Source organism: Pandoraea pnomenusa, from assembly GCF_040391475.1.
GTDB lineage: Bacteria > Pseudomonadota > Gammaproteobacteria > Burkholderiales > Burkholderiaceae > Pandoraea > Pandoraea pnomenusa_C.
On record NZ_JBEBXS010000017.1, the window covers coordinates 1 to 57,671 of the forward strand.

The 57,671-nt window shown below is 64.9% G+C and carries 43 protein-coding genes and 1 tRNA gene (1 of these 44 running past the window's edge); 19 read left to right on the forward strand and 25 right to left on the reverse strand.

Features of this window, described 5'->3' with window-relative positions; all coding sequences use genetic code 11:
• Window positions 1-186, forward strand: a 186-nt coding sequence (locus ABWO90_RS17565) for a hypothetical protein (RefSeq protein ID WP_353192517.1), incomplete at its 5' end; no start/stop codon positions are given.
• 7 nt (window positions 187-193) lie between these two features.
• Here ABWO90_RS17565 and ABWO90_RS17570 read toward each other — a convergent pair.
• The 11 genes from ABWO90_RS17570 to ABWO90_RS17620 all read right to left on the reverse strand — a co-directional run bounded on the left by ABWO90_RS17570 (window position 194) and on the right by ABWO90_RS17620 (window position 24,880).
• Window positions 194-13,843, reverse strand: a complete 13,650-nt coding sequence (locus ABWO90_RS17570) for a filamentous hemagglutinin family protein (RefSeq protein ID WP_353192518.1) — start codon at window positions 13,841-13,843, stop codon at window positions 194-196.
• Between the two features lie 221 nt (window positions 13,844-14,064).
• Window positions 14,065-15,081: a FecR family protein gene (locus ABWO90_RS17575; protein ID WP_353192519.1), complete on the reverse strand. Its 1,017-nt coding sequence runs from the start codon at window positions 15,079-15,081 to the stop codon at window positions 14,065-14,067.
• A gap of 76 nt (window positions 15,082-15,157) precedes the next feature.
• Window positions 15,158-15,673, reverse strand: a complete 516-nt coding sequence (locus tag ABWO90_RS17580) for an RNA polymerase sigma factor (RefSeq protein ID WP_353192520.1) — start codon at window positions 15,671-15,673, stop codon at window positions 15,158-15,160.
• Window positions 15,674-16,393: an STN domain-containing protein gene (locus tag ABWO90_RS17585; protein WP_353192521.1), complete on the reverse strand. Its 720-nt coding sequence runs from the start codon at window positions 16,391-16,393 to the stop codon at window positions 15,674-15,676.
• A 381-nt stretch (window positions 16,394-16,774) separates the two neighbouring features.
• Entirely contained in the window at window positions 16,775-17,371 is a 597-nt protein-coding gene (locus ABWO90_RS17590; protein WP_353192522.1) for a type III secretion system chaperone family protein, read from the reverse strand.
• A gap of 108 nt (window positions 17,372-17,479) precedes the next feature.
• Window positions 17,480-18,277 carry a hypothetical protein gene (locus ABWO90_RS17595; protein ID WP_353192523.1) on the reverse strand — a complete coding sequence of 266 codons (798 nt, stop codon included), beginning with the start codon at window positions 18,275-18,277 and terminating at the stop codon, window positions 17,480-17,482.
• 10 nt (window positions 18,278-18,287) lie between these two features.
• Window positions 18,288-20,093, reverse strand: a complete 1,806-nt coding sequence (locus ABWO90_RS17600; RefSeq protein WP_353192524.1) for a putative porin — start codon at window positions 20,091-20,093, stop codon at window positions 18,288-18,290.
• 62 nt (window positions 20,094-20,155) lie between these two features.
• A complete protein-coding gene (locus ABWO90_RS17605; RefSeq protein ID WP_353192525.1) occupies window positions 20,156-20,878 on the reverse strand; it encodes an energy transducer TonB family protein in 723 nt (240 codons plus the stop codon).
• Window positions 20,879-20,888: 10 nt separating this feature from the next.
• Window positions 20,889-21,299, reverse strand: coding sequence for an ExbD/TolR family protein (locus ABWO90_RS17610; RefSeq protein WP_353192526.1), 411 nt, complete (start codon window positions 21,297-21,299; stop codon window positions 20,889-20,891).
• 12 nt (window positions 21,300-21,311) lie between these two features.
• Window positions 21,312-23,084, reverse strand: a complete 1,773-nt coding sequence (locus tag ABWO90_RS17615; RefSeq protein ID WP_353192527.1) for a DUF2341 domain-containing protein — start codon at window positions 23,082-23,084, stop codon at window positions 21,312-21,314.
• Between the two features lie 80 nt (window positions 23,085-23,164).
• Complete coding sequence (locus ABWO90_RS17620) at window positions 23,165-24,880, reverse strand: ShlB/FhaC/HecB family hemolysin secretion/activation protein (protein ID WP_353192528.1); 1,716 nt, start codon at window positions 24,878-24,880, stop codon at window positions 23,165-23,167.
• A 304-nt stretch (window positions 24,881-25,184) separates the two neighbouring features.
• Between ABWO90_RS17620 and ABWO90_RS17625 the strand changes: the two genes are divergently transcribed.
• Window positions 25,185-25,586, forward strand: coding sequence for a hypothetical protein (locus tag ABWO90_RS17625; protein WP_353192529.1), 402 nt, complete (start codon window positions 25,185-25,187; stop codon window positions 25,584-25,586).
• Window positions 25,587-25,673: 87 nt separating this feature from the next.
• On the opposite strand, the gene ABWO90_RS17630 is transcribed toward ABWO90_RS17625, so the two are convergent.
• On the reverse strand, window positions 25,674-26,372 hold the full coding sequence (locus ABWO90_RS17630; protein WP_353192530.1) for a response regulator transcription factor: 699 nt from the start codon (window positions 26,370-26,372) through the stop codon (window positions 25,674-25,676).
• Window positions 26,373-26,622: 250 nt separating this feature from the next.
• Here ABWO90_RS17630 and ABWO90_RS17635 point away from each other — a divergent pair, with 250 nt between their 5' ends.
• The 4 genes from ABWO90_RS17635 (at window position 26,623) to ABWO90_RS17650 (ending at window position 29,940) form a co-directional block, all read left to right on the forward strand.
• Window positions 26,623-27,309: a hydrolase gene (locus ABWO90_RS17635; RefSeq protein ID WP_353192531.1), complete on the forward strand. Its 687-nt coding sequence runs from the start codon at window positions 26,623-26,625 to the stop codon at window positions 27,307-27,309.
• A 13-nt stretch (window positions 27,310-27,322) separates the two neighbouring features.
• On the forward strand, window positions 27,323-29,182 hold the full coding sequence (locus tag ABWO90_RS17640; protein ID WP_353192532.1) for an amidohydrolase: 1,860 nt from the start codon (window positions 27,323-27,325) through the stop codon (window positions 29,180-29,182).
• A 66-nt stretch (window positions 29,183-29,248) separates the two neighbouring features.
• A complete protein-coding gene (locus ABWO90_RS17645; RefSeq protein WP_353192605.1) occupies window positions 29,249-29,662 on the forward strand; it encodes a DoxX family protein in 414 nt (137 codons plus the stop codon).
• Window positions 29,659-29,940 (forward strand): XapX domain-containing protein, encoded by a 282-nt coding sequence (locus ABWO90_RS17650; protein ID WP_353192533.1) that lies wholly within the window; start codon window positions 29,659-29,661, stop codon window positions 29,938-29,940. Before ABWO90_RS17645 ends, ABWO90_RS17650 begins: the two co-directional genes overlap by 4 nt.
• Window positions 29,941-30,008: 68 nt before the next feature.
• On the opposite strand, the gene ABWO90_RS17655 is transcribed toward ABWO90_RS17650, so the two are convergent.
• Complete coding sequence (locus tag ABWO90_RS17655; RefSeq protein ID WP_353192534.1) at window positions 30,009-30,209, reverse strand: hypothetical protein; 201 nt, start codon at window positions 30,207-30,209, stop codon at window positions 30,009-30,011.
• Window positions 30,210-30,769: 560 nt separating this feature from the next.
• Window positions 30,770-31,405 carry a GntR family transcriptional regulator gene (locus tag ABWO90_RS17660; protein ID WP_353192606.1) on the reverse strand — a complete coding sequence of 212 codons (636 nt, stop codon included), beginning with the start codon at window positions 31,403-31,405 and terminating at the stop codon, window positions 30,770-30,772.
• A 275-nt stretch (window positions 31,406-31,680) separates the two neighbouring features.
• Between ABWO90_RS17660 and ABWO90_RS17665 the strand changes: the two genes are divergently transcribed.
• From ABWO90_RS17665 to ABWO90_RS17680, 4 genes are all read left to right on the forward strand, one after another.
• Window positions 31,681-32,442, forward strand: coding sequence for an alpha/beta fold hydrolase (locus ABWO90_RS17665; RefSeq protein WP_353192535.1), 762 nt, complete (start codon window positions 31,681-31,683; stop codon window positions 32,440-32,442).
• The gene (locus tag ABWO90_RS17670; RefSeq protein ID WP_353192536.1) at window positions 32,439-33,704 is read left to right on the forward strand and encodes an iron-containing alcohol dehydrogenase; all 1,266 of its coding nucleotides are present in this window, start codon (window positions 32,439-32,441) and stop codon (window positions 33,702-33,704) included. Before ABWO90_RS17665 ends, ABWO90_RS17670 begins: the two co-directional genes overlap by 4 nt.
• Before the next feature lie 144 nt (window positions 33,705-33,848).
• Entirely contained in the window at window positions 33,849-35,231 is a 1,383-nt protein-coding gene (locus ABWO90_RS17675) for an MFS transporter (RefSeq protein ID WP_353192537.1), read from the forward strand.
• 142 nt (window positions 35,232-35,373) lie between these two features.
• Window positions 35,374-36,183 carry a fatty acid hydroxylase family protein gene (locus ABWO90_RS17680; protein ID WP_353192538.1) on the forward strand — a complete coding sequence of 270 codons (810 nt, stop codon included), beginning with the start codon at window positions 35,374-35,376 and terminating at the stop codon, window positions 36,181-36,183.
• 17 nt (window positions 36,184-36,200) lie between these two features.
• Here ABWO90_RS17680 and ABWO90_RS17685 read toward each other — a convergent pair whose 3' ends face one another.
• Complete coding sequence (locus tag ABWO90_RS17685; protein ID WP_353192539.1) at window positions 36,201-37,118, reverse strand: LysR family transcriptional regulator; 918 nt, start codon at window positions 37,116-37,118, stop codon at window positions 36,201-36,203.
• A gap of 159 nt (window positions 37,119-37,277) precedes the next feature.
• On the opposite strand from ABWO90_RS17685, the gene ABWO90_RS17690 reads away from it, so the two are divergent.
• The gene (locus tag ABWO90_RS17690) at window positions 37,278-38,042 is read left to right on the forward strand and encodes an SDR family NAD(P)-dependent oxidoreductase (RefSeq protein WP_353192540.1); all 765 of its coding nucleotides are present in this window, start codon (window positions 37,278-37,280) and stop codon (window positions 38,040-38,042) included.
• Window positions 38,043-38,145: 103 nt separating this feature from the next.
• Here ABWO90_RS17690 and ABWO90_RS17695 read toward each other — a convergent pair whose 3' ends face one another.
• The 6 genes from ABWO90_RS17695 to ABWO90_RS17720 form a co-directional block, all read right to left on the reverse strand.
• Window positions 38,146-39,498 carry a four-carbon acid sugar kinase family protein gene (locus ABWO90_RS17695; protein WP_353192541.1) on the reverse strand — a complete coding sequence of 451 codons (1,353 nt, stop codon included), beginning with the start codon at window positions 39,496-39,498 and terminating at the stop codon, window positions 38,146-38,148.
• A gap of 13 nt (window positions 39,499-39,511) precedes the next feature.
• Window positions 39,512-40,801, reverse strand: coding sequence for a ribulose-bisphosphate carboxylase large subunit family protein (locus tag ABWO90_RS17700; protein ID WP_353192542.1), 1,290 nt, complete (start codon window positions 40,799-40,801; stop codon window positions 39,512-39,514).
• Window positions 40,798-41,352: a VOC family protein gene (locus ABWO90_RS17705; protein ID WP_353192543.1), complete on the reverse strand. Its 555-nt coding sequence runs from the start codon at window positions 41,350-41,352 to the stop codon at window positions 40,798-40,800. The genes ABWO90_RS17700 and ABWO90_RS17705 overlap by 4 nt, the downstream gene beginning before the upstream one ends.
• Before the next feature lie 164 nt (window positions 41,353-41,516).
• Window positions 41,517-43,439, reverse strand: a complete 1,923-nt coding sequence (locus tag ABWO90_RS17710) for a TRAP transporter large permease (RefSeq protein ID WP_353192544.1) — start codon at window positions 43,437-43,439, stop codon at window positions 41,517-41,519.
• Window position 43,440: 1 nt separating this feature from the next.
• Window positions 43,441-44,493, reverse strand: coding sequence for a TRAP transporter substrate-binding protein (locus tag ABWO90_RS17715; protein WP_353192545.1), 1,053 nt, complete (start codon window positions 44,491-44,493; stop codon window positions 43,441-43,443).
• A gap of 43 nt (window positions 44,494-44,536) precedes the next feature.
• Window positions 44,537-45,352, reverse strand: coding sequence for an SDR family NAD(P)-dependent oxidoreductase (locus ABWO90_RS17720; RefSeq protein ID WP_353192546.1), 816 nt, complete (start codon window positions 45,350-45,352; stop codon window positions 44,537-44,539).
• Window positions 45,353-45,520: 168 nt separating this feature from the next.
• On the opposite strand from ABWO90_RS17720, the gene ABWO90_RS17725 reads away from it, so the two are divergent.
• Window positions 45,521-46,555, forward strand: coding sequence for a LacI family DNA-binding transcriptional regulator (locus tag ABWO90_RS17725; RefSeq protein ID WP_353192547.1), 1,035 nt, complete (start codon window positions 45,521-45,523; stop codon window positions 46,553-46,555).
• Window positions 46,556-46,732: 177 nt separating this feature from the next.
• Here ABWO90_RS17725 and ABWO90_RS17730 read toward each other — a convergent pair.
• The 4 genes from ABWO90_RS17730 to acs form a co-directional block, all read right to left on the reverse strand.
• A tRNA-Ser gene (locus tag ABWO90_RS17730) sits at window positions 46,733-46,823 on the reverse strand.
• Window positions 46,824-46,911: 88 nt separating this feature from the next.
• A complete protein-coding gene (locus tag ABWO90_RS17735) occupies window positions 46,912-48,930 on the reverse strand; it encodes a sodium:solute symporter family protein (RefSeq protein WP_353192548.1) in 2,019 nt (672 codons plus the stop codon).
• Entirely contained in the window at window positions 48,927-49,484 is a 558-nt protein-coding gene (locus ABWO90_RS17740; RefSeq protein WP_353192549.1) for a DUF4212 domain-containing protein, read from the reverse strand. The genes ABWO90_RS17735 and ABWO90_RS17740 overlap by 4 nt, the downstream gene beginning before the upstream one ends.
• Window positions 49,485-49,514: 30 nt before the next feature.
• Window positions 49,515-51,497, reverse strand: coding sequence for an acetate--CoA ligase (acs, locus tag ABWO90_RS17745; protein WP_353192550.1), 1,983 nt, complete (start codon window positions 51,495-51,497; stop codon window positions 49,515-49,517).
• A 301-nt stretch (window positions 51,498-51,798) separates the two neighbouring features.
• Between acs and ABWO90_RS17750 the strand changes: the two genes are divergently transcribed.
• The 7 genes from ABWO90_RS17750 to ABWO90_RS17780 all read left to right on the forward strand — a co-directional run.
• Window positions 51,799-52,725, forward strand: coding sequence for a DMT family transporter (locus ABWO90_RS17750; protein WP_353192607.1), 927 nt, complete (start codon window positions 51,799-51,801; stop codon window positions 52,723-52,725).
• Window positions 52,726-52,917: 192 nt separating this feature from the next.
• Window positions 52,918-53,487 carry a TIGR00645 family protein gene (locus ABWO90_RS17755; protein WP_353192551.1) on the forward strand — a complete coding sequence of 190 codons (570 nt, stop codon included), beginning with the start codon at window positions 52,918-52,920 and terminating at the stop codon, window positions 53,485-53,487.
• Between the two features lie 15 nt (window positions 53,488-53,502).
• The gene (locus tag ABWO90_RS17760) at window positions 53,503-55,026 is read left to right on the forward strand and encodes a fumarate hydratase (RefSeq protein ID WP_353192552.1); all 1,524 of its coding nucleotides are present in this window, start codon (window positions 53,503-53,505) and stop codon (window positions 55,024-55,026) included.
• 186 nt (window positions 55,027-55,212) lie between these two features.
• Window positions 55,213-55,692 carry a bacterioferritin gene (gene bfr / locus ABWO90_RS17765; RefSeq protein WP_353192553.1) on the forward strand — a complete coding sequence of 160 codons (480 nt, stop codon included), beginning with the start codon at window positions 55,213-55,215 and terminating at the stop codon, window positions 55,690-55,692.
• A 113-nt stretch (window positions 55,693-55,805) separates the two neighbouring features.
• Window positions 55,806-56,690: a glutamate racemase gene (gene murI / locus ABWO90_RS17770; protein ID WP_353192554.1), complete on the forward strand. Its 885-nt coding sequence runs from the start codon at window positions 55,806-55,808 to the stop codon at window positions 56,688-56,690.
• A 113-nt stretch (window positions 56,691-56,803) separates the two neighbouring features.
• Window positions 56,804-57,064 carry a (2Fe-2S)-binding protein gene (locus tag ABWO90_RS17775; RefSeq protein WP_353192555.1) on the forward strand — a complete coding sequence of 87 codons (261 nt, stop codon included), beginning with the start codon at window positions 56,804-56,806 and terminating at the stop codon, window positions 57,062-57,064.
• Between the two features lie 380 nt (window positions 57,065-57,444).
• On the forward strand, window positions 57,445-57,671 hold the 5' end (the start) of the coding sequence (locus ABWO90_RS17780) for an energy transducer TonB (protein ID WP_353192556.1). 496 nt of this gene lie beyond the right edge of the window; only the first 227 of its 723 coding nucleotides appear in the window; it begins with the start codon at window positions 57,445-57,447; its stop codon lies beyond the right edge, outside the window.

A 57,671-nucleotide genomic window follows, 5' to 3' on the forward strand; every position in this document is an offset into this window, starting at 1 on the left:
ATATTAATGACCTTCCCCGACTCGCGCAAGCCCTTTGTGAAATTATTTTTACGAACGGAAGAATCTTTCGTGTTCGAGCGCCCTAACCACCAAACGAAACGCACTGCCGCAAGCCCATACAACGGGCTTGCGGCAGTGCGTTTCAGCTCACTCGGCGATCGTCCTCCGGTGCTCCCCTATATATAGAGAACGATCAGCGCGTCAGATTCTTCCGCTCCGTCGGTGTCAGCGCCTGCATCTGCGACTCGGAAAGATTCATCTGCCCCACCACCTGCACCGGTGACGCCGGGTCGTAGCGGAACATCCTGCCGCTGTCGGCTTGCGGCTTTGCGCTGCTGTCCGTCTGCGTACCCGCGTCAAGCATCCGTATGCTGAAGATCGACGACTGGTTCTGTCGGGCAGATGCCCGATCACGAGCCATCGCATCCTGCGCAGCGGACGCCGCCTGCGCCGCCGTCGCACTCGCGTTCGTCAGCGCCCCGACGTTCACCGCAGCGATCGTCGGGATGCCCACCGACTTGCCCTGCACCTGGATGTTTTCGGCGTTGACGACACGCAGCGCGGCAACGTTGACGTTACCGGACACGCGAATCCCTGCCTCGCCCGCATCGACCGTCCCCAACGGCGCAATCAGATCGATGTCGCCCGGCGCGACCTCCGGAATCGGATTCAGCGTTGCAATGCCCGCCCCGGTGTTCGGCGTGGACGGCGAGAGCGAAACCAGTCCAAGGTCGTCATACACCCGACGCTGCGGCGTATAGACCACCGTCGACTTCGAACCGCGCCCCGCGTTGATGTCGCCTTGCGCCGACCAGGCCAGGATATTCCCGCCGAACGTGGTGAAGATGCGACTCTGTCCCAGCAGGATGCTATCGCGCGCATACAGATCCACGTTGCCACGGCCCTGCGTCAGCACCCCGGAGCCTTCATCCGGCACGAACCCGCCGTCGACCCCGATCAACGCACGGCCGCCCGGCGTGAGAATGCTCACCCCACCGCCGAAGTCCGTATGAATGCCCGCGTCCTGCACTTCGTAATGCGGCACACCGGTGACGGGGCTCCCACGCGCAATCCACTGCGCCTGCGTCAGATACTTCACGCCTGCCTGCGGACGCGTCGTGAATGTCCTGTACGTATTCTCGACGTAATACTTCGCGCTGCTGTACATCGTCAGACTGCCGTCGTACTTGCGCGGCGCCCCGCTTTCCTCCGTCGACGGGAAGAGCGTGGCGATGGCTTCGCGCCCGCGCAGGTAGCTGCCCGCACGCGGACCACTCACATCGTTGTACTCCCGGCCCGACGCCCGCAACTCAGCGAAGTAGACGTCACGCAAATAGACACGCTGTTGTTCGGCCGGCAGCGCATCGAAGAACTGGCGCGCATCCATCGACGCCGCATCGAAATGCACGCCAGTGGCATTGCGCTTCGTCGCATCGCCGAAACGCGTCGTCAGCCAGTTCACCAGATACAGTTGGCTTTGCTGCGCGAACTCGTTTCGCAGATCGCGCTTTGCAGCGTCTCCCGTTGTGCCACCCGCTTTGCTCGCCGCGTCGAGCTCCGCCTGCTTCTTTGCAAGGAACGCCTCGGCATTCTTCGGATCGTCGCTGAAACCGAACTCCTGCTGCAGCCACCCGGTAAGCGTCAGTTCCCCGCCATACACGACGACCGCCTTGCCCGGCTGATCGGCAAACGGACGTCCGCCATCGGCCAGGTTGTCGGCATTGAGATAACGCGCCGCAAACGCCTTGAAGTCGACGCCATCGAGCCCCTTCGGCCCCACGCCCGCCGCCACCGCAATCCCCGCACCACTGCTCCGGTCCCCCGGCTTCACGTTGGCAAGCGCGCCGAGGCTGCGCAGTTCCGCCTTGTCCGCCATCAGGATGTCGCGCCCGGCCGTCACTTCCAGGGTCCCCGGCCCGGCAACGTAGAACGTGCTGTAACGGATATCGCGTCCGGCGGAGACGACCGACACGTCGTCTGCCGAGTTGTGGACGATCAGGTTGCCGCGCATGGTCGAGGCCGCGGGCGCACGATCGGGTCGACCCGCGCTCGTCGGGTCCCGGAAATCTGGCGTGGTCTTCCATCCCGCCAGCGTTCCGTCGGTCGAGAGGAACGTCCCCAACGGCGTGCCCGAGTTGACGATATCGCGTCCGGCACGAATGGCCACCGCCCCATTGCCTTCGTACCATGTCGGCACGGAACCGGCTTGCGCCAGCGTCGAGCCGCGATAATCGATGCCGCCCGTATGCAAGCCGACGATATCCCCCGTCGTCGCATAGAAGCGAGCAGGCGCCATGCCGCTGAAGTCGTAGCCCGACACCGTGGACTGGGTCAGACTGAACATCGGGAAGACCCCCGCCCCGTCCACGCCATACGCGAAGAGGACGGACGGCGCCAGCGCATCCTGGCGCACATTCGTGAGATAGGCGCGACTGACGAACCACGTCGACACGACACCGCCCGCGAATGCCGGGTTTTGCGGCGTCGGCAACGCCGTCGGGTCGGCGGCCGAACGGCTGATCGGATAGCCGCTGCCATACATCGACTTGCCCGCAATCATTTCGAGCGCGCCGCCATCCGGCGCGACCTTGAACAACGAACTGACGGGCTCCGGCGCGAGCAATACCGGCTGGCTACCGACCGTGGGACTGTTGCTGTCATCCAGGAGGGCCGTTGCCGAATACCCGTTGTAGATGCTCCCGCTCGCCGCCACCGCGCGCAATGTCGCCGGCAAAACGAAGCGCGCATCGGTGGCAGCATAGTTGCCGCTGCGCCCCGCGTCCGCGAGCGACGTGATCGGCACCAGATTGCCACCGGCGCTGAACAGATCGATGGCCGTCGATGGCGTCCAGAGCGTGAACCAGCTGAAGCCCTCGCCGCCGTAATTCACGCCATTCACGGAGAACGGCGTGCCGTTGGTCCGCTGTGGCGTACGCGTCGCGTCGCCGTAGCCGCCCATGACCAGATCACCTCGCGTGTCGATGCGCGCGGTCGAATCGCCGAGCATGAGCGTCGGACCACCCGTGCCGATGCCGCGTCCGGCCGTCAACACGTCGCGCGCCCGCGACTCGCTCAGATCCGTGCCGCCATACACTGCATCGAAGCCACCCAGCGCACCGGCTTCGACGCGTGTCGCGCCGCGCAGGTTGGTGAACGTGCCATTCAGTGCGAGATTGCTGTTACGCCATTCCGACAAGTCGGTGACCGTGCCGTTGGCCTGTGTCACCGCACGCGCTTCGCGCACCGGGTTGAGCCCGCCGCCAATGCGCACGTCGAGATCGCCGCCACCGGTGAGCACGATCGCCGAGCCGTCCGCAGACACGCGCCCCGAACTGCCCACCGCGATGTTCAGTCCTTCGCTGCGAGCGAGGTAATAACGCCCGTCCTGGTAGCCCGCGCCAATGCGAGATTCGAGCATCCCGGCATTCCCGCCGGCCTCCACGACGACATTTCCGCCACCGAGTGTGCCCAGCCCTGTAAAGCCTGTCAGGAATGGTGCGTCTTCGAGATAGGCGCCGCCACTGTCGCGACCCGCGGTATAGGTGCCGAAGTTGATCCACCACGATGTCGGCACGCCATCCGTCGCGATGGCCGAGCCCGAGCCCTGACGCCACAGCCAGTTGCCCACATTGGACGAATCGACGAGGGTACGCGGCACACCGAAGCTCGTCGCACGCGCGAACCGGTTATCGCGCGCGCCGGTGGCATCGCCCCGGATATCGCCTTGTGCGCGCACGAACAAGTTGCCGCCGTGTTCCGGATACCAGGCCGAATACAGGCTCTGCGATTTTCCGTCGACATACCGCTCGAAGTCACCGCCACCCGTGCCAAGTATCGCGCCGCCCTTGATCTGCGAACGTGCGAGGTTGTACGCGGCCGTCACGTCCTTCGACTGTGTCCCGGCCGTGTACACGCCGTACAGCGAATTCATCGTGAAGTTGCCCGCGGCGAGCATGTCGAGATCACCCGTCCCCGTGCGCACCACGCTGAAGAGCGGTTCGCGCGCAGGGAGCGAGCGCGTTTCGATGACTGCCGGCGTGCCGGGCGTGACCACCTGAACGACGTCGCCGATCGAGTTGTACAGATCGATCATGGCCTGATCGAGGCCGTAGTCCAGCAACTCCTGCGCCGTGATGATTTCACCCGGCGTTGCCCCGAAGTAGGTCGCGCCGTCCGGTCCCCAACGGAGAACGGAAGGCGTGCCGGTGCCGGGCACCTGACGGTCCCCGATGATCATGCCGTAGTGCGAGTCCGAGAGCACCAGATGCCCGTCCGTCGCAAACGGACGCAACGCGCGCGGGTCGGCGGCCGTCGTATCGGCACCGGCGACGAGGCGCATCGACCACGACGCCGCACCCGGTTGCAACATGGGGGCAATGGCGAAGTTCTGCCCCTGATTCCCCTGCGCGTCGCCGGGACGCACATCGACGAAGGTCGCCCCGGACGGCAGCTTCACGTCGGTTTCCGCCGGGACGATCGCGCCCTTCTTCAGCAGCACGTCACTCGCCAGCGTGAGATTCACCGGCATTACGGCGCCGGCGGGCCACATCATCGTGCCAACCGACGCTTGCGCCGGCAGGATGACGCCCGCGTCGAGCTGCATGTTGCCGGCCAGCGTGACGGCCGACGTCAGCGCCGTGCCCGCCGCATACACAACATTGCCTGCGGCGTCGCGCACCGCGCCACCGAGCACCGTGCCTGCCGGCAGCGTGAGATTGTCCGTGAGCGTGACGCGCGTCGGCAGACGCAAACCCTGCGGCAGCATCGTGCCGCTGACTTCCACGTCGTAATTCAGCTTGCGCTCCGCCGGGAAGATCGTGCCCGCGACCAGCGTCACCAGCCCGCCGACCGGCACGACGGCGTCGCCGCCCCATCCGGCCTTGCCTCTGGTGAGCACCCAGCCTTTGGTGTCGGGGCTCGACGTCAGTTGGCTGGTATCGAAGCCGTCCGACACGCTGCCGTACACATTCAGATTGCCGCCCGCGCGAATCGTCAGCGCACCGGCTTCGCCACTGCCGTACACGCCGGTCTTGCGCGTGTTCGGATTCAGACTCTCGTAGCGATAGCGCGACATATCGATGTCGCCGTCGAGATGCAGATCGCCGTCCGGCGTGGCACTGACGATCTCGACGCCGGGACGCAGATGGAACGCATCCGCGTAACGGCGCAACCCGTTCAGACGTGTGAGCAACGCCTGGTTCGCGAGCGCGTTTGTCATGAACGTCTCGTTCTGCCCGTGCAGCGTGTCGAGGTAGGCCTGATCGACGATCTGGTACGGACGTCCGTCGACCGACGCATCGGTGCCCGGGCGCGCATTGGCGTCGCGCTGCATGCCGTTCACGGTGATCGAGCGCGCGCCCTCGATGATGACATTGCCGCCCGCGTCGATGGCGATGTCATTGCCCGTCGCTCCGCCCAGTCGTGCGGCGCTGATCTCCACGGTACCGACGTTCAACGGCGTGCCGTCGGTGCCCGCACGCACGTCGAAGCGTGCCCCGTCCGCGAGTACGACGCGGCCCTGATTGCCGTTGATCTCGATGACCGCCCGGTTCGACGCCTCGATCGGCTGTCCGTAGCTATCCAGACGCAACGTCGTGCTGTGCGCGTCGAGCTGCGCGCTGCCACCGATGGTCACGCCGTCGCGCGCCGACAGACGAATCGAACCGGCTTGCTTGCCGCTCGCATCCACGCGCCCGAGCACATCCAGACGACCGCCGTCGACCGACAGCGAGATCTCGCGCGCCTTGAGCTCGTCGCCAATGACGAGGTCGCCCTGCTTCGTCTGGAAGTTGCGGCTGCCGAACACACCACCGTCGTTCAGGCGCGTGTTCAGTGCGGAGAAGTCCTCGATACGCTGCGCCCGAACGTCGATGCCGCCGGCAGCGAACGGAACGAACGTACCGCCCGCGTCGTATTCCCCGGACGCCGAGCCGAGTACGCGCCCCGCCAGCGAGACCACACCCGCTGCCGGCCCGACCGCTGCCACGGTAAGTTTGCCCGCGCGGTTGTACTGTGCCGACAGATCGATGCTCGACCCGGCGGACTGACGCACGTTGCCGCCGGCGCTGGACACGATGACGTCGCCACCCCAGCTGTATTTGCTCACGTCGAAGAAGTCGAGCTTGCGTCCTGCCAGATCGAGTTGTGCCGCGTCGCCGAATGTCACGTCGCCCTGCGCGGAGACGTTCAGACGCCCGCTCGGCAACACGACATTCGTATCGACGCTCGCCGCACCGCCCGCCGTCAGTCCGACTTCCGCGCCCAGCGCGGCGACGAGCACGCCGTTGTCGAGCACCGGCTTCGCCCGCGCACTGGCGTTCGACACCGAGAGATTGCCCCCGGCGTTGAAACGATTCACGGAACCGGCGGCACCGGTGAGCGTCGGCGTGTCGATCACGATATCGCCGCCGCTGTAGTCATAGCCTTGCTTGGTGTCGTTCCACGCGCCCTGCGACTGATAGACGGAAAGATCGCCCTTCTGATTGGCCGTCACACGCTCGCTGGCGTTGAGTTCGACCGTCGAGAAGCCGACGGCCAGTCGATGCATCGTGTTGTTGACGTCGGGCTGCGTGCCCGGCCCGAAGCCGAATTCAATCTCACGGGCGTCGATGGCCAGGCGTCCGCTGCCCGAGCCGGCGCCGCCCGCCACGATCGCCCCGGCGGGCGATTTCGAGCCCGTCCAGACCAGATGATCGGTGCGAATGCGGGCGACGGCATCACGCGCGCCGAACCCGTAGATCGCCGGGGTACCCAGCACGAGCGTATCGATGGTCGACTTGCCGGTGGCTGCGTTAATGGTCGACAGTTCGACCGAATCGTAGAAGTTGATCGAATCGCGTGCGATGAGCGACAGGCTTTCCAGTGCGGGCGCACCGTACACGGTATCGCCGCGCAGCAGACGGGACAACACCGACTGATTGAGCGTGAGTCCTTCGGCCAGACGGCCATCGGCAGCCAGCGCGTTGAGCGATGCCTGCTCGCCGACATTCACCCGCCCGACCGAGAGCGACAACTGACGCGTGCCGTACCGCACGTTGTCCGTGATCGTGAAACGCCGGTCCGTCGCGACGGCAATCGATCCTTCGGACAGCAGCAACGTTTCGCCCTTGCAGGCCGCCCCAGCACCGCAAACACCGAGGTCGATGAAGCCTGCGCCGTTCCACCCGTTGCCCGGTGTCGGCGCGAGCATGGCGATCTTGCCATTGGACACGGCAAGCACGCTCGCCAGGCCCGGCGAGTAGGTGTAGCCGGTGGTGGCATCCCACATCTGCATGCCGTACCCGAGCGTGTTGATGCCGCTGCCCTGCTCGATCGTGATACCGGACGTGGCTTGCTTCGTGGCGATGAACACCTCGCCGGCGCGCAGTACGGCGCCGTCGCGAAGCGTCACGGTGTACAGCGATCCGCGTCCGAGCACGTCGAAAGACGCCGTTGTCGCGGCAAGCGCGCTCTCGCCGTAGGTGCTGACTTCAGGCAACGCACCGATGCCCATGCGGGCGGCGCCGATGGCGTTCAGGTCGTCCGCGTACAGCGAGACGAGCGTGTCGTTGCCCTTCACCGGCGTGGCGCCCGCGCCGAGGATTTCCACGTTGCCGCCGGACGGCGCCGTCACGAGCAGGCTTGCCCCATAGCCGTCCTTCGCGGGCGCTACGTTCGCATGGCCTTCGAATCGCAGCGACGGCATGCCGTCGATCTTGCCCATGTAGTTGTTTGCCAGCAGGACAAGATCGAGCCGCTTGGCATCCGCTTCGATCAACGAGCGCGGCACGCCGTCGCGCGCGGAAGCGGCGCGTGCAAAGTCGGCATAGCTCATCTCGTTGTACTGCGAGTACTGTCTCAGCACGTCGCCGGACGTCAGGATCGCCTGGGTCGACGTGGCGTTGCGAATGCCGGTGTTGTTCACGCTCAGCTGGGCAGGCAGCACCAGCGAACCATTGCGCATCGCGAGCGGCGCGATCCCCGGCTGGGCGGTCGTCCCCGTCTGCAACTCGACGCGATACGCGCCCGGCAGCAGCGCGAACGTCGACGGCAGCAACGTGTAGGTACCTGCCGGAAGTCCCGGCACACCCTCGCCGATGGTGATCTGCTGCCCGGTCATCGGCGCGCCCGCGCCGCTCTCCTTCACGACGGGCGCATAGGCTTGCTGCACGCCGGGCAGGATGGCGTAGACAGGATTCGTCGACAGGCCTGGCAGACGGAAGCTCGCCTTGTTACCCGTCTGAATGACCTGCATCAGCGGTGACAGACGCGCATCGACGGAGCCGCCGCGTCCGGTGAGGAATGCCGCTCCGCGAATCTCGCCACCGCCGGACAGATCGATGACGGCGCCATCATCCACACCCAACGAATGCGAAGTGACGATGATCGACGGACCGGTACCCGCCAGCGAGAACTTCGCATCCGCGCCCGCGTAGAGATAGCTCAGCCCGTCGAGCGATCCGCCATAAGGCATGACCAGCCCGGCCGCGCTGACCGACGTCACGCTGCCGCCCAGCAGGTGCAGGTAGCTGTTGACCTGAAGATTGCTCGTGGTACCGAACGAGATCGTCCCCATGGGCGCACGCAGCACACCGCCTTGCTCAATGTTCGGCGCGTTCAGATTCAGCGTGCCGAACACGGAGTACGGCTGCGCCGGCAGCGTGTCGCCCACGCGTTCGATCGTCAGCTTGCGGGCCGGATCGAATCGCGTCTCGGTGGTGTTGTATTGGTTCACGTAGGTGCGCTGACCCACCGTGATGCTGCCGGTCGCGTTCGTCACCGGATAGATCTGCGACGATGCGAGCGTCAGATTGCCCGGCACGTAGAGGTCGGTCTTGTCGAGCAAGCGCAGATCGCCGTTGCTGCGCAGCGTCACGTCGCCGAATGCGGCGCGACGATATTCGGTTTGTCCGCCCGCGCTCGTGACGATCGTTCCGGCGGTGCCGAATTGCATCAGGCCGCCCAGATCGATGATCGACGCATTCACCGAGAACTTCGCGTCGTCGTCGGGCAGCGGTACGCCCAGCGCACCCCCGCCTTGCCCGAGGTTCTTCGACCCGGTCACCGGGTTGGGAATGATGTAGCTTTCGGCCTGCGCACGCGTCGGCCCGGCAAGTTGCACGTACGGCGCCGACAGTCTCACGACGTTAGCCCGCGCATTCTCGGCGAGCCCGAACGAACTAGCCACCAGGCGCAGACTCTGGCCGAGCGACAGATCGACGTTGCCGTCGAAGTCCATCATGCCGCCTACCAGCATCGCCAGGTTGTCGAAACCACCCGCCGCGATGCGGTCGACGCCGATACGCGCCTGCCCCATCTTCAGCCCGCCACCGGTCGATCCGGCCGTCAGCGAATCCGACAGCGCGCTCTTGCCCTGCGTTTGCGCAACGACGAGTTCGTGTGCCACACGAACGGCGTCCTCGATGTTCGCCCCCTTGAGCGTGGCGCGATCGACTTGACCGTAGTTGAGCGTTTCAAGCACGACGTTGAGCGTGCCGCCTGCTGCGCCCGCGCCGCCGGACGCGGCCTTCATGTCGCCGTCGAGATACAGACCGCGCGCCGACGCCAGTGAAATCACACCACCGTTGCTCGCGACATGCGTCCGACCCTGCCCCGGCACATCGATATCGGCGGCCGTGCCGGACGCATCGAGTCGCGCGCCCGGACGAACGATCAGGAACGCGTCCGCCGCGTCGACCTGCGTCGCGCCTGTGGCGAATTTCGCACCGATCTGAATCGTGCCGCCGCCGGCCACCGTACCGGTGAGCGCGCCGTTGGCATCCTTCGCCACGAAGGGACGTGCGGCCACGTCGATCACCGAGTTGCCGCCGAGCCAGATCGATCTGCCGTTGAACAGCCCGTCGGGCAGATTGACGGCACTACCCGTGCCGAACGTGCCGGGCAGCAGACTGACCGTGCCCGACGCGGCATACAACCCGCCGAGCAACGTGATCTGATCGTTGCCGGTCAACGTGAGGTTACGGCCCGGATCGACTTCGACCACCGCGCCTTCGCCCACGAACAACTGGCCGCGCTTGTACGCCGTGCCGCCGTTAAGCGCAAGATCCGCACCCGCGCGTTGTGTCACGGTGCCCTTGATGGCATCGCTCTGCCATACCGGCGGGAGATACGTGCGCAACACGCGCGACGGATCGGTGCCGCTCTGCGCGTCGCGCGCGGCTTGCGGGTCCGCGTAAAGCACCGGCATGACCACGCCAAGACGCGCATTGTCCGCGATGGCAACGCCCAGTTGCCCGTTCACGTCGTAACGCGAGAAGCCGGTCGAGAACAGCTTCGTGTCCAGCGTCGTGGGCGACGCCACGCGCACGGCTTGCGTCGTCACCAGTCCCGCCGGGACGAGCGAACCCTTCGTTAGCAAGACGTCGAAAGGCAGCGGATTGCCGGCCTTGGCCACGACATCGTATGCCGCCACCGGCATGCCGTTGGGGAACACATTGCCGGGAACGACGAAGCTCGCCGCCGGCGTGCCGATCGAGCGCGCAATGGTCGAACCCGCCGGCAGGACCTGACCCGATCGATAGACGCGATTGCTCGTATCGTAGACGGCGAAGTTGCCGGTGGCCGCTGCCGGGATCGTCCAGTCGGCGGCGGTGACGATCGGGTTGGTCGCGCTGAACGCCAGCGCCGTCGGCAGCGTCGCGCCGGGCAGTGCGCGCGTGGCCGTCTGCTTGTAGTCGACCGGCGCGATGGTCCCCGCCTTGATCGTGTAGTCCTGCAACAGCATGACGTTGAACGGCAACGTCTCGCCAGCCGCGAGCCAGCCTTCCGTCTTCAGGCCCGTGCCGCCGATGACCACGCCGTTGCCCGTATCGAGCTTGAGCGTACCGCCACCGTTCACGCCGTAAGCGCGCAAGTCGCCATCGACATGCAGCTCACCTGCGCGCGTGCCGTCGAGGTCGTACTGGCTCGCCAGCAACGAGACGTTGCCGCCCTTGCCACCGCGCACGGTGCCGTTCGAGAGCAGCATCGCGCCTGAAGACACGTCGATGGCGCTGCCCGGCAACAGACGGACGTCGCCCGAACTCGCCAGCACGACGTTGCCGCCGTTCAGGAACGGCGCGCCATTGATGCCCGCCTCCCCTTCCCCCGCACGCCCCCACACGCCGCGCGTGTCGAGCGTGACGCCATCGGCTACCTTCACGTACTGCTCGCCGCCCACCTGTGCGGTATCGGCGAGGGTCTTGTCGACCCATACGCCGCTGCCCGTGGTCGAGACCATCTGCGTCACGATGTTGCCGGCCGCGATGGTGCCGCTGCGGGCCGTGACGTTGGCATCGAGATTCACTCGCGTGGCGTGCAGCGCAATGTCGCCGCCATCGGCCGCGCGCAGGTCACGGTCCACCGTCAGTCGTTCGTTGGCAAGCAGCTTCACGCCGCCGAAATGCTGCCGATTGATCCATCCGGCGTCGAGCGAGATCTTGCCCGCACGCGTGGCGTCAACCGGCGCATCGAGCGCGATGCTTGCGGCGAGTGCCTGAACGTCCGTCACGTCGATGGTGCCCGCAACGGCAGACGGGCTGTCGCGCAGCGAGAGCGTCGTCTCGTCGTAATACGGCGTGAGGCTGCCCACGATCAGCTGAGCGCCACGCGCCGCCGCCAGTTGCGACTGGAGATAGCCGTCGTAGATCGTCTTGTCCGGCGCTTGCGTCTGGCGAGGGCCCTGATAGACGGTGGTATCGATGTCGCCTTCGAGCACCGCTGACTGGCTGGAAACGATCAGACGCCCCGCATCGCGGCCCACCGTGTAGCCATTCTCCAGCCGCTCGCCCGGCGCGATGAACAGCGACGCGTAGGTCTCCGTCGTCTTCTTGCCCCAGCGCGCGTGCGCCACCTCGAAGCCCCGATACACGCCCAGATACTGGAGATCGCCCGGCGCGTTGTCCGCCCGGTACAGCTGGCCATCGCTGCCGCGCAGCCAGCTCTGCTTGATCATGCCGGTCTGCACGTCGAGCGTGCCGCCTGCAAGATTGATGAGCGACCCGGCACGCGTGACGACCTCGGCGCCGCCCAACTGGACGGTGCCGCCCAGTGCAGCCCACTCGCCGATACCGTGCTTGGCCGTGTTCAGATAGCCGCTCACTTCCAGCAAGCCGCCCGGCGTGTACCAGCGATCCGTACTGTAGCCCTGCGTTCCGGCGGGGACACGCACCAGATAGCGACGGTCGATGAACAACGTCTGGTTGTTGAGCAATGCCGAATCGCGATTGGTCGGCGCGTCGCGCTGTTCGTTGCCCTGCACGCTGATCTCGAGGTTGTTCGACGCCATCGAGACCTGCACGCCGACCGCCCCCGACACGTCGAGCTTCGCGCGCTCCATCGCCAGCATGCGACGCGTGGCGGCCACGTTGATCTGGCCGCCAGTGGCCAGCGTGAGCGAATCGCTGTCAAGCAGCACGTCGCCCGACGACACGATCTGTACCAGCGACTGGTCGCGACGGTTGTACAGCCCCGCTTCGGCCACCTTCGCGGTATCGGCCATCAGCGACGAGCGCTGCACGTCGAGTGCCGTGTCTCCCGACGTATCGAGCACGATGGCGCTCACGGCCCCCGGTGCGAGCCTGACCTGCGCATTGGCATCGCCGCTCGCCGTCAGGTGAATCGTGCCGCGTGTATTGACCGAGGTGCTCGAGACGAGCACACCGCCTTGCTCGATCTGACGACCTGCGAGCGTAATGTCGCCCAGTTCCGACATGACGAGACCGCTGTTGCTCGCGCGCCCCGCCGTCGATCCCGTGACGAAACGCGGCTCGACCTCGTTACCGCGCGTGCTCGAATTCGGATTGCCGTCAGTCCCCATGCCGCGACGGATCACGAAGGCGTCGCCCCCGGCGATCACCGTCTGGCCCGACGGCGTGACGATGGTGCCCCGGTTGTGCGCTTCGCGTCCGAGCAGCAGCACGTAGCCACCGCCCTCGGTGACCGACTGCGGACGACGCGTATTGATGCGCGCACCGGCGTCGACCACGACATCCGCCGTTGCCGCCGAGTGCGAGACGGTCGAACCGTTCACGTTCAGATCGTTCGCGAACGTCGGCACCGTGGCCCCGGCCACTGCGGTGCCATAGAGGCCGCGATTGAACTGATCGTTCGTCAGGCCGACCGCGGCGGCCACGAGATTGCGCGTGTCGACCTGTGCCGTGCCGGTGAATTGAATGCCGTTGCGGTTGACGATGACCACCGTGCCGTCGGCCTTGATCTGGCCTTGAATCTGGCTCGGACGCGCATTCGGATCGTTCACGCGGTTGAGCACCGCCCAACCCGGCTGCTGCGCGAACTCGACCGTCGTGCGGCGTCCGACGTTGAACGTCTCCCAGTTCAGGATCGCCTTCTCGCCGGTCTGCTCGATGGCGACCTTGGTGTTGCCTGCGGCGTCGCGGGTTTGCGCGATGTCTTTCTTCGCGTTGATCCAGCCGGCGGTGAGGCTGTTGGTGTCAACCTTCAGGCCGCCTTCGGTCAGGCCGTCCGGAATCGTTTCACCGGACGCGGCAGCGGCCTGACGTGCGACGCTCTGCGCGGCCTGCATCGCCGCAATGCCCTGCGCCGCGGTCGCCAGATTGGCAATCGAGTTCTGCAACGCCTGCGCGGCGCGCTGCTGTTGCTCGCCCGGATTGGTCAGCGACGACACGGGCATGCCGTTCGGCAGGCGTCCCGTCTGGACCGCGTTGGTCTGCGCCGCGCCGCGCGCGGCGAACCACGCACTGCTGAACGCCTGCTGGGCGTTGGCCGCGCCCATCATGGCGCTGCTGGCGGCGAATACCGCCACGGCCTGGGCCAGCGGTCGAATGCGCAGCAAACGTGCGCTCGCACGCGAATGCTTTGGAAAGGAAACTACGCGCTTGTGCATGATCATCTCGGTCCCGTCGGGCGTCTCGTGCGGCCGTGGGACGGTGTCTCGCGACAACGCCTGCGACGGCCATGGCAAGTTTTCGTTCAAGCGATGCGAACGCTTGACGCTCTCGGGACTAAGACCGTTCGGCGCGAGCCAATCGGCAAGGTTTTATTTGAATCTTTCGTGACACGGGGACATCGTCGCGCGACACGAGACACGACACGAATCGCGCTAGCTCAGCCGAGCAGGACGATACCGCCGGGCAGTGTGCGTGCGGACAATTGCAGCGAGTGCTCGATCTGGCCGAGCGCCACGTCGAGGGCGCGGATCGCGAAGCGTCCCGTCACTGGTCGGGTCGCCAGTTGATCGTTCAGGAGTACGACTTTCCCAGGACGATAGCGATTGATCTCGTCGATCACCTCGCCCAGCGGCACTTCGGCGAAACGCAGGAAACCTTCGCGCCATGCGGGCATGTCGTATTCGCCCACATTCACCAGCGACTGCAAAGCGCGTTCGTCGTAGACGAGTTGCTGGCGCGCGCGCAACGGCACGCGTCCCGCAGTGTGAATGACCTCGGCTGTCCCTTCGATGCACGTCACGCAAACTTTCTGCGCGACATTGCGTACCTCGACGCGCGCGCGATGCGCGATCGTGCGCCCGGCCCCCGCCACGATCTCGAAGGGCGTCGCCGCCAGCGTCGTATCGACCGCCGCCTCGCCGCCCAGCAGGTCGATGCCCGGCCGCCCGGCCGATTGCAACGCTACGCTCGTGCGGGTGTTCATCTCGACGGATACATTGTCCGCAAGGGTCACCGATCTCTGCTCACCGGTGCCGGTGCGGTAGTCCGCACGCAATGCGGACGTGCCCGGCACCAGGCCGAGCGGAACACCGATCACGGCGACACCCGCCGCCGTGGCGAAGGCCCCTGCCGTGCCCGCCAGCAACCAGCGGCGGCGCGGATCGAACTCGCGTGCGGGTTTGCGCTTCGGTGCCGCCGTGCGCGCAGGCGCGGGACAAGTGGCGGCAGAGGTGGCAACGTGCTGCGCGGCCTGCGTGAGTTGCTGCCATTGGCGGTGCGCGTCCGCCAGTGCCTGCGCGTGGCTCGGATCGCGCCGCGCCCAGTCCCGCAACGCGTCGCCGTCGGCGTGTGTCAGGTCGCCGGCCGCCATGCGCCGCACCCACGCCATGGCCTGACGCTCCACGGCATCGAGACGCCGCTTCGGCGGCAAGGGGGTATCGGTTCGCGGCTTCATGGCGTCACCTCTCGCATGAGACGGAAGGTCTCATCGTTTGAGACGGTTTTTCCGCGTGCCATCGGCAAAGGAAGGTTCATTCCGGCCTCGGCATATGAGCCATGCAGTATTCGTGCGCGCGCTTGAGTTCCAGCCCGACCAGTCTCGGCGACACGCCGAAACGACGCGCCACGTCCTCGTTGGACATCTCGTGCACGCGCACGGCAATGAAGATGGCGCGGCGACGCGGCGGCAGGTCGGCGAGCAGGCGTTCGAGCAGCGCCACTTCGTCGCGGGCTTCGACGGTCTGCGCGGGTCCCGGCGCAGGATCGACGAATTCGGTCATGAGCGCATCGATCTCGTCGTCGCTCATGTAGCGCTTGTCGCGCTGCACGCGATCGAACGCCATGTTCATGGCGATGCGCATGAGATAGGCGCCCGGGCTCTTCACGTCGCTCTGACGGTCGGCACGATCGTCGAGATGCACCCAGGTGTCGTGCAATGCATCGCTCGCGAGTTCTGCCGAGCCGAGCCGCCAGGTCAGCTTGCGCTTGAGATCTTCGTAGCGTTGCGCAAGCAGGTCACGCAGGAAGGCACGCGGCGTATCGGCCATCTATCGCTCCGCCGTCAGGCAAGGCGACGATGCACACGCGGCCTGCGCCCCAGCGCAATCGGTCGGCAAGAGCAGCAGCACGAACGGGCGCGTCGTGTCTTCGGGGGCACGCCCCACATCGAGGCCCTGCAGCCGCTTGACGATGGCACCGTCGCGACGCGCGTCGCCCGTCGTATCGAGCAGGCGCACCCGCGAGACGCGCGCACTGGCGCTCACCTGCACCGTCATCGCCAACCGATACGTGCCCGGCGAAAGCGACGGCGCGGCGCACAGCGCCTGCAGGACGGTGCCTTGCAGACGGGCCGCGTAATCCGGCGCACGGGCCGTCGTGCTCCCGGTAACGTCTGGAGAGTCCGGCACACCCTGCGGCGCCAGCACGAACGCGTTCTGCGCCGTGAACTCCGCCATCACCCCGGTGCCTTCGAGCATCGCGTCGAGTGCGTCGCGCGGCGAATAGCTGCCGATCACGCCATGCGAGCGGCGACCTTCGACCAGCGACGACGGATAGAAAACCGACATGCGCGTGATGGCATCGAAGCGGGCGAGCGCGTCTTTCAAGGGCTGCTCCGGGATGTCAAACGACTGCGCTGCGGCACTCGCCGCCGCGCTCCCGGCCGTGATCGCCAGACTCGCGGCAAGCGCCATCGTCGCGATGCACCGCATCGCCTGCGCGTTCGCAATTGCGGCGCGAAGACGGGCGGAGCAGGCAATGGCAATCATGTCGGGCGGGCGGCCTTTGCATGGCAGACGGTCGGGAGTGTCGGAAGTGGCGGGACCTCTGCGGCAAGCAAAGCGCACGGCAACGCGCGCAGGCGGTTGCCGTTCCCCCGTGAGTCCACTAATGATTTGTAAGAATTCCTGACGATTCTGGTCGGCGATTGTGACGTGACTTTGACAATGCACGGGATCGTCGCATTTGCCGTCGCAACGCGTGGGAACTTCGGCTAACGCACGCGCAACGAAAAGCGCCCGTAGTGCGCCCACGGGGTGTAAGCGCGCTACGGGCAAACCAGTTGTCGTCTACTGGACGTGATACAGCCGCGCGAGGAGGTCCCCAGGCTCGGAAGGGATACGCGTACGATGCGCCGCGCGGCGACGCTTTTAATTCAGCGTCATCGGTGCCTGCACTTGCGCGGTGTCTGCGCCGCCGAGCGAATCGCCCGGCGCGACAGCGTCGTCACGCGACTCGGCCTGACCGGCGGCCTGCTGCGTGAAGTTGCGCAGGTGCAGGAAGAACTGCCCCATCATCTCGACCCAAAGACGCATCGAGAAACGCAGGAATTCGGGCGACACGCCGCCTGCAACGAACACGTCCATCTCGAGCACCAGAAATTCGCCGTGCGCGGCCACGCGGGCGAAGCGGCGCGAACGATGCCACTCGTTGATCAGGCCATCGGGCAGATCACCGCCCTGTACGCGCAGCGGGCAGCTCAGCGTGAAATCCAGATACTGGTCCACACCGGCCTGATTGCCCCAGTGCACCTGGTAGCCGATGCCGTGGCTCGCGCTGTGCAAACGCGTCACCAGATCGTCCTGCTGGACGGAGACCGCGCAGCCGGCGGCGCGAATCGCGTCGGCGACCTGCTCGGACGTGACAAACGTGATGACCTGGGCGGGCGATGAGTCGCCCGATGCGGCCGGCGCACCGGCTCGCGCGGCGTCGTTGTCGTCGTGTTGCATCGTGTTCTCTTCATTCATGCCAGTGGTCCTCGAACTATCTATCGGTCGTTGCGAAATTCGGACGAAGCATGCGGCTCCCATGATTCGCATGCCTCGTCGCTCAGTGTTGCGCGGTGCTGCCCGGTATTACTTCGTGGCGACCGGCGCCGACGCGCTCGCGTCCGCCGGTGCCTGTTGTGCCTGTTGTGCTTGCTGCTGCGATTGCTGCGGCTCGGCGACGACGGGCTTCTGCGCTGCAATGGCCGCGGCCGCCTGCTGCTCGTCGAACTTGCCCTCGTAGAGCTTGTCGCCATACTGCTGGGCGATCTGCTCGTACTTCACGCGAGCCTGCGTGGCGAACGGCTGACGTGCCGCCACGACCGTCGCCACATCCATCGACTCGTAGGCCGAGAGGATTTCCTGGCCGACGGCGTACAGACGATCGTTCTTCTCCTTGCACATCGTGAGCGCCACACGCTGTGCGGCGGTCTCGTCGGCGAGGTGCTTGCGCTGTGCGTCCGCCGCGCGGGCGAGCTTCAGCAGCTCGTCGTAGGCGTTGCGATACTGCGTGATCTGCGCGTTGGCCTTGTCGGCCACCGACCTGACCTCCGACTGCGATGCGCGCGCATCCTGCGCCAGACGCTCACGCGCCTGACGCTCCGTCGCCAACTGCTGCTGGGCGTCGTCGAGGGCCTTCTTCAGCGCTTCGGGCGACGCCTTCGACGGCGTGCCTGCCTTGGCGCCACCGGCCTTGAGAGCGGCCAGCTCGTTCTGTGCCTGCTGCAACTGCTCGGTCGTCGCACGCAGTTGCGTGCGCAGCCGCTCTTCCATGCTCGGCGTGCCCTGCGGCGTCTGGGCCATGGCGGCCGAGCCGGCGGCGAGCAGCACCGCAGCGGCCACGGCCGAGGCCAGACGCAACATCGCGCGTGGGGGCTGTTGACTCATGACCACCTCCTTAGAATCGCGCGTTGACTTCGATCTGCAGCGTGTCGATCGACAGCGGCGCGCCATAGACTTCCTTCGTCGACAGCCAGCGGCCCGTGATCCAGGCGTTCTTATCGAACGCGTACGAGCCGCCCAGGTAGTAGCCCTTCGCGTTCGTACCGCCACCGTGGAACGTCGAATCGTTGTAGGCGTCAGGCACGGCGTCCGGCTCGATGCGCTTGTAGCCGAACAACACGTTCCAGTCGCCACGCGCGGCCATGACCGGCTTGCCGAAGGTGGCCTGGAACATGTAGGCATTCGGACCGCTCTTGAACGCCGAGCGCGTCGTGTTGCCAGAGCCGTCGAAGTTGTTCACGATGCCGCCACCGGAGCGCGTCCACATGTCGTTTTCGCTGTAGGCCAGGTTGCGGATGTAGTTGATGTCGAAACGCAGCGGGTAGCGGCCGGCCAGCACCGTATCCCAACGCGCCGACAGATCGAGCAACTGGAACTTCGAGGCGTAGCCCACGTACTGCGGCTGCGGCGTGTTGGCCGGGTCCATCGGGTTGAGCGCGATGTTACGCAGCAGCATGAGCGTGTTGCCCTTCTGCATGAACGCCGGGCGCGACCAGTCCGAATCGCAGCTGGTCTGGCCAGCATACAGCGCGCAAGGCGACGACAGCTGACCGGTAATGTTGCGGAAGTCGAAGTAGCCGACCGTACCCCGGAAGCTGTTCTTCGAGTCGAGCTTCCAGTTCGCGCCAAACTGCGTGCCGAGCATCCACTTGGTCTGGCTCGACATCTTGTCCAGGCTGTTCGACGGCGAGTTGTCGCCGGAGTATTCGAGCGGGATGAAGCCGATCGAGCCGAACAGTTCGAGGTTCGGGTTCTGCGGCAGCACCTTGTTGAACTGCGCGGCAATGCCGTCGATGTTCAGGTCGCTCGAGAACAGCATGTCGCTCGTGACATACGGCGGTGCGAAGCGCCCGCCCGTGAGCTTCATCCACGTGAACGGCTGGTACGACATCCACATCTGGTCGAGCCAGACGCTCTTCTTGTTCAGGCCGCCGCCGAGCGTGGTATTGGTCGAGACCGGGCTGTCGTCGTTGCTGCTGGCCAGGCGCACACCGGCTTTGACCTGCTCGGACACGTCCGCGAAGATGCCGAAGCGCGCACGCGCACGGAACTGATTGGTGCGGTTCTGGTTGGTGTTGAGCAGCGGCGGGAGGTTGAGCGCCGTGTTGGTGTTGACGTCGAAGCCGTTGCTGCTCTTGTTGATCTGCGCCCAGTCGATCTGCTGGTTCGTATTGCTGCTCGAGTAGAAGCGCGACTCGTTGCGCAGGCGGAAGTCGCCCTCGATGTGAATGCGCTTGGTCCACTCCGGCGTTTCGTTCGGAGCGGCCCAGCCTTCGGACTTGGCCTGCGCCATCACTTCGTTCTTCACCTCGTCGCGAATCTGGTCGCGCGTGGTCTGCGAGATGTACGGAATACGCACGTCGCCCGGCTCGCCCGCCGCAGCGGCAGCGCCACCGGCCACGGCACCGGCAGCCGGTGCACTCCAGGCCTGCTTCGCCGCCGCCTGCGAGGCGGCATACGCTTCGGTCTCGGCCTGCGCGAGCAGCGCCTCGCCCGTGGCCTTGTCGATCGCGCCACTCTTGATGAGGCCGCGAATCAGTTTGACCATGGCGGTCTCTTTCGGCGCCGGCTGCGCCTGTGCGTGGGCCAGGCCCGTGGTGCCCAGCAGCGCGAGCGCCAGCGCCACCGCGCCTGCCGTGACGGCCACGCGCGGTGCCCCTCGGCGTGTGCCTGCGTCGGTCATACGTTCCAGTGCTTTCATTTTGTGTGTGACTTGTGCGTAAAAAGGAAGTCCGGCTGTGGCCGTGTGCTTGTCGTGGCGGGTCATGGTCTGCGGCCCCGGATACTCATGGACAGCGGGTAGCGCAACGACGCGGGCGGCTTCTCCTCTGCGTGGAAGTCGCGCAGCATGGCGAGCACGGCATCGTCGATGGCGGCATTGCCGGTACCGCGAGTCAGTTGGGCGCGCGTGGTCCGGCCGTCGGCGTCGAGCCAGAGATCGACACGCACGTCGTCGAATGCCAGCGTGCGGGTGCGCTGATCGCGCCCGAAGGCCTGCTGCAACGTGCTGGCCAGCCATGCGCTATACGAACGGCTACCCAGTCCACCGCCACCGCCGGTCATGCCGCCGCCGCTACCGGCGCCGATACCGAACGCGTCGGTGCCGGCCTGGGCGTCGCCATTGATCGTCACGGCGTCGCCGAGATCCTTGGTCGGGCTGGGCGGGGTGTCGTCCTTGGGCGGCTCGACGGGGTCGGCCGGCTTCGGCTCAACCACTTCGGGCTTGACCTTCTCGGGCGTCGGCTCGGGCGGCTTCTCCTGTGGGGGAGGCGGCGGCGGAGGCGGCGGCAGCATGAGCATCGGCGGGCTGTTGACCTCTCGACGCATGCTGGCCTTGTCCGTGAGCAGGTGCCAGAAGAGGGCAATCAGGCCCAGCACGACAATCCCGCCGACGATCAGCCCGCCACGCCGACGCAGCAGCGCCATTGCGGGACTGGCCGGCTTCGGCGCGACCGGGGAGCGAGACGCGAAATCGCGAGGTTTCACGCTGCGCTCCTTACTGCGGCTTGCCGGTCACGAGGCCGACCTGGTTGAGATCGATCCGGCGCAACAGGTCGAGCACTTCAACGACCTTGGCGTACTGCACCTGCGCGTCGCCGCGCACGATCACCGGGAAGTCGGGCGTCACGGCCTTTTCCGTGCGCAAGCGATCCTCGAGTTCGTTGAGCGTCACGGGATAGGCGTCGAGAAACACCTGCCCCGTGTTGTCGACGGTGATCGCCTTGGTCTTCGGCTTCTCCATGGCCACGGACGAGCTGGCCTTCGGGAGATCGACCTTGATGCCGGGAATGCTGGCGTTACTCGTGAGAATGAAGATCACCAGCACCACCAGCAGCACGTCGACGAACGGCGTGATGTTGATGCCGCCCGCGCGCTTCTTCGCAGCGAATCGCGTTGCGTTTGCCATGATTCGTCCCCGTCACGCGCGCTGCAGCACGGGCTGACGGCGGCCTTCGCCCTGCTCTTCCGCGAGGCGGGTCGTGAACTCGTCGACGAACACCGCCATGTCGGCAGCAAGCGCGTCGGAACGCGAGACCAGCCAGTTGTAGCCGAACAGTGCGGGAATGGCCACGCCGAGACCGGCGGCCGTACACAGCAGTGCCGCAGCCATGCCCGGCGCCACCGAGTTGATGTCCACCGCACCGGCCATGGCCGCCACGACGAACACCAGCATGATCCCGATCACGGTGCCGAACAGGCCCACGTACGGCGCGCCTTCGATCGAGGTCGAGAGCCAGTTCATGCGCTTGCTCATGCTTTCGACTTCGCGCACCATCGCACCGTCCATCGACGCGCGAATGGCGCTGATGGTCGCGTCGGAGACGGCGCTCGTGTCGTAGCCGAGTTCGTGGCGACGATGCAGTTCGCCCAGCGCAACCTCGTACAGATGCCACAGCGGCGATTGCTCACGCACGTCGTCCGGCACGCGGTTCGTGCGCGCGATCTGGTCGAGCGGTGCGCCCGACGCTTCGCGAAAATGCGCCATGAACGCCGTGTTGGCGCGCGCCTTCGCGGCGTAGCTGCGGCCCTTCGTGACCATGATGATCCACGACACCAGTGCCATCAGGCCGAGCACGCAAACCACCACCCAGGCGTCGACCGGCATGGCCGCGAGGATGAAGGCGAAGTGGCTCTTGCCCGCCTGCTGCTCGTCCGGACCGAACGCGACGAGACGCGATTCGGCACCTTCCGAGACCGCTTCCGTCTGGATCAGGGCGGCGTTGCGCGGCACCTTCGACAGACGCACTTCGTCCATCGCGCCCGAAAAGCGTGCCAGGGCACCCGTAGCACCGTCGACGTCGCCGCCGAGCACCGTCGGCGAGTTCAGCGCGGGCAGCGCGACCGGCAGCGTGCTCGTGGCATGACCGTCGACATACAGCGTGACCGTCTTGCCATCGGCCGTCACGGCCAGATGCGCCCACTTGCCTGCCTGCACCGGTTGTGCCGGCTGGCTGCGCTGGCCGCCCACCTGCACGAACGGCACGCCCTGATCGACACCGACGATCAGCTCGCTACCGCCGTCGCGACGTGCATAAAGCGCTTCATTCGCGCCAAGCGTCTCCGGCTTCACCCAGGCGGAGAACGTGAAGTTGCCACCGGCGGCGAGCGCCAGCGACGGCGATGCCGGGAGCACGACCGGCGAGGCGCCGGCCTGAATGCCCTTGCCGATGATGCCGCCGTCGAGCGTGACGACCGGGTTCTGGCTGTTGTTGCCGTACGCCGTGGTGTCGCGGGCGGGCACGTTCGACTCACCGAAGTGGTACACGGCCGTGTAGTCCGGATCGAACACACGCTGACCGTTACCGGCGGCCGGCGCCTTCTTGTTGCCGTAGTACATCCAGATCTGCTGCTTGGCCGCCGGGTTCACGGCGGGCACGTCCACCCACACGAGCGCAATGCCCAGCACCGGATCGAATTGCTCGACCTGATGATTGAGCACGGTCTTGTCGTCGCCGGCCACGAAGCGCAGGTCGGCACCGGTTTCGTTCACGCCTTCGAAGCTGAAGTTACCGGTGTGCAGGCGGACCAGCATCGGCACGCGGCCGGCGTCGCCCGTGATGTTGCCGCCTTGCGGGCCGGCGTCGATGGTGATCGGCTTGCGGTACGCCCAATCCGGTTGCCACCAGGCGTGCGCGAGCACCGGCATCAACGTGCCGATCAGCGCAAGCAGGAATGGAAGAATGCGTCGCATGGCTGTAGTTCTCCGTGTATTTCGCCCAACGCGTTCGAATTGCGCACCAGGCATCAGGTCGTGAATGTTGTGTAGGAATGTCAATAGGTCGCCGTCACGCTGAAGTTCACGCGCGGCTTGTAGCGTTCGGTGCGCGGGCCGTTCGTGAGCGGATACGCGGCGTCGACGCGGCCCGTCACGTGCGACGTGATGCGCAGCGACGTGCCCACGCCCACCGACGCAAGCGAGAACCGCGAGGTCTGCTCCGCCAGCGGGTCGCGCAAGCCCAGACGGGCGCCATCGAAGAAGGCATAGGCGCGCCAGTTCGAGACCAGCGGACCGAGCCACGGAATCGGCGGCGTGCGCCATTCGATCGAGCCGACCACGCCGTAATCCCCCGTGGCTTCGGCCGAGAGGTAGCCGCGCACCGAGTTCATGCCGCCGCCTGCAATCTGTTCGTTCGAGACCAGCGGCGAGTCGGTCATCTGGGTGGCCACGCGTGCGGCAAGCTGCCAGCCGCTGCCAATCGTGTAGGTGCCGTTGGCATCGGCGCGCACCACGGTGAAGCTCGGCGAGGCCTTGTAGCGCTTGGCGTCGAACTGCGCCGGGCTGCTGCCGTAGCCGAGGAAGCTCGACATGCCCGTGACGATCGAGGCGTTGAGCCCCGCGCTCAGTTGTTCGTTCTGATAGAAACCGCTGTAGCCAAGCGTGATCGGCGCGTACTTGAGCGGCACCGTATCGCCGGACGTGCCGAAGCGCGTGGTTTCCGTGTTGTCCTTGAAGTCGACGCCGAGACTGAACGCGTGGTACCACGAGCCGGTGTCGGGCACCGTGTAGGTCGTCTTCAGGCCGATGGCGTGGCCCTTGCCCAGCACGGTGGTGCCACCGGTGGTCGACACATTGCTGTCCGACGTGTAGCCATTGAGTTCGAGCGACCACGGCGACGTGCCGAGCGGCGCCACGTACGAACCCGACCACACCTTGCTCTGCTTGAAGTCCTGCGGTGCGCCGAAGAAGCTCATCGACACGCGGTGGCCGAGTTGCCACAGGTTGTCGTAGCCGACCGACGCGAGCATGCGCAGCGGCTTCGTGTCGGCGCTTCGGTCGTTGTTCAGGCTGAAGCTCGCGCGCCACGGGTTCGTGTCCTCGACCTTGAGGTCCACGTCCATCGTGCCCGGCACAGTCCCCTGCTTCACCAGCGGCACGACCTGCTGCTCGCCCGTGCGGTTGAGCGCCGTGAGTTCGGTCTGCGCAGCGTTGAAGTCCGGCACCTTGCCCTCGACCAGCGACGGCACGCGATCGCGCACTTCGCGCGGCGAGTGATATTCGGAGCCGACCACGCGCAGACGTCCCAGCTTGGTCTCGCTCACTTTCAGATAGACGATGCCGCCTGCGACCTGCTGCTCGGGCAGATCGACGTACACGGACTGGTAGCCCTTCGCCTGATACGCCGCGAGCAGCGCGTCGCGCGCGGCTTCGATGTCCTGCAGCGTGCGGTTGGGCCCAAGGTACGGGGTGACCGCCTTTTCGATGGTGCGCACATCGAGCACGGTATTGCCGCGCACGACGTACTCGTTGATGTTGACCAGCTTCTGCGGTTCGGCGGCCTTGGTCTCGCCCTTGTCGGCCGCCTTGTCGACGGATTTTTCTGCCGCTTGTGCGGCCGAATCGGCTTGCGGCTTCACGGCCGTCGGCTTTTCCTGCTGGCCTGCTTCGGTTTCCTGAGCAATCGCAACGCCATGAACGGTTCCCCCCAACGTGACAGCGCACACTGCCGCCCAGCGCAGCCACGGCCGGTTCGATTTCATCAAACGCATATAGAAGACTCTGACTTGTTAGGTCGACGCGGCTCTGCCCGATGCAGTGCCCCCGGTGGCCTGGCGACTACCCGCGCATACCTGTGGTATCGCCCGGCCGCACGCAATCCGTGTCGACGTTTCTCTCGAATACGGTTACCTAGACGTCCGGGATCGCAGCCGACTAACGTTTGTCACGAGAAATTCATCTTTCTCGAAAAACGCATGGACTGACGTATGCTTGTTCGCTCGGAGTCCTGATCGACTCACACGACTTTTGACGGGGAGACATGCCGTGAAGACACACAGCCCATGGGGGTTCCGCATGCTTGAAAGCGTGCGCCGCAGCGCACGGGCCGCGGGGGTGGCGTTATGCCTTGGCGCGCTCTCGCAGGCCGCGATGGCCGCCGACGACGCCCCTCGCGCGAGCGACGCGAAGGCGGGTGCAACGCGCACCGGGTGCGTGGACGTGGAAGTGAACGGTCAGCGCTCGCCGTCGTACGACTGCCTGACGAATCAGTTGCAGCCCGCCTCGGCGCCAGGCGCGCAGCGCGGCCCGGGTCTGGAATCGGAAGAGATCGCGAACAAGCCGAGCAATCAGATTGGCGGCCAGTTCAACTGGAGCGGGACGTCCCAGCGCATGGGAAATACGTTCGGCAGCTCGGCGACGCCGCAGCGCCCCGATACGCCACCGCCGTCGGCGCCGGTCGTTCGGCCGGGCCGATGAGTCCGCAGCGGGATCGGCAGTGCCGTCATGTGACGAATGCGTGACAACGGCTCGCATTCGGCGCGTCGATCGCGCCGCGCAGACGCTTCAGGCGATCTCGCGGCGGTGACGCCCAATGCCGCCGTGATACAGCGCGGGCGAGGTCATGCCGAGTTTGTGGGCGAGGATGACGAGATCAGCAAAGGAGCGCGCTTCCATCTTGCGCATGGCATTGCCCCGATGGATCTTGACGGTGACTTCGCTGATGCCGAGTTCGTCGGCGATGTGTTTGTTCATCCGCCCGGCCGCCACCAGCGCCATGACCTCCCGCTCGCGCTGCGATAGTCGTTGGGCTCGCTCGATGACACTTGTGCTGGCTCTCGCGCGCGCCAGACGCTGACGATCCTGCGCCAGCGCCGCCCCCACCGCGCCGAGGAGTCCGTCGCCGGAATAGGGTTCGATCAGGAAATCGACCGCCCCCGCCTTCATGCCTCGCACGCTGGTCGCCGCATCGGCATGCGCCGCGATGAACACGACTGGCATTGCCGCCGGCCCGGGTGCGAGTGCCTCCTGCAATGCGAAGCCGCCTCCGGGGGTGTCGAGATCGACCGCCAGCACGAGACAAGCGGGGCCGCTCGGTCGCCCCTGCGCCAAAAACGATGACGCACTCAAAAACCCCAGCGCCTCAAAGCCCGCTTGCGTCAGTTGGGCGCAAAGCGTGCCGTTGCGCGCAGCGTCGCTGTCGAGGACATAGACGGTCGTGGTATCGCTGTCCGGAAGCCCGTTCATGCAAGTCGGCGGTGTCATGGATCAATCCCGCCGAGTATACGTCAGGTGTGTGTCACCCGTGCGCGCGAAAAAGCACGAACGTGCGCGCTATTTCGAAGGACGGCAGACGGCGGAACCCCGCCGGGATTGCCTTTCCGGGGGCTAATACGAAGAGACGATGGAAGCTGTCACGCCAGAAGCATAGGCTCTTGGGTGGCCGTACGCGGTGCCCCGCCGGGCCTGCCGCGACTTTGGCGAGCCTCGCCCGTCTTCCCCTCTGGAGCCTTCCATGTCGAATCCCAAGCTCGAAGTCCTCACCCCGCAGAACTGCCAGTTGATCTTCATCGACCATCAACCGCAGATGGCGTTCGGCGTTCAGTCGATGGATCGTCAGGCGCTCAAGAACAATACCGTCGGTCTGGCCAAGGCCGCGCGCATCTTCAATATCCCGACGACGATCACGACGGTCGAAACCGAATCGTTCTCGGGCTTCACGTATCCCGAACTGCTCGACGTCTTCCCCAACCAGAAGCTGCTCGAGCGCACCTCGATGAACTCGTGGGACGACCAGAAGGTGCGCGACGCGCTCGCCGCCAACGGCCGCAAGAAGGTCGTCGTCTCCGGTCTGTGGACGGAAGTCTGCAACAACACCTTCGCACTGTGCGCCATGCTCGAAGGCGACTACGAGATCTATATGGTGGCCGACGCGTCGGGCGGCACGTCGAAGGAAGCCCACGACTACGCCATGCAGCGCATGATTCAGGCCGGTGTCGTGCCCGTGACGTGGCAGCAGGTGCTGCTCGAATGGCAACGCGACTGGGCGCACCGCGACACCTACGACGCCGTGATGAAACTCGTAAAGGAACACTCCGGCGCGTACGGCATGGGCGTCGACTATGCGTATACGATGGTGCACAAGGCGCCGCAACGCACCGAAACGACGCACGAAGCTATCCCGGCAGTTCCCGCTCGCTGACAGGAGGTTCGTCATGACCGCCCCCACGCCCGATCTCATTCTGGTCAACGGCAAGTTCACCACGCTCGACCGCGCCAACCCGCAGGCCGACGCCGTGGCACTCACCGGCGGCACGTTCTCTGCCGTCGGCACGCGCGACGAGGTGATGCGTCTGGCCGGCCCCGGCACGCAGGTCATCGATCTGCAGGCGCGCCGCGTCATTCCCGGACTGATCGACAGTCACATGCACATCATCCGGGGCGGCCTGAACTACAACATGGAACTGCGTTGGGACGGCGTTCGCTCGCTGGCCGACGCCATGCGCATGTTGAAGGATCAGGTCGATCGCACGCCCGCGCCGCAATGGGTTCGTGTGGTGGGCGGTTTTACCGAACATCAGTTCGTCGAGAAGCGATTGCCGACGATCGACGAACTGAACGCTGTCGCTCCCGACACACCGGTGTTCATCCTCCACCTGTATGACCGCGCGATTCTCAATGGCGCGGCCTTGCGCACGGTGGGCTACACGAAGGACACGCCCAACCCGCCGGGCGGCGAGATCGTGCGCGACGCGTCAGGCAATCCGACAGGACTGCTGCTCGCCAAGCCGAACGCGACGATTCTGTACGCCACGCTCGCCAAGGGCCCGAAGTTGCCGCCGGAATACCAGAAGAACTCCACGCGCCACTTCATGCGCGAAGTGAACCGCCTCGGCGTGACCGGCGTAATCGACGCGGGCGGCGGTTTCCAGAACTACCCCGAGGATTACCAGATCATCGAGGATTTGCACCGAGAAGGCGAGTTGACGGTGCGTCTGGCTTACAACCTGTTCACGCAGAAGCCCAAGGCCGAACTGGCCGACTTCAGCAGTTGGGTCAAGCAGGTGAGCCCCGGTCAGGGCGACGATCTCTACCGTCACAACGGTGCGGGCGAGATGCTTGTCTACACGGCGGCCGACTTCGAGGACTTCCGCGTCGAGCGTCCCGAGATGCCGCCTTCGATGGAAGGCGACCTCGAACCGGTCGTGCGACTGCTTGCCGAGAATCGCTGGCCGTGGCGTCTGCACGCGACCTATGACGAAACCATCTCGCGCGCGCTCAACGTCTACGAGAAGGTCGCGAAGGACATCCCGTTCGACGGCTTGCACTGGTTCTTCGATCACGCCGAGACGATCAGCGATCGCAACATCGACCGCATTGCTGCGCTGGGCGGTGGTATCGCCGTGCAGCATCGCATGGCGTATCAGGGCGAATACTTCGTGGAGCGCTATGGCGCGCGCGCGGCCGAGGCCACGCCGCCGATCCGTCGCATGATCGAGCGCGGCGTGAAGGTCGGCGCGGGCACGGACGCGACGCGTGTCGCCTCGTACAACCCGTGGGTCTCGCTCTACTGGCTGGTCACGGGCAAGACCGTGGGTGGGCTGCGCATGTACGCGCCGAACAATCTGCTCGATCGGGTCGATGCCCTGCGTCTGTGGACCGAGGCCAATACGTGGTTCTCGTCCGAAGTCGGCAAGAAGGGGCAGATCAAGGTCGGGCAACTGGCCGATCTCGCCGTGCTCTCGGCGGACTACTTCAGCGTGCCGGAAGACGAGATTCAGGACATCACGTCGGTGCTGACGGTGCTCGGCGGTAAAGTCGTCTATGGCGACGGGGACTTCGGGCGTCTTGCCCCGGCACTGCCGCCCGCCATGCCGGACTGGTCGCCTGCGCGCCACAGCGTGGGCTATCACCCGCGCGGACCGCAGGTGCTGAACGTGAGCGTGAGTTGCGGGTGTGCCACGTCGTGTGGCGTGCACGGACATGCGCATGCGAAGGCGTGGTCGTCCAGCGTACCGGCGTCGGACGAAAGCGGTTTCTGGGGGGCGCTCGGATGCTCGTGCTGGGCGTTCTGATCACGGTACCGTCAAGCGAGGTGTGACATGGCCACTATCGTCCCGTCGTCCGATCCTTCGTCCCCGATGGCTCGCGGCGCCATCACTTTGCCGGGCTGGGCTTACTGGCTCGCGCTGTTGCTGTTGTGTAGCGCCTATCTGCAAGGCGGGATCGACAAGGCGATGGATTTTCCCGGCGCCATCGCCGAGATGCAGCACTTCGGTCTGTCGCCCGCCGCGCCGATGGCCGTGGCGGTGATCGTGCTCGAGATCGGCGCATCGCTGATGATCCTGACGGGCCGATGGCGTTGGCTGGGGGCGCTGGCGCTGGCGGCATTCACGCTGGCCGCCACGTTCCTCGCCAATCGCTTCTGGTCGGCGCCGCCCGACGCGCGCGTCATGCTCGCGAACGGCTTTTTCGAACATCTCGGTCTCGTCGGCGGCTTCATTGCCGTGGCGTGGTACGACCTCAAGACCCGCGCCGCGCGGAGTCACTCATGAAGCTATATCTCGTCTCGCTCGCTGTGGGCATTCTCGTGGGCATCATTTATGGTGGCCTTGGGGTGCGCTCGCCGGCGCCGCCGGCCGTCGCCCTGATCGGACTGCTCGGCATGCTGATCGGCGAACAGGTCGTGCCGCCGGTCAAGCGTCTGCTCGCCGGGGAACCCGTGAATCTGGTGTGGTTCCATCGCGAGTGCGTGCCGAAGATCACCGGACTGCCCGCGCCGGTCGCCAAGGCCACCAAGGACGCCGACAAGACCGAGGCGCCCAACGCTTGAACGGCGATACCGGGATTGCGACGGCATCGCCCTCTCGCGATGCCGTGTCACCGCGCAACGGCAATCTCTCACGCGCCGATCTGATAGCGGCGAATCAGTGCTTCCACGCGCGCCTTGTCGACATCCGGAATACGCTTGAGACCGACGTACTTCCAGAACTCTTCGGCGGCCGCCCTACCCTCGATGCCGTCCGCCAACAGGCAAGCGAGTGCATCGGCGCGATGCTTCGGTGGCAGGAGGTCGAGGGACAGCATCAGTGCGTCCATCACACGCTGTTTTCGACTGCTTTTGAAGTAGCACGTCGTTATGCCGCCGAGGAACTTCGTCCACGCGGGTGACGCCGGCCCGGCAGTTGCAGCGTCCGCCCAGTGACACAGGATGGCCGGGGTCCGGGTCAACGCATCGCGGAACCACGCGAAGTCTGCGGTCGGACTACGCCTCGATGACTTCGGCATCGACTCGAATTGCCAGGTGATCCATCTCGGCACGTTGGCTGGCGCGGCCCGCTCGGAACGTCGCAATGCCGTGGCGGCGTCCAGGGAGTGAGACGCGTCCGCAGGGCGCAGCCCGACCGACCGCAGATTCGTGAGGAAGCGCTCCCGAGACGACGCCGAATGTGGGGCCAACGCGTGGATGTCCGGTGCTGCCGAACCCGGCGCCGTGACACTGATTGAATACATCTTCGACCTCCATCGGTGATTGGAGATCGCATCGTGACAGCGCCTCACCGCAGCACTTCAAAAGACGGGCGGCGCGCTGTCGGTTTTGGAATCGCGGCCGGGCGCGAGCAGGCCTCGGAACGCGAAGCGCTCCATCCGCTCGCAACGACCTAGAATCGATCGCCCAACACGGTCGCCCGTGTGAATTCCTCGATGTTGTCGAGCAAGGCGTCCAGCGCTTCGCCTGCCCCCTTCACATCGGCTGCCGCGATAGCGTCGGCAACCGCCGCGTGCAGACGTGCCATCGTCGGCAAGTCGGCCGCTTCCTTGTAGTGGTAGTACCAGAATCGACGGGACAGGCCGTGCATCAGACGCATCGAGCCTTCAGCGAATTCGTTGCGGGCAGCGACGAGACACAACTCGTTGAACTCACGGTCGGCGCGCACGAACTCCACGTCCTTGTCGCTGCGTGCCGAACTCTTGAACTCCTTCGCCAGACGCGTGAAATGCGCGCGTTGCTCGGCCGTGGCCTTCTTCGCGGCGCTTCTGGCAATCAGGCGCTCGACTTCGCGTCGCGTCTCCAGCAGGCGTAACTGCTTGCTCACGTCCATCGGCGGCACGAGCAAACCCCGCTGCGGCAACACCACGATCAAATGCTCGCGGGCGAGCCGCTGAACCGCCTCCCGAATGGGCGTGCGGCCGAACCCCGTCATCTCGCTCAACTGCAACTCCGACATCGTCGAACCCGGGGCCAGTTGCAGCGTCACGATCTTCTCTTCGATCCACTCGTAGGCCATATCGACCATCCGGCCCCGGGGGATCGTCTCTACCGGAATTTCGTGTGCGACAGCTTCCGTCTTTCCCGTGCGTTGGGTCGCTTTCTTCGTCGCCATTGGGTCAATGTTCAGAGCAAATGTTAATTGTATATCACCTGTTTCTGACGCTTTCGACGGGGTGCGGCGATTTATCACCCCCTCGACCACGCCCGCATCCCCGGGATTTCCCGGGGCTCTCATCGCTTGTGACGATCATCTGATGTGCTATTATAAACCAACTAATATATTACTCAGACGGGATTGCAATGAACCTCCGGCGAGTGGGAAATCCCGACGGCTTTCCCGTAGTGGCACTGCACGGCATTCAGGGGACGAACGACTCGTGGCTCCCGCTGGCGACAACGTTGGGCGAGACGTTCCACTTCATCCTGCCCAACATGCCGGGACGCGGCGACGCAGGCGAACCGGTCTCGCCGCAAGCTTGCAGCGCCGGCGAGTTCGCACGCATTGCCAGTGAAGTGATCACGCAGGAAGTCGGCGATCGTCCCTACGCGCTGGCCGGCTGGAGCATGGGCGTCTCGGTCATCCTGGAACTCATGGCACATCTGGCCAACGGTACGGCGTGCCACCGTGCGCCGGCGGCACTCGTCCTCCTGTCGGGCACGGCACAACTGACCGAGGTCGACTGGTTCACGTCCACCGACGACACAGCGTTGCTTGCCGAGATCGAAGCGCGCGAGGTGCGTCTGGGTCTGAAGCATGCCGCGCGCCCCAGCGTCGTGGCCTGGACGTGGCGCGCGCTCAAGCCCGTTTCGCATCTGCCGAATCTGTCGCTCGTGCGTGCCCCCACGCTCATTGTTCACGGCAGCGACGACGAGGATTGCCCGGTGGCTCACGCCCAGCGCATGCGCGAGGATATTCGTGGCGCGTCGCTGCATGTGATTCCCGGCGCCCGCCACTCGATCCTCACACAGAACACTCGGGAAGTCGCAGCGCTCATGCGCGACTTCCTGACGCGGTCCGGCACGCTCGCCGAGTCGCGCGTCACCCAACAGGAGAACGCATGAGGATCGACGATTGTCTTCACTTTTGCTCGCCGTCCCGGCTCATCATCGAGCTGGGATACCGGCATAAAATGCCCGCGCTTTTGCAGCACCTCGGCTATCGGCACGGGCTGCTGGTCACCGACCGGTTCTTTACCGGGGCGACACCGTGGGTGAAGGAATACGTGGCCGCGTGCGAACAGGCGGGCGTGCATGTGCACGTCTACGACGGCGGCCAACCCGATCCGACCACCGAGTTGTGCGATCGCGCGACCGCCGAGTTGCGCGCCACGTTCAACGGACGCTTGCCCGACCATATCGTGTCGCTCGGCGGCGGCAGCAACATCGATCTGGCCAAGGCGCTGTGCGTGACGTTGCCCGAGGGTCGTTCGATTCGCGACTTCGCCGCCGGCGTGACAAGTGATGCGCCCGTCATCGACCACATTGCCGTGCCCACCACCGCGGGCACGGGCTCGGAGTTGACGCCCGGCACCATCCTGTTCGATCCGGCTTCCGGCATCAAGACGGCGGTGATGGACAACCGCCTGCGTCCGGTCGTTGCCGCCATCGACCCCGAGCTTACCTTCACCTGCCCGCCCAAGGTCACGGCGGAGTCAGGCATCGACGCCCTCACGCACGCCATCGAATCGTTCCTCACGCTCGACTCGCAATATTTCGACCGCGGCGGCAGCGTCGATCCCGGGTACAGCGGCCGCAGCAGCCTGACGATGCTGTTCGCCCGCGAGTCCATCCGGCTCGCCGCCAAGTATCTGCTGCGCTGTTATGAGAACGGCAATGACATCGAAGCCCGCGTCGGCATGTGCTACGCGAGCGTCTATGCCGCCATGTCGTATGGCAGCGCCGGACTGAACGCGGTGCACGGCATCGCCTATGGCGTCGCCGCCCTGACGCACCAGTCGCACGGCGCCACGAACGCCGTTGTCCTGCCCTACGTCATCGACGCGCTGCAAACGTCGCGCCACAACGAACTGGTGGAAGTCGCCCGCATCTTCGGGATCGACGATCCGGATGAAGCGGGCGCGGTGCGCACACTGCCGTATCGGTTGCGCGAACTGGTCGGCAAGCTCGGCATTCCCACCGATCTCAACGCGTTCGGCATCGACCGGACATCCCTGAAAGATCTGCTCACCGATTCGCTGGGTGTGACTCGGTTGGCCAAAGCATTCCCGGTCGGGAATATCGAAGCTTGCTACGCGCAAATCATCGACAACGCGTGGCATGGAGGGCTTCGGGACGAGAAGACGGAGAGACGGTCGGTCGCCTGATCGACGCGATTCCCTTCGCGTCGGCCGAGCGCCGCCCCCGCAAAGACACAACTCACGACAAGGCCGGACATACCGGCCGCTTTGCGCCTCGATGTCTAATATGTTAGCTGACCATTAGCAGCATGCATTGGAGGAGACACAAGCATGGATATGTCCGCAGCCGCGTCGCGGCTAGGTGTTGGTGTTGTCGCGCGTCTAGAGCGACTACCGATGACGAATTACCAACGAACGCTTTTCTCGATCATCGCCACGGCCTGGTTTTTCGATTCCATGGATCTCGGGTTGATGACGTTCGTGCTCGGGTCGATCAAGGCGGAGTTCGGTCTGTCGGCATCGCAGGCCGGGCTATTGGCCAGTTCCAGTTTTCTGGGGATGTTCGTGGGTGCCGCCACGGCGGGTCTGCTGGCGGACAAGTTCGGTCGCAAGCCGATCTTTCAGATCAGCATGATCTTCTGGGGCGTGGGCAGTCTGATGTGCGGCTTCGCGCACAACGTCGAATCGCTGATGATCTACCGCGTGCTGCTCGGATTCGGCATGGGGATGGAGTTTCCGATCGGTCTGTCGATGGTGTCGGAGATCGTCCCTGCCAGGAGTCGCGGCCGGTATGTGGCCATTCTGGAAGGGTTCTGGCCAATCGGCTTCATTGCGGCGGGTGCGTTCTCGTACTTCATGCTGCCGGTGATCGGCTGGCGCGGCATCTTCATCGCGCTGGCAATTCCGGCCGTGTTCGTGTTCGTCATCCGCCGCATGGTGCCCGAATCGCCGCGCTGGCTGGAGGACAGCGGCCGCATGAAAGACGCAGCGGACGTCATGAATCACATCGAGGCGAAAGTCGAAAGGTCGTACGGACGCCAGTTGCCGCCGCCAACGCTGACCTCGGGCGCGCCGCGTCTTCAGGCCGACCGCAAGGCGCTGTTCTCGGAGATCTGGAGCGGCATCTATGCAAAGCGCACGATCATGCTCTGGACCACCTGGTTCTTCGCGCTGCTCGGCTACTACGGGCTGACGACGTGGCTGGGCGCGTTGCTCCAGCAGGCCGGATACGAGATCACCAAGTCCGTGCTCTACACCGTCTACATCTCGCTGGCCGGCATTCCGGGATTCATCTTCTCGGCGTGGCTACTGGAGAAATGGGGACGCAAACCGACGTGCGCGCTGATGCTGCTGGGCAGTGCCGTTGCCGCCTATCTGTACGGCCAGGCCGCCGGGGCCAAGGCGCCCATCGAGCAGCTGATCGCCGCCGGGCTGGCGATGCAGTTCTTCCTCTTCGGCATGTGGTCGGTGCTGTACGCTTACACGCCGGAGTTGTATCCGACCCGCACCCGCGCCACGGGCTCGGGCTTCGCGTCGTCGATCGGACGCGTGGGCTCGCTCGCCGGCCCGTTCGCCATCGGCGTGCTGCTCCCCACGTGGGGACAGGCCGGTGTATTCACGATGGGCGCCCTCTCCTTCGTGATCGCGGCATTGGCGGTATTGCTGCTCGGCGTGGAGACGAAAGGCCGCTCGCTGGAGGACGTGTCTCACTGACCCTTGCCCCTTGACCCTTGCCCCTTGACCCTTTAACCATTTTTTGAGGATTCGCGCGCCTGGATCCGGCGGGGCTCGTCCCCGCCGCACAGAGAGTTGCGTATTTCCCCATTTCCTTTGTAGCCGTCGCAGGAGACAACTCATGATTACAGAGCGCCAACTGAAGTTCAGGGAGCAGTACAAATCCGATATCAGCCCGATGTACAACGGTCTGTTGCACATCATCGTGATGTACATCGTGGCCATTGGCGCGGTGACGTATGCCGTCAGCCGGTTGCAACACCCGACGTGGGAGTGGCTCCTGATCGTTCCGGTATTTCTGGCGGGCAATTTCTGCGAATGGTTCATGCACCGGTTCGTGATGCATCGCCGGGTGGATGTGTGGGGACTTCGCGAGATCTATAACCGTCACACGCGCCAGCATCACCAATACTTCACCGACCAGTTGTCGACGATCGATACGACGCGCGAATTTCGCATCGTGTTCTTCCCGTGGCGCGTGCTGATCACGCTGGGCGTCGGCGGCGGTGTGCTCGGTTACGTCACGTCGCTGGTGCTGAACACGAACGCGGGCTGGATGGTATTCCTGACCATGGTCGGCCAGTACGTGATCTACGAAACGTTTCACTATTGCTGCCACTGTCACGAGAACTGGTTCGTGCGCAACATGCCGTTCATCAACACCATTCGTCGGCATCACACGGCCCATCACAACATGGGCATCATGATGAAATACAACATGAACCTGACGTTCCCGATTGCCGACTGGTACATGGGCAGCAGCGATCTGCGCCGCGGGCTGATCGGCCACCTGTTCAACGGCTACAGCGAGAAGCACGTGAAGAGCGAACTCAAGCCGATCATCGCCAAATTCAAGGACGACCACTCGCGTGTCACGTTGGACGGCCCGATTCTCACGGACGACGAGCGCAAGGCGATGACGGCGATCTGAAGGTCACGACACCGGCATCACTTCGGCCAACGCCAGGTGGGTTCGCTCAGGTGCTCGGCAAAGAAGTCCGACAGCGCGCTCACCTTCGCCGGCCTCGCTCTCGCCGACGGCGTGACGAAGTACAAGCCGCCCGTCGTCAGCGACCAGTCGGTAAGGATCGCCTCCAGGCGCCCGTCGCTCAGATATTCGCCCGCGATGAACTCCGGCAACTCGGAGATCGCCATGCCGTCGAGCAGCATCGGTAGCAGCGCGTCCGAGTTGGTGACGCGCAGTGGACCGGTCGGCATCACCGAAGCTTCCTCACCGGCATCATTGGTGAAGCGCCATACGTCGCTGCGCGCACGATAGGCGTAGGACAGGCAGGGCCGGTCCGCCAACTCATTCGGATGCGAGGGCCGTCCCTCGCGCGCCAGATAGTCGGGCGATGCCACCACGTATTGCGTGACGGCGCACAGCCGCCGCGCCACCAGTGACGAATCGGGCAGCGCGGCGATACGCAACGCCGCATCGAATCCGTCGGCGACCAGATCGACGGTCGAATCGGCCAGATGCAGATCGATCCGGACATCCGGATAGCGACGGAAGAATTCCGGCATCAGCGGCGCAACCCAACGCAGGCCGAACGACATCGGCACGGCGAGTCGCACGAGTCCGCGCGGCTGCACCGACAACTCGCGGGCCGCACCCTCTGCCGCCTCGGCCTGCCGATAGATCTCGCCAGCCTTCTCGCACAACGTCCTGCCGAACTCGGTCAGCGACAGCTGGCGCGAGGTGCGATTGAGCAGCCGCGCCCCCAGACGATCCTCCAGACGCGCCACGCCTCGCGACACCGTCGCGACCGACACCCCCATCTCGCGCGCCGCCGCCGCGAACGACCCCTCCTCCGCGACCTTGGCAAACATCGCCAGTCCTTCGAAATCAGGCAGCTTCGACATCGTGATCCATCATTTCAAATTTGCAACGTTGATTTGCGATTCATTCTATTTCGAAAACATCGGCGCGTCGATATTCTCCTTACATCGCAGCAAACAACCCGCCGCGAACGCCGAATCCCGGCGCCACCGAACGACGCAAACGAACAAAGGAGCAACACCATGGCACGCAAACTCGACAACAAGATCGCACTCGTTACCGGCGCCACGAGCGGCATCGGTCTCGCAACCGCACAACGCTTCGCCGCAGAAGGCGCTCACGTCTATCTGACGGGTCGCCGTCAGGCGGAACTCGATGCGGCCGTGGCGTCGATTCGCGACGCCGGCGGCAAGGCAACCGGCTTGCGCGTCGATTCGACGAAGCTGGACGAACTCGATTCCCTGTATGCAACGATCGGTGAAGCACACGGTCATCTCGACGTGCTGTTCGCCAACGCCGGTGGCGGCTCGATGCTCCCGCTCGGCGAAATTACCGAAGCGCATTTCGACGAGACGTTCGATCGCAATGTGAAGGCCGTGCTTTTCACGGTGCAGAAGGCCCTGCCGATTCTGGCCGAGGGCGCGTCGGTGATCCTCACCGGCTCGACGGCCGGCAGCTCGGGCACGGCGGCGTTCAGTGTGTACTCGGCCTCCAAGGCGGCGGTGCGTGCGTTCGCACGCAGCTGGATTCTCGACCTGAAGCCGCGCCGCATCCGCGTCAACACGATCAGCCCAGGCGCGACCCGCACGCCGGGCCTGCTCGACCTGGCCGGCGACGACGCCGCGCAGCGTCAGGGGCTGGCCGATTACCTCGCGGCGCAGATTCCGCTGGCGCGTCTGGGCGAGCCGTCGGAAATCGCCAGCGCGGCACTCTTCCTCGCGTCTGACGACGCCAGCTTCGTGAACGGCGCCGAGCTGTTCGTCGACGGCGGTCAACAGCAGATCTGAGGGGAAAATGCGCCGAGGTCGTTTGCACCCATCATGTGGCGCAAACGACCGACTCGGGAGGGCGCGTCGCGATCGGACCGCGTCATGCGACGCGCGGCCCGGTTCAGGCCCCGTGCGCCAATCGTTCGAAGAGATCTTCTCCGCCCATCTGACCGCCTTTGAGCAGAATCTCCATGCCGTCGAACGCCGGCACATCGCTCTTCAGACGGCACAGCGGCGCGCCCGGTGCGAGCGTCCCGACGTGTTCCAGCCCCCACGCATCGAGCGCGCGCATGCCATGGCTGGACGTGTCGCCTCCGGCGATGGCCAGACGCGACACCGGCGCTTCACGCAGCACCTGCGCAAGCAGCTGTCCGCCCGCTTGAGCCAGACGTAGCGCATTGACCGTAGCGCCGCCCGTTGCGGTTCCCTGCAACGGTACGGTGCAAGCCAGTGTGTGGCGTCCGGCCTTAAGGTGACGTACCAGTTCCGCGGCCGCCGACGCGCAGTATTGCCCGTCCTCCTCGATCACTCTCGCGGCGTCCAGACGCACCATCTCAAACGACTTCGCAGCGGCGACCTGGCTCGCAGTCACGGGCGAAAGACTCCCCGCCAACGTGAGCACCGGCCCGGTTGCCGCCCGGACCCCCGCCGACGCCACGGTCGTTCGTTGCCGCATGGCGCCCGCAATCGCCTGCGTCACGCTGCTCGGGCCGACCGTCAGTAGCGGCGCACGCCTGGCTGCCGCCCAAAGCTGTTCCCCGATTTCGGGCAAGTCGTTTTGTCGCGATACATCCCACAGCACATGCTTCACGCCCGCAGCGCGCAACGCTTGCAAACGCTCGGACGACACGTTCATTGACGGCGACGAAGATCCGCCACCGTCGACGTAACTCGTCCACGGAATCAGACCGATGTCTTCCAGCCCCTGCTGCGCGAGATGCTGTCGCAGATCCGCTTCGTGCATCGGTGTGACCGGATGTTGGCGCATCGTCGGGTGACGGTCGATCCGGAACACTTCGCCGCCAGCGCCCGCCGCAGCAAAAAGATTGCCGAACAGGCAGAAGCGGCCCAGGTTCGGCTGACCGCCAATAATCGCCACCCAGGGGCTGGGCATCGCCGGAGATAGCAGACGCACGGCTTCGCCGATGCTGCCGACCCCGGGTGCGCTGTCGAACGTCGAACAGGTCTTGTAGTGCAGCACGCGCGGCTGCAGGCGTCGCGCGAGGTCGGCAATCGGCGCGAGTTCGTCGCGCATCTGCATCGGCGCCAGCGAGCGCGCGATACCGGCGATGCCGAGGCAATCGATCTCACCGAGCGCTGCCAGACGTGTCTCGGTCGGCGGCGCGAGCAGCAACATGCTGCGCAACCCCGCTTGCGCGGCGGTCGCGAGCGTGTCCGTTGCGCCGGTGAAGTCGTCGCCGTAGTACAGCAGATGCGGACGATGCCGCACGGTCGCTTGCGATTCGATGACCATGTCGTCGCACCGTTCAGCGGCCGAAGAAGCTTAGCGCCGACGCGAGCGCGGGCGAGTGCTTCGCGGCATCCTCCAGCGTTACGCCCTCGCGAACGGCCTGCCAGGCTTCGCGCAGGCTCCGCACGCCGGCAGCCGGACCGTCGGGGTGCGCCAGAATGCCGCCGCCCGCCATGAACAGCAGGTCGTCGCGCCCCACGGCACGCCAGGTCGCCGGGACAGTGCCCGCCCACTGACCGGACGAAAACGCGGGCATGACGATGTCTTCGACCTTGGCAACGCTACGCTGCGCGCCAGCGTCGGCAACCAACGGCCGATAGCAGTCGTGCGCCGATTCGATGACCTCTTCGTCCGCCTGCGCAAACTTGCCCTGCAGACCGTGCACATGCATGTGATCGACGCCGGCGAGTCGCCAGAGCGTCTGATAGGCCTGAAAGCCGATACCGAGCAGCGGCGCACGCGACATCGCGCCGTAGCCATTGCGATGCGCGTGGATCGCGAGATCGGTGTGACGGCGCAACGTCTGCACGGCAGAGAAGCCGCACCAGTTCAGGCTCACCATCACGCAATTGCCCCCTTCTCGCGCCACGAGATCCGCGTGGTGGCGCATGGCATCCGTCTCGTCGGTGATGTTGAATGCCACCATGACCTGCTTGCCCGTGCGCTCGCGATGCTCGCGTACCGCAGCCATCACCGCCGGCACGCGCTTCGCCAGCGGCGCATGGACCGGGTTGGCACAGACCTCGTCGTCCTTGATGAAATCGACGCCCGCCGCACACAAACGTGCCACCAGCGCTGCCGTATCGTCAGCGCTCATGCCGACGTTCGGCTTGAGAATCGTGCCGACCAGCGCGCCGGTCGACACGCCCGTTGCCGCGCGTGTGCCCGCAATGCCGTAGCGCGGGAAATCGAACTGATCGCGATACGCGGCCGGCAGCGAGATGCGCTCCAGTCGCATGCCCGTGACTTCACCGAGATCGTAGAGATTGCCCGCGAGCGTGGCCGCCAGCGTCGGCAGGTTTGCGCCAATGTTCTCCGTCGGAAACGCAATGCGTACGCGCGCCCGATGCCACGCGCCGTGAACGCCCTTTCGCTCGAGATAGGCGTTGGGAAGCGAGGCCGTCGCGACATCTTCCACCGGCTCGACGGCTTCGACGACAGCTCGCGCACGCTCGCGCAGCGCATCGGTCTCGCCCGCCACGCGCGTGAAGGTGCCGCAGGACTGCTCGCCCGCCATCACTTCGGCAACCGCGCGCGGATCGAGCGGTGTCTCGATCAGATAAGTGGCGCTGAGCATCGTACTCATAGCGTCGTGAGGTCCGGAAAGGCGCGCACAGGGTCACGGCCGTCCCAATCGGCTGCCGCTTCGCGAATCATGCGAAAGAGCGTGCCTTTCGGGCCCGCCACTTCCGACAACTCGATGGTCGTTCCCGGATGGCAACCCGGGTCTGAGGCGCGGTCTTCGAAATAGACGAAGCGTCCGTTCTCGCCCACTTCGCCGCTCATGCAGACCTTGAAGCCCGCCGCCTGCGCGCGCGCCAGGTCTTCGTCAAAGTTGTCTGTCCAGTACGCCACGTGCTGCGCGCCGGTGCGTCCGGCGTTGAGGAAGTCGCGGTACATCGACGGGATGTCGTTGCGAATTTGCAGCAACTCGATCTGGAGGCCACCGGCATTGGCGAGCGCGACCGAATTGTGCGGCTCGAACGACTCGCCGCGATAGGTGTAGTTGCGAATCGGCACTTTGGGGTTGTAGTACCAGGGGCCGACGCCCAACACGTCGGACCAATAGGTCATTGCCGCCTCGATATCGGGCACGAGGTATGCCACCTGACGAATCTCGCCGAAAAATCTGCTCATGGGTCGTCCCTTGTTCTTTGCTGTGACGTTCGTGACGTGTGCGTCGCCGTGCGAGCGAGGTCCGTCCTCGCTCACCGGGTTGGCGATGGTGATGAATACGGTTGTGTGGCGTGCCGCCGGATACGCTGCGTTTTGCCTGTGGTTTGCCTGTGGTTCGCTGGCGCTCAGCGCAGGAAGCCGATCGAAATCCACGGGATTGCCGCGACGCAGATCAGCCCGATGACGAGCGCAACCAGGTAGCCCCAGATCGCCCGCATGCCCTTTGCCGGATCGACCTTGCCGATGGCGCATGCCGCGTAGTACCCCACACCGAACGGCGGCGCGAACAGGCCCAAGCCCATCGACAACACGACCACCATGGCGTAATGCACCTCATGCACGCCGACAGCGCGCGCAATCGGGAACATCAGCGGACCGAACAGCACAATGGCCGGAATGCCCTCGAGCACGCTGCCCAGCACAATGAACGCGACCACCGAGACGGCGATAAAGCCCGCAGCACCGCCCGGCATGCGCTCCATGGCCGATGCGAGATCCTGCGCGAAGCCCGATTGCGTCAATCCCCACGCCATGCCCGTTGCCGCACCGATGATGAAGATGATCGCGCCGGAGAGCGCCGCCGTTTCGATCAGCATAGGCAACAGACGTCGTGCGTCGAACTGCCGGTAGATGAACAGTCCCGCCAGCACCGAATAAGCGATGCCGATGGTCGACACTTCGGTGGCCGTCGCCACGCCCTCGACCACTGCAGCGCGAATCACGAACGGCAGCGCCACGGCGGGCAGCGCGTAGACGAAGGCGCGCATGACCGCGCCCTTCTTCGCCTTCTCGACACCGGAGAGGTCTTCACGGCGATACCGCCACCAGACGACACAGCACAGCGCAACCCCCAGCACGAGGCCCGGCAGTAAACCGCCCGTGAACAGCGCCGAGATCGACACGCCCGTGACCGAGCCGATGGTAATCAGCACGATCGACGGTGGAATGGTTTCGGTCTGCGCGCCCGTGGTGGACAGCAGGGCGACGAGATCACCGGGATCTGCGCCGCGCTTCTTCATCTCCGGGAACAGCACGGGCGCAATGGCAGCCATGTCCGCAGCCTTCGATCCGGAAATCCCCGAGACCAGATACATGCCGCCGATCAGCACGTAGCTCAGGCCCCCGCGCACATGACCGAGCATGCTCGCGAGGAACTGCACCATCGCGCGCGCCATGCCGGTCATCTCGATCAGCAGCCCAAGGAAGACGAAGAGCGGCACGGCCAGCAGAATCAGATGCGACATGCCCTCATCCATGCGACCGACGAGCACGACCATTGGCGTTGACGTCGTGAGCGCGAGGAACCCGAACGTCGCCAAGGCGAACGAAAACGCTATCGGCACACCGACAAACACGCACGCGCCGACAACGCCCGCAAAGAAGATCACCAGATTCCAGCGACCGATCGGCTCGAGCGACGGCCCGAGCAGCCAGAAGCCCACGCAGACGAGCGCGACCACCGCCATCGCCTGCATCGTGCGCCACGCCGGTGCGGCACGTAACAGTCGCAGCACACTCACGAGCAACATGAGCGCCATGCCCACGGGCAATGCGGCCGCGCGCCACGCGTTGCTGATCTCCATGGCGGGCGTGACGACGAACGCTTCTTCCGATGCGTATTCGTACGCCGGATGCACGATCAGCAGCAGGAACGCCATTGCTGCGGCAACCGCCAGCACGTCGAGAAACGCACGCGTGCCCGGCGACGCCTTGCCCACAAAGGCGGTCATGCGCATGTGTTCGCCGCGACGCAGCGCCACCACCGCGCCGAGCATCGACATCCAGAGGAAGAGGATGCCGGCGAGTTCGTCACCCCAGACGAGCGGCGCGTGAAACACGTAGCGCGCGATGACCCCGGCGAGCATGACGACGATATCCGCCAGCACAAGCAGTGCCGCAGGAATTTCCGTCAGCCAGCCGATGGCGCGATCGAGGCCGACCACGAACGCACGCCAGCCATGCACGGGCGCATCGGTACCGCCGGACGCCAGCGGATCACCGACATGCAGACCGGGGCCGGCCGACGGCTGCGCGGGACGCGGCGTCATGTCAGGCCACCTTGCCGGCGGTCGCTTCGAGCAGCGCCCAGGCTTCCGCCCCGAACTTCTTCTGCCATTCGGCGTAGTAACCCGACTTTTGCAGTTGCGCGCGGAAGCTCTCGGGCGACGCCGTATTGAAGGCCAGTCCCTTGCCGGCCAGTTCGTTCTGCAAGCCGGTGTTGAGCGCGTAGACGTCTTCGCGCTGCTTGATCGCGGCTTCGTTGAACGCGCGCGCGACGATCGTCTTCAGGTCGTCCGGCAGATTCCGCCACGACCGGCCGTTGACGACGAGGTGATAGCCGTCCCAGCTGTGATTCGTGATGGAGCAGAACTTCTGCACTTCGTACAGCTTCGCGGTCTGCACAATGGCGAGCGGGTTTTCCTGTGCGTCCACCACACGCGTTTGCAGCGCGGAATAGACCTCACTGAATTGCAGGCTCGTCGGCGAGGCCTGCAGCGATTTGAACAGCGAGATGCCCATCGGGCTGACCGGGACACGGATCTTCATGCCGGCAAGGTCGTTCGCCTTCGTGATCGCCTTGTTGCCGCTGGTGATCTGACGGAAGCCGTTGTCCCACATCTTCTCGAAGGTGTAGAGGCCACTCTTCGCGAAGGCCGCGCGAATGGTATCGCCGAGCTTGCCATCGACGGCGTGCCACACCTGATCGTAGTTGGAGAACGCAAAGCCGACGGCCGTAATCGCGCTGATCGGGGCGAGCGTTGCGATCACCATGGTGCCCGCGTTGAAGATGTCGATCCCGCCGTTTCGCACCTGCGCGAGCATGTCCGTGTCGCCGCCCAACTGATTGTTGGGGAACACGCGCAGCTCCATGCGTCCTTTGCTCTCGGCGGCGATGCGCGCCGCCACCTCCTGGGCACGGACATTCAGCGGATGGCTGACGGGCAGGTTGTTGCCGTACTTGAACACGTACTGGGGCGCAGCGGCGCGCGCCGTGCGCGGCAGTGCGCCCGTCACACCGGCCACCCCGGCAACACCCAGTGCGGGTAGCGCAGAAAGTGCGCGCAATACGTTGCGTCGGCCCTGTGAAGTTGAGCTGGTCATCCGCTTGTCTCCTGATGTTGTGGTTTTCGTCTCGTCAGTCTCGTCAATTGCACCGTACGTGCATGCCGCCGTCGACCAGCAGCTCTACGCCGTTGATGTAGCGTGCTTCGTCGGACGCAAGGAATACCGCAGCATTCGCGACGTCCCAGCCGTCGCCCATGCGTCCCGTGGGCGAGAGGCGATTACGCGCCTCGACCATCGCCTGCGTGTTGTCGTAGAAGCCGGAAATCTGTTGATAGATGTGTGGCGTGTCCATCACGCCGGGCAGAATGCAGTTCGCGCGGATGCCCTTGGCGGCGTATTGCAGCGCCACGCTTTGCGTGAGCGAATTGACCGCACCTTTGGACGCCGCGTAGGCACAGTAGGCATACCCTGTCCATCGAACGCCGCCGAGTGCGCCGATGTTGACGATAGCGCCACTCCCCTGCGCTTCCATCGTTGGCAGAACGGCCTTGCACGTGAGGAACATGCTCTTGACGTTGACGGCCATCACGCGGTCCCACACCTCCTCGGTGGTTTCCACCGGGCCGCCTTGCGACGTGATGCCCACATTGTTGTGGAGAATGTCGATTCGGCCGTAGGCCTCGATGGCGGCAGCGACGGCTTGCCGGATATCGGCCCAGCAGGTGACGTCGGCGGCCAGCGAGATGGCGTCGTTGCCTTCGCTGGCGATGACGTCGCGCGTGATATCGGCCGACTTTGCCTCGCGATCGATGGCGACCACCCGGGCGCCCTGCCGCGCATAAGCCACTGCGGCGGCCTTGCCGTTGCCCCAGCCGTCGCCGACCGAGCCGGCGCCGAATACCAACGCCACACGGCCTTCCAGCCGGCGCGACGTCGACACGTCTGCTCCTGCCATCACTCGTCTCCTGTTGTTTTCGCAGCGGTCTTTCGATGCGTTATGAAGTCGTACGATAGGCGGCAAACAGGCAATCGACCAACCTGATTTTCTGATGTGATTTGATGTGGTTTGATGAAGTATGCTGTGTTCGACACGATCATCGAAACATTTGAGGGACACGCTTTCATGCGACGAAACATGCCGAATCTGGCGGATATCGCCCGAATGGCGGGCGTCTCGACTGCCACGGTCGACCGGGTGCTGCATCGCCGGGAAGGCGTACGTCAGACGACGGTTCAGCGCGTGTTGCTCGCGGCGAGCGAACTGAAGTATTTGCCGGAGCAGGCGCTCGAGGCAGTGCGTTTGTCGCCGCCGACGCAGTTGCTGTTCGTACTGCCGGACCGCAGCAGTAAATTCCTGCGCATGCTCGGCGAATGGGTGCAGTGCTCGCAGACGCAGTGGGCGCCGTACAACGTCAATTGTCGGGTGCAGTTCATTCAGGGGTTCGACCCGGATGCGATGGCGTCGGCATTGCTCAAACGCGGACGCGGTTGCGACGGCGTGGCGTTCATGCCGCTCGAGCATCCGAAGGTGCGTGAAGCGGTCGACAGGCTGGCTGACGATGGCGTCGCGGCCGTCACGCTGGTCTCCGATCTGTCGCACTCGCGGCGCATCGCGTATGTGGGGCTCGACAACGGGTCTGCGGGACGCACGGCGGCGTATCTGATTGCACGGTTCGTCGGTCAGAAGCGGCACGCGAAGGTGGCGCTGATTGCCGGGTCGCTCAGCTACAAAGCGCACGTGGAGCGCGAGGCGGGGTTCTTGCAGTTGTTTTCGGAACAGTACCCGCAAATGCAGGTGGTCGGGCTGCGCGAGGGCTACGACGACGAGAAGGTCAATTACCGTCAGACGCGCGCGCTACTCGAGCAACATCCGGATCTCGCTGCGATCTACAACATCGGCGGGGGATCGGAGGGCGTGGGGCAAGCGCTCAAGGAAGTGCGCAAGGAGCACAAGGTGGTGTTCATCGGTCACGGCCTGACGCCTGACACCCGCGCGATGCTGATCGACGGCACGATGGACGCCGTCATCACCCAGAGCCCGCAGAGCGCCATCATGAACTGCGTGCGCATCTTCGCGAACCTGCGCGAAAAGCGCGATCTGTCTGCCGGCGTCGAAGCCAGCCGCAGTCAGGTCATCTTTCGGGAGAATTTGCCGTAGGGGGACGGGAGCGAACGGAAGCGCTCGCAATGCCTGATAGACACCCAGCCTGGACGCTGATGCCGTTTGGGGCGAACCAAGCCGCAGACAAGCTCGGCTGGCTTGGCAGCCAAATGGTTGGGCGACGAATCGAGAAATAAAAAAAAGCCCTTGGGATCAAGGGCTTTTTAACATCTTTGGCGGAGAGAGGGGGATTCGAACCCCCGATAGGCTATTAACCTATACACGCTTTCCAGGCGTGCGACTTAAACCGCTCATCCATCTCTCCTGAATGGTCGCGCATTATAGCAGGTTGGCGGCAACATCTCACACCCTTTCGTGCGATGCGCTTCCGAATATCGTCGGAACCCCTGTCGTTACGGGCGCCGCAGATGATCCACAAGATGCAGATCGCGCGGGCTCGGGCGTGCCCCGAGCAAGCTGAACCCGATCGCTACCGCGAAGCCCACCGGCACGCCGAATGCCCCCGCCGAGATCGGATCCACGCCCCACCAGCGTGATCCCGCGAACCCTGTCAGCCGCGTGAAGAACGGATACGTCGTCATGATGTAGTACACGCACACCAGCAACCCGCTCACCATGCCCGCCGTCGCCCCCAGCCGCGTCGTGCGCTTCCAGAACACGCCCAGCACCAGCGCCGGGAACAGACACGACGCCGCCAACGAAAACGCCGCCCCCACCAGAAATAAAATATTGCCCAGCTTCAGCGACGTCACATACGACGCAAACATCGCCACGCACAACAACAATATCTTCGACGTCGTCACCCGCTTCTGACTCGACGCGTTCCGGTCCACCATGTGAAAGTAGACGTCGTGCGACAACGCATTCGCAATCGTCAACAACAAACCATCCGCCGTCGACAGCACCGCCGCCAACGCGCCCGCCGCCACCAACCCCGAAATCACGTACGGCAGCCCCGCGATCTCCGGCCCGGCCAGCACCAGCATGTCCGGCTGCATCCAGATCTCGCCCCACTGCACCACGCCGTCCCGGTAGACATCCGAAATATCAAGCTGCACCGGCGTCGCGTGCCGCCACTGCGTCACCCAGCCCGGTAACGCCTCATACCGCGCGCCCACCAAATGCAACAGCACGTCGTACTTGAGCATCACCGCCAACGCCGGTGCACTCACATACAACAACGCCACAAAAAACAACGTCCACCCCACGGAACTGCGCGCGCCCTGCACCGTCGCCGTCGTGCCGTAACGGGTGAGGATGTGCGGCAAACTCGCCGTGCCGATCATCAGGCACACCATCAGCAGCAAGAAATTCAAACGCTGCGAGTTGCGTGTAGTGTCGTCTCTCGCCGGGAATGGCTCGGTCATCGCATGAGGCGGCTCACTGCGCTCCACGTACTGGTTGCGCATCTCCAGCCACTGGTTCTGCGCCTCGCCGACGTCGCGCGGAAACGCGTCGAGCTTCGTCTCGAGCGCCTTCACGTCACGCAACGGCCCGTTACGACGCTTCGTATCCAGCAACTGCCGCTCCAGCTCGGCACGCTCGCTGTAGAAGCTGTCGGGCAAGCCGTCGAGCCGCCGCTGCATCTGGTCGGCCTGCTCGCGATAGTAGTCGCGCACCTCGCGCTCAGGAATCGACTGCTGAATCTCGCGCTCCAGCGCCTCGACCTTCGCCAGCGCCTTGCCGTAGGTGAACTGCGGAAACCATCCGTTGCCCGTCTGATGCCCGATCATGGCCGTCGGCACCAGGAACGCGGTAATCATGATGATGTACTGCGCCACCTGGGTCCACGTCACCGCACGCATACCCCCCAGGAACGAGCACACGAGAATGCCCGCCAGCCCGAAAAAGATGCCGATGGTGAACTCGACGCCGATGAAGCGCGACGCAATCATCCCCACGCCCTGAATCTGCGCCACCAGATAGACGAACGAACACAGAATCGTGGAGAACACGCCGAGCGCCCGCACCACATTGCTGTCGTATCGCGTGCCGAGAAAGTCCGGCACGGTATAGCGCCCCATCTTGCGCAAATACGGCGCCAGCAGAAACGCCACCAGACAGTACCCGCCCGTCCATCCCATGACGTAGGCCAGGCCGTCGTAACCCGACACGTAGAGCGACCCCGCCAACCCCATGAACGATGCCGCACTCATCCAGTCCGCCGCGCACGCCATGCCATTGAACATCGGTGGCACGCGACGGCCCGCCACGTAATACTCGGCCGCGTCGGACGTGCGGGAGATCAGGCCGATCACCGCGTACACGGCAATCGTCACGAAGAGAAACGCATAGCCGATCCACACGCCCGGGCCGTTTACCCGCTCGAGCATGCCGATCATCAGCACGAATGAGAGAAAGCCCGCCGTGTAATACAGGTAGTAGCGCAGCAATCTGCGCGTAAAACTCATCGGGACGGCGGCGCCGGATGGGCGCGAGGAGAAGGAGGCATCGAGGCGCGGAAGGACGTGCTGTGTGATGCTCGCGGTGACGTGTAGGAAGTTGTCGCCGACGTCGACGCACCGCTCAGGCCGTCGTCACCGTCGCCAAGACTGTCACGGTGTGCGTCGCGCAGTGCATGCAGCGCGTTGCGATAGCGGGCATCGTTGACCCGCTGCAGCAACGCATAGATAACGATCAGGAGGATGTCGACGAGGATCGATCCCTGCGCGCCCATGTAGAACGGCAGCGGCCACCCGGCAAATCGCATCGAGGCCCACTCTCGTGCCCAGAACTGCGGCACGAAGGTCACCACGAACCCGATTGCCATGAGTACCGCTACCAGCCACAACGTCCGCCGCCAATGCCGCGCCGCGATCTCCGCCGCCTCGCCATGCCAGTCGACGTCATGCAGCGCGCCGCCGGCACTCGGGTCCGGCGGTACGCCGCTGGCTTCGCCAGCGACGGCGGATGTCCCGGCATTACCGGGAACCTTCGCCGTGCCGGTCTGCGAACGCTTTGCCATGGCAGGCCGGGAACGCCGCGCTTAATGTGCTTATTGCGCTTGCTTGAGCTGCTCCAGGATGGCCGGATTCTCGAGCGTGGACGTGTCCTGCGTGATTTCCTCACCCTTCGCAATCACACGCAGCAAGCGGCGCATGATCTTGCCCGAGCGGGTCTTCGGCAGGTTGTCCCCGAAGCGAATGTCCTTCGGCTTGGCGATCGGCCCGATTTCCTTGCCGACCCAGTTGCGCAGTTCGAGCGCCAGCTGCTTGGCCTCGTCGCCGGTCGGACGCGAACGCTTGAGCACCACGAACGCGACAATGGCCTCGCCCGTCGTGTCGTCCGGACGCCCCACCACCGCCGCCTCGGCCACGATCGGGTTGGCCACCAGCGCCGACTCGATCTCCATCGTGCCCATGCGGTGACCCGAGACGTTCAGCACGTCGTCGATACGACCCATGATCGTGAAGTAGCCAGTCTTGGCGTCGCGAATCGAGCCGTCACCGGCCAGATAAATCCGCCCACCCAACTCCGACGGGAAGTAGCTCGACTTGTAACGCTCCGGGTCGCCCCAGATCGTGCGAATCATCGACGGCCACGGACGCTTGATGACCAGCATGCCGCCCTGACCGTTCGGCACGTCCTGCCCCGTCTCGTCGACGATGGCCACGGCAATCCCCGGCAGACCCAGCGTGCACGAGCCCGGCACCAGCGGCGTGGCGCCCGGCAGCGGGGTGATCACGTGACCGCCCGTCTCCGTCTGCCACCACGTGTCGACGATCGGGCAACGGCCGCCGCCAACGTTCTCGTAGTACCACATCCACGCTTCCGGATTGATCGGCTCGCCGACCGACCCGAGAATGCGCAGCGACGACAGGTCGTACTTTTTCGGATGCACTTCGGGTGTCTGCTCGGCAGCCTTGATCAGCGAGCGAATCGCCGTCGGCGCCGTATAGAACACCGTCACCTTGTGACGGTCGATCATTTCCCAGAAACGGCCGGCATTCGGATACGTCGGCACGCCTTCGAAAACGATCTGCGTCGCCCCCACGGCCAGCGGGCCGTAGGCGATGTACGTGTGACCGGTGATCCAGCCGATGTCGGCGGTACACCAGAAGACATCGTCCGGCTTGATGTCGAAGGTCCACTGCATGGTGAGCGATGCCCACAGCAGATAGCCGCCCGTGCTGTGCTGCACGCCCTTCGGCTTGCCCGTGGAACCCGACGTGTAGAGGATGAACAGCGGATGCTCGGCGCTGACCCACTCCGGCTCGCACTGATCCGACTGGCCGGCGACGAGATCCTGCATCACTTCGTCGAGTCCGGCCTTCATCGCGACGTTGCCACCAGTGCGGCGGTACACGATGACCGACTTCACATGGTCGCAACCGCCCATCGCGAGCGCTTCGTCGACGATGGCCTTCAGCGGCAACGCCTTGCCGCCGCGCATCTGCTCGTCGGCCGTGACGATCGCCACGGCGCCTGCGTCGATCACGCGCTCATTGAGCGACTTGGCCGAGAAACCACCGAACACGACCGAATGCGTTGCGCCGATACGCGCACACGCCTGCATGGCGACCACGCCCTCGACCGACATCGGCATGTAGATGACCACGCGGTCACCCTTCTTCACGCCCTTGGCCTTGAGCGCGTTCGCGAAGCGATTCACGCGCGCGAGCAGGTCGCGGTAGGTCACCGGCGTGACGGTGCCGTCGTCGGACTCGAACAGGATGGCGTTCTTGTCGCCCAGGCCCGCCTCGATCTGGCGGTCCAGGCAGTTGTAGGAAGCGTTGATCTGGCCGTCTTCGAACCACGTGTAGAACGGGGCGTTGGTCTCGTCGAGGACTTTCGTGAACGGCTTGTGCCAGGCCAGATTCTCGCGCGCCTGACGCGCCCAGAATCCCTCGTAATCCTTCTCGGCCTCGGCGCACAGCGCCTCATAGGCGGGCATGCCGGAGATTTTCGCGTTGGCGACCAGCGCCTGCGGCGGCGCGAAAACGCGCTGCTCCTGCAAAACCGATTCGATTGCTGCCATGAGTTGTCCCCTCTTATGGATATGCAAAAACGATTGCAATCAAGCCAAAACAAATCGCTAACGTCACATTAAGACGAGCGACTTACTAACGCCTTACACTGGTGCACGCACCTTCGCCTCCCGCGCGCGGGACTCGCGCGAACGCGTCGACGCCTTGCCGCAGACTGTGGCGTATTCGCTACAATCCTACCCGTATCAACCCTATCCCGCCACCCCGGACTCGCCCGGAGCCCCCGTGAATTCGACATCTCAGTCTGAATCGCCTGCCATCGCGAAGGCAACGCCGTCATCCACCGACCGGCTGTTCGCCCGCTTCCCGAGCTTCGCCCTGGCGCTGGCGATGACCCTCGTGGGCACCAATGTGGGCATCGGCAAGACCATGGTGGCCGTCATGCCGGTGGCCGCCTTCGCGCTGTGGCGCTTCGTAATCGCCATCATCGCCCTGTCGCCGCGCTACCGGCCGTCGGCCATGCGACGCGTCACACGCACGCAGTGGAAACACCTCTTCGTGCAGACGTTCTTCGGCACGTTCCTGTTTACGCTGCTCATGCTCTATGGCGTACGCATGACCACGGCCACCGCCGCCGGCGTGATTACCGCCACGCTGCCCGCCTGCGTCGCCCTGCTCTCCTGGGCCGTGCTGCGCGAGCACCCCACGCGCCGCACGATGGTCAGCATCGGCCTTGCCATTGCCGGCGTGGCGCTGCTCAACGTCTCGCGCGGCGACGCCCACGGTGCGAGCGGTTCGGCAGACGCCGGGAATGCGTGGCTGGGCAATGCGCTGGTGCTCGGCGCCGTGCTCTGCGAGGGCATCTACGTGATCGTCTCGAAGCGGCTGGCCGCCGAACTCTCCGCCATCGATATCTGCGCCTACACGCACCTGATCGGCGGCGCCCTGATGCTGCCGCTGGGCGTTGCGGGCCTCATGGCCGTGGATTACGCCGCGCTCACGCCCGGCCACTGGGCGCTCATCGTCTGGTACGGGCTCGCCGCAAGCGTCTTCTCCTTCTTCCTCTGGATGCGCGGCATTCGGCACGTGAGCGCGCAACTCGCGGGCGTTTTCACGGCCATGGTCCCGGTGGCCGCCACGGCCTACGGCGTGATCTTCCTTGGCGAGCGCCTCTCCGTCGCGCAGGGCGCCGCACTGGCGCTGACGGTCGCCGGGATCGTGCTCGCAGCCCTGCCGTCCGCCGGGGCGCGCAAGACGCTATTGCCGGCCCGCGACTGAATCGGGAACGGCAGGGCGGGCAAGACGTTGTAAAATGCCCGCCATGCCGGATTTCGCGACGCGAAATCGGTGACGTGCCGGTCGGTCCCGGCTGGCATGTCGTGCGTATCCGGTCCGTATTTGAATTGCGTATTTGATAACTCACGCCTGCGGCGATGCACGCAGGCGAATGCCCCCACTAAGTCAAAAGCCATGTCGACTCCCGGCCGCCCGTCCGACGCGCCGCTGCGCCCGCTGCCCCGCGTCATCTTCCTCAGCCGCTGGCTGCAAGTTCCGCTGTATCTTGGCCTGATCGCCGCGCAAGGCGTCTACGTCTATAAGTTCCTCGCCGAACTCTGGCACCTGATTACCCACGCCGGCACCTTCGACGAAACGCAGATCATGCTCGTCGTACTCGGCCTGATCGACGTGGTGATGATCTCGAACCTGCTCATCATGGTGATCATCGGCGGCTATGAGACGTTTGTCTCGCGCCTGGGCGTCGAAGGCCATCCGGACGAACCGGAGTGGCTCGACCACGTGAACGCCGGTGTGCTCAAGGTCAAGTTGTCGATGGCGCTGATCAGCATTTCGTCGATTCACCTGCTCAAGACGTTCATCGATGCGTCGCAGCAGACGCCGCACACCATCATGTGGCAAGTGATCATTCACTGCGCCTTCCTGCTTTCCGCCGTGGTCATGGCCGTCGTCAACAAGATGACGAACGACAGTCACGCCCCGGCCTACGCGTCCCCCCAAGTCATTACTACCCGTTCCCACTAAGTCGAGAGCCGTTCCATGTCTACCGTCATTAAAGAAGACGACGTCATTCAGAGCGTCGCCGGTGCCCTGCAGTACATCAGCTACTACCATCCGGACGATTACATCCAGGCGCTGGGTCGTGCCTACGAGGCCGAGCAAAGCCCCGCTGCCCGCGACGCCATCGCGCAGATCCTGACCAACAGCCGCATGTGCGCCGAAGGCCGCCGTCCGCTGTGCCAGGACACCGGCATCGTGACCGTGTTCGTGAAGGTCGGCATGAACGTGCGCTGGGACGCCAAGCGCAGTCTCACCGACATGATCAACGAAGGCGTGCGCCAGGCTTACATGCACCCGGACAACGTGCTGCGCGCCTCGATCGTGGCGCCGCCGGAAGCCGGCCGCAAGAACACGAAGGACAACACGCCCGCCGTCATCCACTACGAAATCGTGGAAGGCGACAAGGTCGATATCACGGTCGCGGCCAAGGGCGGCGGCTCGGAGAACAAGTCGAAGTTCGTGATGCTCAACCCGTCCGACTCGATCGTCGACTGGGTCGTGAAGACGGTGCCGACGATGGGCGCCGGCTGGTGCCCGCCGGGCATGCTCGGCATCGGTATCGGCGGCACGGCGGAAAAGGCCATGGTGCTCGCCAAGGAATCGCTCATGGACCCGATCGACATCCATGACCTGATCAAGCGCGGCCCGCAGAACTGGAACGAAGAGCTGCGCCTCGAGCTGTTCGAGAAGGTCAACGCCCTCGGGATCGGCGCGCAAGGCCTGGGTGGCCTGGCCACCGTGCTCGACGTGAAGATCCTCGACTACCCGACGCACGCGGCGTCCAAGCCGGTCGCCATGATCCCGAACTGCGCGGCCACGCGTCACGCACACTTCACGCTGGACGGCTCGGGCCCGTCGTTCCTCGCCGCGCCGTCGCTCGATGCCTGGCCGAACGTGCACTGGGCACCGAACACCGAGACGAGCAAGCGCGTCGACCTCGACACGCTCACGCCGGAAGAAGTCGCCAGCTGGACGCCGGGCCAGACCCTGCTGCTCTCGGGCAAGATGCTCACGGGCCGCGACGCCGCGCACAAGCGCATTGCCGACATGATCGCCAAGGGCGAGCCGCTGCCGGTGGACTTCAAGGGCCGCGCAATTTACTACGTCGGCCCGGTCGATCCGGTGCGCGACGAAGTCGTTGGCCCGGCAGGCCCCACGACGTCGACCCGCATGGACAAGTTCACCGACATGATGCTGTCGAAGACCGGCCTGGCCGTGATGATCGGCAAGTCGGAGCGCGGCCCGGCCGCCATCGAAGCGATCAAGAAGCACAAGGCCGCGTACCTGATGGCCGTGGGCGGTGCCGCTTACCTCGTGTCCAAGGCGATTCGCGCTGCACGCGTGCTGGCCTTCGAAGACCTCGGCATGGAAGCGATCTACGAGTTCGACGTCAAGGACATGCCCGTGACGGTCGCCGTGGATGCCACCGGCGTGTCGGTGCACAACACCGGCCCGAAGGAATGGCAGGCCAAGATCGGCAAGATTCCGGTCGCTGCGGAATAAGCCCGCGTCTGGCAGCAACAGAAGAAGCCCGGGATCTCCGGGCTTTTTTTATGCCCGGTCACGGTCGAGAATGGATCGCATTACCATTCGCACCTCGGTTCACGAAAAGCCTTGCAGGGCTTGGCTTTCCCGCCTTTTCCAGCTACTCTTCAACCGCTTGCAAACTGCATAAGAAAGGGATCCGAAATGAAAGGCGACAAGAAAGTCCTCGAACTCCTCAACGCACAACTCACGAACGAGCTGACGGCGATCAACCAGTACTTTCTGCACGCCCGCATGTACAACCACTGGGGCCTCGAGAAACTCGGCAAGCACGAGTACGACGAGTCCATTGGCGAGATGAAGCATGCCGACAAGCTCATCGAGCGCATTTTCATGCTCGACGGCCTGCCGAACCTCCAGGACCTGCACAAGCTGCTCATCGGCGAGTCGACCGACGAAATCCTCAAGTGCGACCTCAAGCTCGAATACATCTCGCAGAAGACCTGCAAGGACGGTATCGAGCATAGCGAGAAGGTCAAGGACTACGTGTCGCGCGATCTTTTCGCAGAGATCCTGCACGACACCGAAGAACACATCGACTGGCTCGAAACGCAGATCGATCTGATCGACAAGGTCGGTCTCCAGAATTACCAGCAGTCGGGCATGGCGTCGCTCGAAGAATAAGCCCGACAACCCACAAAACCCAGATAAGAAACGCATCGCCGCGCCGACATCGGTTCGCCGGCTTTGCGATAGAATTTCGGGGCCGGCCATTTGCCGGCCCTTTTTTATTCGCCATGCCCTCCAACGCGCCGATTGGCGTCTTCGATTCCGGCCTCGGCGGCCTGTCGGTCCTTCAGGCCGTACGCGCCTTGCTGCCCCATGAGTCGCTGCTCTATGTCGCCGACTCGCATTTCGCCCCCTATGGGGAACGCCCCGACGCGTTCATCGAACAACGCAGCCTGGCCATCGGCCGCTGGCTGCGCGAGCGTGGCGCCAAGGCGCTGGTCGTTGCATGCAACACGGCCACCGCTCACGGCGTAGCGGCGCTGCGCGCCGACGCCGATTGGCCGGTCGTCGGCGTGGAGCCGGGCATCAAGCCCGCCGCCGCGGCCTCCGCGAGCGGCGTGATCGGGGTGCTCGCGACCGCCGCCACGCTGCGCAGTGCGCGCTTCGCCGATTTGCTGGCACGTCACACGGCGCAGGGCCAGCGCTTTCTCTGTCAGCCTGGCCATGGGCTCGTCGAGCGGATCGAAGCGGGGGATGTCGATTCGACGGCAGTCGTGACGCTGCTCGAACAGTTCATCGAACCGATGCTCGCACAAGGCGCCGACACGCTCGTGCTCGGCTGCACCCACTACCCGTTCCTCATTCCCGCCATCGAACGGCGCTTCGGCAACGCGCTGACGCTCATCGACACGGGCGCGGCCATCGCACGCCAGTTGCAGCGCCGCCTCGCCACGGCCGCGCTGCAAGCCCCGGTGGCCCCGGATAGTGCCGACGGCGGCAGCATCGCGCTGTTCACCACGGCAGACGCCCACGCGTTGCAGACGATGGCCGACCGACTCCTGCCGAATGCCCCTCGCGTGCAGACTGTCGAGATCGACAGCATCGACAAGACCGCCCCGCAAGGCGCGTCACGCCTCGATTCCGCCCCCAACCTTCCCATCATCTCCGCCTGACACGGTTTCCGTATATCCCTGTGCGGACTATGGGATAGGCCGAAGGCGCTTGCAAAACTCAACAACTTAAATAATAATTATTCTCATTAGTGTTACATTTTGACGTTTTCATCATGATCGTCTGCGTCTGCAAATCCGTCTCCGACCGCCAGATCAAGGCTTGTCTCGACGCCGGTGCGAACACCATGGAAGATCTTCAGATCGACCTGGGCGTTGCGCTGTGCTGCGGGAAGTGCGGCCCGTACGTCCAGGAAATGGTGTCGGGTGCCACGCCTTGCTGCGGCCGTTCGTGCGGTGGTTGCTGCCAGTCGGCACGGATCGAGACGACGACCGAAGTGGTGTTCGCACAGCGCGATCTCGCGCTGGCCGCTTGAGCCCACTCGGTGTGCCCGGCCTGCGCGGCAGGCCAAAACGTTATCGGATTCAATAACATCGTCCTGACGCAGCGGTATCGGGTCGCGACGATGACGGAGCCAGCCAGGCGTCTCACGGCGCTGTGCGCCAGCCAGCGACTCGTCACCCTGGAGGTGTCAGATGGAACTCCTGATTGGCTTTGTTTCGACGTTATGTTTATCGTTTTTCCTGTTCCGAAGGTGAGTCGGTGCACGGTTTCCGACTCGCTGCATTCGCCGACCGCGCCCCCTGGCGCGGTTTTCCTTTGATCGTACGTCCGGCCCTCCCGAACCCCGAGGCTTTGCACTCCGCGCATCACTCATCGTTCATCGCCGCAAACTAGCGTACCCTAGCCGTTACCATGTCGACCGCCGTGCCCCCCGCCGTGACCCCTTCCGGCCTTGCGTTCACGCCGTTTCGTGATCCGCTGACGTCGCCGCGCGCTATCGCGATCGCGGCCGCGATCGTCGTCTTCCACATTGCCGCATTGGTCGGTTTGTCGCACCTGCGCAATGAACCGGAGAAGGCAACGATCGAGCCCACGACCTTTACCGCCACGATCATTCCGCTCACGCCGGCCCCCACGCC

Bases quoted from the DNA above. Each gene is read 5' to 3' on its own strand.
- ABWO90_RS17570 (WP_353192518.1), bottom strand. From the start codon at position 13,843: ATGCACAAGCGCGTAGTTTCCTTTCCAAAGCATTCGCGTGCGAGCGCA.
- ABWO90_RS17575 (WP_353192519.1), bottom strand. From the start codon at position 15,081: ATGAAGCCGCGAACCGATACCCCCTTGCCGCCGAAGCGGCGTCTCGAT.
- ABWO90_RS17580 (WP_353192520.1), bottom strand. From the start codon at position 15,673: ATGGCCGATACGCCGCGTGCCTTCCTGCGTGACCTGCTTGCGCAACGC.
- ABWO90_RS17585 (WP_353192521.1), bottom strand. From the start codon at position 16,393: ATGATTGCCATTGCCTGCTCCGCCCGTCTTCGCGCCGCAATTGCGAAC.
- ABWO90_RS17590 (WP_353192522.1), bottom strand. From the start codon at position 17,371: ATGAATGAAGAGAACACGATGCAACACGACGACAACGACGCCGCGCGA.
- ABWO90_RS17595 (WP_353192523.1), bottom strand. From the start codon at position 18,277: ATGAGTCAACAGCCCCCACGCGCGATGTTGCGTCTGGCCTCGGCCGTG.
- ABWO90_RS17600 (WP_353192524.1), bottom strand. From the start codon at position 20,093: ATGAAAGCACTGGAACGTATGACCGACGCAGGCACACGCCGAGGGGCA.
- ABWO90_RS17610 (WP_353192526.1), bottom strand. From the start codon at position 21,299: ATGGCAAACGCAACGCGATTCGCTGCGAAGAAGCGCGCGGGCGGCATC.
- ABWO90_RS17615 (WP_353192527.1), bottom strand. From the start codon at position 23,084: ATGCGACGCATTCTTCCATTCCTGCTTGCGCTGATCGGCACGTTGATG.
- ABWO90_RS17620 (WP_353192528.1), bottom strand. From the start codon at position 24,880: ATGCGTTTGATGAAATCGAACCGGCCGTGGCTGCGCTGGGCGGCAGTG.
- ABWO90_RS17625 (WP_353192529.1), top strand. From the start codon at position 25,185: ATGCTTGAAAGCGTGCGCCGCAGCGCACGGGCCGCGGGGGTGGCGTTA.
- ABWO90_RS17630 (WP_353192530.1), bottom strand. From the start codon at position 26,372: ATGACACCGCCGACTTGCATGAACGGGCTTCCGGACAGCGATACCACG.
- ABWO90_RS17635 (WP_353192531.1), top strand. From the start codon at position 26,623: ATGTCGAATCCCAAGCTCGAAGTCCTCACCCCGCAGAACTGCCAGTTG.
- ABWO90_RS17640 (WP_353192532.1), top strand. From the start codon at position 27,323: ATGACCGCCCCCACGCCCGATCTCATTCTGGTCAACGGCAAGTTCACC.
- ABWO90_RS17645 (WP_353192605.1), top strand. From the start codon at position 29,249: ATGGCTCGCGGCGCCATCACTTTGCCGGGCTGGGCTTACTGGCTCGCG.
- ABWO90_RS17650 (WP_353192533.1), top strand. From the start codon at position 29,659: ATGAAGCTATATCTCGTCTCGCTCGCTGTGGGCATTCTCGTGGGCATC.
- ABWO90_RS17660 (WP_353192606.1), bottom strand. From the start codon at position 31,405: ATGGTCGATATGGCCTACGAGTGGATCGAAGAGAAGATCGTGACGCTG.
- ABWO90_RS17665 (WP_353192535.1), top strand. From the start codon at position 31,681: ATGAACCTCCGGCGAGTGGGAAATCCCGACGGCTTTCCCGTAGTGGCA.
- ABWO90_RS17670 (WP_353192536.1), top strand. From the start codon at position 32,439: ATGAGGATCGACGATTGTCTTCACTTTTGCTCGCCGTCCCGGCTCATC.
- ABWO90_RS17675 (WP_353192537.1), top strand. From the start codon at position 33,849: ATGGATATGTCCGCAGCCGCGTCGCGGCTAGGTGTTGGTGTTGTCGCG.
- ABWO90_RS17680 (WP_353192538.1), top strand. From the start codon at position 35,374: ATGATTACAGAGCGCCAACTGAAGTTCAGGGAGCAGTACAAATCCGAT.
- ABWO90_RS17685 (WP_353192539.1), bottom strand. From the start codon at position 37,118: ATGTCGAAGCTGCCTGATTTCGAAGGACTGGCGATGTTTGCCAAGGTC.
- ABWO90_RS17690 (WP_353192540.1), top strand. From the start codon at position 37,278: ATGGCACGCAAACTCGACAACAAGATCGCACTCGTTACCGGCGCCACG.
- ABWO90_RS17695 (WP_353192541.1), bottom strand. From the start codon at position 39,498: ATGGTCATCGAATCGCAAGCGACCGTGCGGCATCGTCCGCATCTGCTG.
- ABWO90_RS17700 (WP_353192542.1), bottom strand. From the start codon at position 40,801: ATGAGTACGATGCTCAGCGCCACTTATCTGATCGAGACACCGCTCGAT.
- ABWO90_RS17705 (WP_353192543.1), bottom strand. From the start codon at position 41,352: ATGAGCAGATTTTTCGGCGAGATTCGTCAGGTGGCATACCTCGTGCCC.
- ABWO90_RS17710 (WP_353192544.1), bottom strand. From the start codon at position 43,439: ATGACGCCGCGTCCCGCGCAGCCGTCGGCCGGCCCCGGTCTGCATGTC.
- ABWO90_RS17715 (WP_353192545.1), bottom strand. From the start codon at position 44,493: ATGACCAGCTCAACTTCACAGGGCCGACGCAACGTATTGCGCGCACTT.
- ABWO90_RS17720 (WP_353192546.1), bottom strand. From the start codon at position 45,352: ATGGCAGGAGCAGACGTGTCGACGTCGCGCCGGCTGGAAGGCCGTGTG.
- ABWO90_RS17725 (WP_353192547.1), top strand. From the start codon at position 45,521: ATGCGACGAAACATGCCGAATCTGGCGGATATCGCCCGAATGGCGGGC.
- ABWO90_RS17735 (WP_353192548.1), bottom strand. From the start codon at position 48,930: ATGAGTTTTACGCGCAGATTGCTGCGCTACTACCTGTATTACACGGCG.
- ABWO90_RS17740 (WP_353192549.1), bottom strand. From the start codon at position 49,484: ATGGCAAAGCGTTCGCAGACCGGCACGGCGAAGGTTCCCGGTAATGCC.
- acs (WP_353192550.1), bottom strand. From the start codon at position 51,497: ATGGCAGCAATCGAATCGGTTTTGCAGGAGCAGCGCGTTTTCGCGCCG.
- ABWO90_RS17755 (WP_353192551.1), top strand. From the start codon at position 52,918: ATGTCGACTCCCGGCCGCCCGTCCGACGCGCCGCTGCGCCCGCTGCCC.
- ABWO90_RS17760 (WP_353192552.1), top strand. From the start codon at position 53,503: ATGTCTACCGTCATTAAAGAAGACGACGTCATTCAGAGCGTCGCCGGT.
- bfr (WP_353192553.1), top strand. From the start codon at position 55,213: ATGAAAGGCGACAAGAAAGTCCTCGAACTCCTCAACGCACAACTCACG.
- murI (WP_353192554.1), top strand. From the start codon at position 55,806: ATGCCCTCCAACGCGCCGATTGGCGTCTTCGATTCCGGCCTCGGCGGC.
- ABWO90_RS17775 (WP_353192555.1), top strand. From the start codon at position 56,804: ATGATCGTCTGCGTCTGCAAATCCGTCTCCGACCGCCAGATCAAGGCT.